The following is a 44903-nucleotide window of genomic DNA, read 5'->3' as shown; positions in this document are numbered from 1 at the left end:
GGTTCTCGGAGATCAGCTGTGTGGAGAGCTGGTGGTGGAACTCATGGCGGGCATCGGTGACCTCGACGTGGGCGCGAGCGACCTTGAGCCGGGCCTTTTCGCGGTTCTTCGAGCCTTTCTGCTTGCGGGACAGTTCCCGCTGGGCCTTCTTCAGCTTCTTCTCCGCGCGGCGCAGAAACCGCGGGGAGTCGATTCTCGTGCCGTCGGACAGGACCGCGAAGTGCGTGAGGCCGAGGTCGATGCCGATGGTGCGGTCGGTGGCGGGCATCCGGTCGGCATCCGCCTGTGGGTCGGTGTCGATGACGAAAGAGGCGAAGTACCGCCCGGCGGAGTCCTTGATGACGGTGACCGAGGTGGGGGCGGCGGGCAGGGTACGGGACCACTTCACCTTCACCGCACCGATCTTCGGCAGGTTCAGCCGTCCGCTGCCGGTGATCTCCCAGCGGGCGTTCGCGGTGAACCGGATCGACTGACGGGTGTCCTTGCGGGACTTGAACCGCGGCGCACCCGTCCCGGGCCCCTTACGGGTGCCCTTGAGGGAGGCGAAGAAGTTGCTGTAGGCGCTCTCGGCGTCGCGCAGGGACTGCTGGAGAACGACCGCGGAGACCTCGCCCAGCCAAGACCGCTCCACGGTCTGCTTCGCCTGGGTGATCAGCCGTGTGGACAGCTCACCGATCTTCGGAAACGGCTTTCCAGCCGTGCGGGCGCTCTCGCGGGCGTACACGGCGTCATTGAACACGACCCGGGCGCACCCGAACGCCTTCGCCAGTGCCGCTTGCTGGTCGGTGTCCGGGTACAGCCTGAAGGCGTACCGGAGCTGCATGACAGCCACGCTACATAATGGGGTTACGGGTGAGATGCAGAAGATCAGAACTGGCCGTCACTGCGCTTTCGTGATGCATGTGCACCTGGTCTTCGTGACCAAGTTCCGGCACAGAGTGTTCAACTCCCTCAAGGGCGTCTCCTCCCGCCGCCTGCGCCAGGAGTTCCCCGACCTGGTACGCCACTACTGGCGGGCCAACAAACTCTGGTCCGGGTCCTACTTCGCCGGCACCGTCGGCGGCGCCCCCCTCACCGTGGTCAGGCAGTACATCGAGCCGCAGAACCGGCCTGCATGAGCGTTCCCCGGCACCGCCGGACCAGCAATCACGACGCTCCGCGCCGCGGGTGGCGAACACGCCGTGTCAGGCTCCGCCGGACCAGACGCGGCGACGCTCCGCGTCGCAACCATCAGATTCGCTTCACCACCGGGCTGAAGCCCGATGCACCGCGAATGAATCCCGGTAGCAGCCCTGATGTCCGCTGTCACCTGCCGTTCCACGGCATCACGGACCCAGCGTCCTTCCTGCGCTTCCTCGATGGCGGCGGACCACCACTCCCATGCGCCCTCCAGCCGGGCCGTGAACGTATCCATGCCGACAGGTTTCCATGTGCGCCGCCGTCATCCTTCAGAGAGAAGCCGATCAACCCGAGAACCAACTGACCAAAGAGACCGCCCGGTGTTGACGGAGAGTCATGTCGCCGAGTTTTGACACCGGTTGGATGCTTATGGTTGGAGGCTGAGAGTGCTCGGCGTGGTGAGGGGGCGCCGGGTGCCACCGAAGTCCAAGGGCGATCTGTACCCGGCGATCCGCCGTGATGGCCGGCGGGGATGTCGAACCGGGCCTTGCAGCGCAAGTACTCGGTGGGCTTCCGGTCCTGGACGCGCCGGCGATCGGCCGCCCGCTCGTTCGTCTACTTGCGCTTGCGGCGCTCCTGCTCGCGCTCCTCTCGCAGCTTCCGTTCGAGCGCTCCGAGGGTCTCGCCGTTCCGGACCCGGCGGGCGCGGAAGGTCAGGCCCGGTGAGCCGTCGGTCGTGTGGACCGTCAGTTTCCGCTCGCTGTACCCGATGTGGCTGACCTTCCCCCAGCGCACGGAGACCGAGCCCGCCATTACGCGGTACCGGTTCGCCGTGATCGGTCCGAACGTGACCTTCCCGCCGTCCCCGATCGTCTTCAGGACACCGGCGACCTGCGCCTCTGCGATGCCCCCGCAGATCTCCGGGCTGAGGTTGTCGTACGCGCTGCCGACCGTGGTCGAAATGAAGCGCAGGCCCCGCCCGCGCCGTACCCGAAGGCGGTGCCAGTGGCGCTGGGCGTAGCCGGGGTACGGGTCGGAGATGAGGTAGATGTTGCGTCTCTCCAGCCAGCTCTCCAGCCGGCCCTGCGACCACTGGTCGTACCGGAGGGTCTTGACGTCCGCGTAGCGCACCACCCGCCGCCGGCCGCCCCACGAATCGCCTATCAGCAGGCCGCCGCTGAACGTGTACCAGGGCGCGTACGCCAGGAAGAGCACGTCGAAGCAGATCGCGAGGACCGGCACGGCGGCGGCGACGGCGACCACGGTCAGCCAGTCGCCGAACGAGTTGTCCGGCCAGCCCAGGCGCCACTGCCAGGCCAGGTAGCCGCCGAGCAGGACCGTGTACAGCGCGAGCTTGCCGAGATCTCGGGCCAGTGCGCTCGCCGGTACCAAGTCGTCGCGGGAGAGGAGCGGGGAGAGTCGCCAGTACCCGACGCCCTCCGCCAGCAGGCCCACTGGCGGCGCCAGCCAGCCCCAGGCGTTGTCCGGTCGCCCGGTGTTCGACGAAAAGAGCAGGATCAACGGCGGCACGAGCAGAGCCACCTCGGCGGCATACCGCCACGCCGGCGTACGGCGGTCGTGCCGGTATCGGAAGTACCCGAGATCGGCTTTCTCGGCGGCGCGCGCGACGCGCGGCGGTGGCTCGGACTTGGGCGACATCTCGCCATCTTCGATCACTGGATCAAGGCCGGGCAAGGGCCTTGGTACCGGCCGCCGACAAGCTCGCCCAGGAGGACCTGGGTGATTCGGCATCCTCCAACTCGCAGGCGTGCTCGCCCCCGTGGTGCTGTTCGCCGCCGACCCTGACCTGCTCCGCCACGGCGTCGCCGTCCCGAAGCGGGACCTTCACCTTCTGAGCGCTGACGATCGTCGGAGCCGCCTTTCCTGAGCCACGCAGCAGCCCCGGCGGACAGCCCGGCATGCTCTGTCCGGAAGTCCTGGTGACAAAACACCTGCCTTCGTCCCAACTAGCGGGCCCGGCCGACGATCCTCGCGCTGTGACCTGGGGAAACCCGGAGATTTATCCTCGCTGGCCTTGCGTGATCCTCCCGTGTGGTCCGGCCGGCTCAAGGGAGGACGCCTGCCGGGGTGCGCACGGCCTGGCGCAGGCGGGCTGCGTCCTGGCTGGGCGGCGCGCCGAACTGGCGGCGATACTCCCGGCTGAACTGTGACGGGTTGTCGTAGCCGACGCGGTGGCCGACCCCGGTGACGTCGCCCGGGTGGGTGGCGAGCAGCAGCCGGGCCTCCTGCAGCCGGATCTGCTTCTGGAACTGGATGGGGCTCATCGCGGTCACCGCCTGGAAGTTGCGGTAGAAGGCGGAGACGCTCATCCCGGACAGCCGCGCCACGTCCTCGACCCGGAAGGGCTGCGCGTAGTGCTCGCGGATCCAGCGCACGGCCCGGGAGACATGGCTGAGGCTGCTGTCGGCCAGGCCGAGCTGACGAACCGTCGCACCTTGCTCGCCGGTGATCGCACGCCACAGGATCTCGCGCTTGACCAGCGGGGCCAGAACGGCCCGGTCGCGGGGCTCGTCGAGCAGGCGCAGCAGCCGCACCCCTGCGTCGAGCAGCGCGGCCGGAGCGTCGCTGACGGCGATGCCCGACGGCGCGCCCCCGCCGGCGCGGGGGGTGTCTCCGGGGCCGGCCTGCAGCAGCAGTTCGGCAACAGCGGACGGTTCCAGCACAAGACCGAATCCGAGCGCCGGCTCCTCGGGGTCGGCCTGGGTGAACTGCCCGGTGACGGGCAGATCAACGGATGCGACCAGGTACTGCCCGGGCCCGTACTCGTACACCCGCTCGCCGAGGGCGAGTCGTTTGGCGCCCTGGGCGATGACCGCCAGCACCGTGCCGGACATCGAGGGTGACGGCGGATCGGGCCGGTCGACCTTCGAGATGAGGACGCCGTCGATGGCGGTGGTCCAGTCAGGGCGGGCATGCCGGGCCAGCAGGGTGCGCAGCTCTTCGAGGTACATACGTCCATTCCAGCACCGCTCCGCGCCATGGCTCCCGTGTCCGCGAGGATCGTGCAAGTACGAGCGAGCATCGTTCTAACGTTTTCGCAGGTCAGCTCGGTTGAATGGAATCACTTCACTCCATCACCGAGAAAAAGGGCAGCCATGATCGTCAACTACGGTTTCAACGCCACCCTGACCGCCAAGCCCGGAATGGGCGACCAGCTGGTCGCCCTGCTGCTGACCGGCCTGAACGAGGGCAGCCCCGGCGCCGGCGAACACTGCGTCGTCTACCTCGTCTCCCGTTCCGCGTCCAGCCCCGACGTCGTCCACGTCACCGAGGGCTGGACCAGCGAGGAGGACCACCACCGGATCTTCGCCGGCGAGGCCGCCCAGGCCATCGTGGCGCAGATCGACGGACTGCTGGCCAAGGAGTCCGAGTACACCGACTACGTCCCGGTCCGCGGCAAGGCCGCCTTCTGACCCGCCGATCGCGCCGCATCCCGGCCCCTGCCGCTTCGGTGCCTCAGCGCCTCGGCGCCTCCCGAGCCGGCCCTCTCCTCGCCCGACCGTCCGCCACCACCCCGCGAAAGGCCGCGACCATGACCACGGCACGACCCGCCTTGGACCCCGAACTGCGTGACCTGCTCGCCGACATGCCCCTCATGTCCCAGCTCAGCCCGGAAATCCTCGCGCAACTGCGCCGACTCCCGTCGACGCCTGTCGAGCCCCTCCTCGCCCACCGGCAGGCCGACCGGCGCGAAGTCACCGTGCCCGCCAAGGACGGTGCCCCGATCCCTCTGTCGGTCTTCGGCCCCGCGAACACCGATCGCGCCGCCGCCGCACCCTGCGTCTACTGGATGCACGGCGGCGGGATGGTCATGGGTGACCGCTTCTCGCAGATCGACATCCCCCTGGAGTGGCTCGACGAGTTCGGCGCGGTCGTGGTCTCCGTGGACTACCGGCTCGCACCCGAGGCCACCGGTACCGCCCTGGTCGACGACTGCTACCAGGGACTGCTGTGGGTCGCCGAACACTCCGCCGAACTGGGCATCGACCCCGCCCGGATCGTCGTAGCCGGCGCCAGCGCGGGCGGCGGCCTTGCCGCCGGCGTCGCCCTCCTGGCCCGCGACCTCGGCACGCCCGCGATCGCCGCGCAGATGCTGATCTGCCCCATGCTCGACCACCGCAACACCAGCACCTCCAGCCGCCAGTACTCCGGCGAGCCCGGCGTCTGGACCCGCGAGATGAACGAGTTCGGATGGCGTGCCGTCCTCTGCGACCTCACCGACCAGGAGATACCCGAGTACGTCTCACCCGCGCTGGCCGACGATCTCTCCGGCCTGCCGACCACCTACATCGACACCGGCTCCGCCGAGGTCTTCCGCGACGAGGACACCGACTACGCCACCCGCATCTGGGCGGCCGGCGGCCAGGCCGAACTCCACGTCTGGGCGGGCGGCTTCCACGGCTTCGACGCCCTGTACCCGCAGGCACGCATCTCCGCCGCAGCCCGCCAGACCCGCACCGACTGGCTCACCCGGCTCCTGCTGCCGGACTTTGCCGCATAGCGCCACCGGCGCGCCCACCCACCACCGCACGCACGAGTCGCACACCAGGAGGAACACCATGAAGGTCGCCGTCGTCACGGGCGCCAGCTCCGGCATAGGACGAAGCGCCGCGATCGAGATCGCCAAACGCGGAACCGGAGTCATCCTCACCTACAGCGCCAACCCACAAGGAGGCCTGGAGACGGCCGGCATCGTCGAGAAGGAAGGCGGCACGGCCGTCGCACTCCCGCTGGACGTCGGCGAAGCGGGCACCTTCGCGGCCTTCCGCGACACGGTGACCGACGTACTGCACGACACCTGGCAGCGCGACACCTTCGACTACCTGGTCAACAACGCCGGTTTCGCGCAGACGTCGTTGATCGAGGACACGACCGAGGAGATGTTCGACAGGCTCATGCACGTCCTGCTCAAGGGACCGTACTTCCTGACGCAGAAGCTGCTGCCCCTGATGGCGGACGGCGGGGCCATCGTCAATACGAGCAGCAACTCGGCGACGGCTGCGACCGGCCTGGAGCCCGGCTACTCCGCCTACGCCTCGATGAAAGGCGCACTGGACGTCCTGACCCGGTACATGGCCAAGGAATTCAGCACACGTGGCATCCGCGTCAACGCCGTCTCGCCGGGGTCGACCCGCACCCGGATCGCCGACGACGCCTTCACCCGGTTCCCCGAGGTCGTCCCCGCCCTCGCGGCGAAGACCGCGCTCGGCCGGGTCGGTGAACCCGACGACATCGGCGCGATGATCGCCACACTGGTCTCCGAGGAGAGCCGCTGGGTCACCGCTCAGAACATCGAGGTATCGGGCGGCTACAACCTCTAGGAGAAGATCACCAATTCCCGTGCTCGGCAAGCGCATCCAGCCTCCGAGCCCGGGCGACCGCACCGACCGGCAGGGTCGGGACGAGCTCGGCGAGCGCGGCGTCCTCGATCGCCTACAACGCGGCGCACAGCACGCGGTCCTGGTGCTCGGTGAGCTCGTCGCCGGCGTCCGGCGCGAGCGCGGTGAGGACGATCGCCGCAAGGGCGACGAGCGCCGCGAGCAGCGCGAGGTCGTGGGAAGCGGGGCATGGCTGCCCGTCCCGGCCGGACGACCACCGGCCTCGCGCCTTCCCGTCCAAGAGCGGCCCTCTGCGCATGTCAGATCCAGCAGTGAACTGCACGCCACGCGGGCGCCTCCCGGGCCGCTGACCGCTGATTCAAGGCCGTCCCGCTCCTTGCGACTGTGACCGTTCGCGCGTGTTGGCGGGTGCGATGAGCGATTTCTACAGGTCGACGTGATCCTGTTCATTGTGGTTGGCGAGTTCTGTTCGCGTCGGATGGCGGCTGTCAGCTGCCACGAGAACGTCAGCGGGTTCTGGTACGGCTGTGCTCGCTGCGCTACCGGCCGTCGGGGCGGAAGGGGCGAACCGGCGACGGCCTGGCCCTCACCGTCGCCAACCCCGGCCCCGCCCTCGGAGGTGCCACCAGTCCCGGGCTCGGGGCATGGTCTGATAGGCCTCACGGAATCTGAAGTGTTCCAGCAGATAGCGCCCTATTGTCTGCTGGAGCTTGGGCTGTCGCCCACGGCGACGTAGCCCGCTCGAGGTGTGCCCGGACACCCGTCTGGCCCGCCATTCCTACGGGCAGGCCCGCGCCCTGCCGCGGGGAACAACAGTCGCTGAGAACCCTAGGTCCAGCGGTCTGCCACGGAGCGGCCGGCGGACTGCGCGGCCCATGAAGCGAGGATGCGCAGACGGTCGTGGCTGGGTGAGCCGGGCTCGGCGGTCAGGGTGATGAGCTGCTGGTCGGGATCGGCGGTGCAGGTGAGGAAGGACCAGTCGAGGGTGAGCCGGCCGGCGATCGGATGGTTCAAGGTCTTCGTGCCTGGGCCTTGGACTGCGACGTGGTGGGCGCCCCACCACCGTCGGAAGTCGGGGTCCTGAAGTGACAGCTCGCCCACGAGTTCTGCCAGCCGTGGGTCTTTCGGGTCCCGGACGGCCTCCATGCGCAGCTGCGCGAGGGTGGTCTGTGCCACCCAGTCCCAGTCCGGGTACAGCGCTCTGATGGCCGGTTCGCAGAAGACCAGCCGTACGAAGTTGCGCTTCTTCTCCGGGATCTGCGCGAAGTCGGTGAACAGGGCGGCGGCCATGGGGTTCCAGGCGAGGATGTCCGTGCGCCAGCCCAGGACGACGGCCGGCGTGGTGGACAGGTCGTCCAGCAGCCGCTGCAGCTGCGGCTGGATCTTCTGCGTGGTGCGCCGACGGGGCCGGGCGGCGTCCTTGCCTGACAGTTCGAACATGTAGGCACGCTCGCCGTCGTCGAGCCGGAGAACACGCGCGAGGGTGTCCAGCACCGGTTCGGAAGCCTGGCGTCGGCCCTGCTCCAGGCGCGTGTAGTAGTCGGGGCTGATCGACGCCAGCAAGGCCACTTCCTCCCGGCGCAGACCCTTGACCCTGCGCCTGCCGCCCGCATCGGACAGCCCGACCTGGGCCGGGCCCAGCTCCATACGCCGCGCCTTGAGGAAGGCGCCCAGTTCACTGTGGTGGGCGTTGCTGCTGCTCATGGGGACAAGTCTTGCACCGCGTCATATGCGTGACAGGGGGCCTGTCGTGTCCTAGGACAGCGTTGTCCGGGGACACAAGACGCCCCTTACCCACCCGCATACCGCGTGCGAGTGTCGGTGACGTGACCGGCGGGCGGGCTGCCCCGAGGCGGGAGGCCTGGCCGGGTGGAATCCGTCCCGTCCGCGGTCACAGCACTTGCTCACCTGCATCCAGGAGACACAGAACATGCGGACCAGCGTCACCTTCCCCAGCACCCATCTCGTCCTCGCCGGGATTCTCTTCACCCCCGATGACCACGTTGACGGCCGGTTGCCGGCCGTCGTCGTCTCCCATCCGGGAGGCGGCGTGAAGGAGCAGAGCCCGAGCATCTACGCCGAGCGTCTGGCCGGTGCCGGGTTCGCCGCGCTCGTCTTCGACGCCGCCTGCCAGGGCGAGAGCGAGGGCGAGCCGCGAGGCCTGGAGGACCCCTTCCAGCGGGCCGAGGACATCAAGTCCGCAGTGACCTACCTGACCACCCGTGACGACATCGACCCGTACCGCATCGGGGCTCTGGGGATCTGCGCGTCCGGTGGTTACGTCCCCTACGCCGCGCAGACCGACCACCGCATCAGGAGCGTCGCCACGGTCAGCGCCGTGGACCTCGGGTCGGTGTTCCGTGAAGGGCTGGGCCGCACACAGGACCCGGCGATCCTCATCGCCATGCTCGACCAGGCCGGTGCACTGCGCACCGCGGAAGCACGCGGCGCGGCCCCGCAGTTGGCGGCGTGGATTCCCGACAACGCCGAGGAACTGCTGGAGAGCGCCACCAGGCAGTTCCGGGAGACGTTCGAGTTCTACTGCACCCCGCGCGGCTACCACCCCCGCGCGAACCAGGGATGGGTGCTGCGCAGTATCGACCTGATCGCCCAGTACGACTCGTACGCGATGATCCGGCTCATCTCGCCCCGTCCCCTGCTGATGATCGCTGGTTCGGAGGCGGAGACCGCCTACTTCAGCCGGGAAGCGATCGAGAAGGCCGCCGGGCCCAAGGAACTTGTCGTCATCGACGGTGCCACCCACATCGACCTCTACGACAAGGACGAATACGTCACCCCCGCCGTCGCCAAGCTCACCGAGTTCTTCGGCAAGCACCTGGCCGGCTGACCGCCTGCCGTACCCACCAGTGAAATGAGTTCAACGACGACACAAGTTCCTGAACGAAGGGCTTGAAGACATCAGGAACATCGTCAATGGCTGCGCTCGCTCCCTTGTCATATTCCGATATCGGAATATGATGGCTGGCATGGCACGAGCAGCGACGACGTCGGACGCGTTCAACGCGATCGCCGAGCCGCAGCGCCGGGACATCCTGGTACTGCTGCGGGCGGGTGAGCGGCCGGTGACCGACCTGGCCCAGGAGCTGGGGATGAGCCAGCCGCGGGCGTCCAAGCACCTGCGGGTGCTCCGTGAGGTGGGGCTGGTGCGGGTCCGCGGGGTGGGCAAGCAGCGTCTCTACGGCCTGGACGCCCGTGGGCTGCGGCCGGTCCACGAGTGGGTCGGCGGATTCGAGCGGTTCTGGAACGAGAGTTTCGACCGGCTGGACGCCTACGTGCAGGACCTCGAGCAGACACGGCAGGAGGAATGACCGATGGCAGGGGCAAGGCGAGAAACGCGGGCGGAGCCGGCGACGGCCGACCGGGAGATCGTGATCTCCCGGGTGATCGACGCCTCACGGGAGCTGGTGTTCGAGGCGTTCACCGAGGTCCGGCACCTGTCGCGGTGGTGGGGTCCGGAGGGGTTCACCACCACCACGCGGTCCTTCGAGTTCCGCGAGGGCGGGGTGTGGGACTTCGTGCTGCATGGGCCGGACGGAACCGACTACCAGGAGTGGATCTCCTGGACCGAGATCGTCCCGCCGGAGCGGATCACGCTGCTGCACGGTGAGTCCCGCGACGACCCGAACGCCTTCGAGTCGGTCCTGACCTTCGCGCCGGACGGCGCGGCGACCCGGATCGTGATGCGCACGGTGTTCCCCACCAAGGAACTGCGCGACCAGGCGGTCGAGAAGTACCGGGCGATCGAGGGCGGCCGGCAGACCCTGAGCAGCCTGGCTGCCTACGTCACCGACCTCGCGCGAAAGGGGGCGCAGGGCTGATGGCCGGGAAGGTGTTCTTCAGCGTGACGATGTCGCTGGACGGCTTCATCGCGCCCGAGTCCGTGCCCGTCGACGACTTCCTCGCGCCCGACAAGCAGGACGACCCGGACGTTCAGCGCTGGATGGCGCAGTGGACGGAGCTGCAGCAGTGGCTGTTCCCGCTGCGGTTCATCCGGGAGAACCTGAAGCTGGGCGAGGGCGGCGAGGAGGGCCGCGACAACGACGTCGCGCGGGAGACGTTCGAACGCACCGGCGCGAGCGTCATGGGCAAGCGCATGTTCGACCTCGGCGAGCAGTCATGGCCGCAGGAGGCGCCCTTCCACACCCCGGTCTTCGTCGTGACGCACACCAGGCGTGACCCGTGGGAGCGGCCCGGCGGCACCACGTTCCACTTCGTCAACGACGGCATCGAGCACGCCCTCGACCAGGCCCGCGCCGCCGCCGGCGACCGCGACGTCCGCATCGCCGGCGGCGGCGCGACGATCCTGGAGCACCTGAACGCCGGCCTGGTCGACGAGTTCTCGATCACGCTGTCACCGGTGCTTCTCGGCGCCGGCACCCGCCTGTTCGACGGCGTGGACGCGTCCAGGGTCGCGCTGGAGCCCGTCCGTTCGGAGCCGTCGCCGCGGGTGACACACCTGACCTACGCCGTGCACCCACGGTAACCGCGCCACCACTCCACCCCAGCGACCCGAGCACCCACGGCGCACACGCTTGAATCAGCATCGCAGCGTGGACGGACACTGGGGGTTGGAAAGGCAAGCGTGCTCAAACGGGTGAGATCTGTGGTTCGTAAGCGAATAGCGGACTCCTTGCCTAGGCTGCGGCGGCAGGGAGGAGCGGCAGTCGGTGGCCGTTCCAAGGTGATGGGTGCGGGAGAGCACGCGTGAGCAGCCAGGGCAAGCTGGTACGGGATCGGATCCCTGAAATCATCCGATCGTCAGGCGCGGAGCCTGTGGTTCATACCGCTGGCCCCCTGGAGTACAGGAGGCTGCTGCGGGACAAACTCGGCGAGGAAGTCGCTGAGTTTCTGGCCGCGGACGAGGCGGAGGCTCCGGAGGAACTCGCGGACGTGCTTGAAGTCGTACAAGCTCTCGCGTCCGAGCTGGGCATCGGCCTGGCGCAGTTGGAGAAGATCCGTGAGGAAAAGGCTCGTGAGCGAGGAGGATTCGCCGGGCGGGTCATCTGGACGGGCAATCGCTGACCTCCGCCCTGCCCTTTCGCACACGCCGCTTGTGCGGGGGGATGCCGGTGCGCTGCTTCAGATGGGTGGTTTGAGCAGGACGGCGTGGCATACACCGGGCAGCGGCAGTTTCGGGGCGTCGGCGGCGAGGCCGAGTCCAGCCCGTCGGGCAAGCGCGATGATTTCGTCGGCGGCGACAAGGAAGCAGCCTCGGTGGCGTCGATCGGCAGGACGCCCAGGATGGCCAGCAAGTGGCCGGCGCCCAGAGAAGGTCCAGGACGGCCGCCGACGGCGGATCCCCGCGGGGATCCCCATCGGTCGATGTTCCGGCTGACTTGCGGCTCTTCAACCGGCCTTGACAACTGTCCTCCCGGCTTCGGCCTGTCGCCCGATGGGAGTTCCAAAATCCACCGATGAATTCCGCGGGCTGGGCCGGTCTACTCCGTCGTACACCATCGAACCTCGGACTGGAGACACACCATGGCCACTCCCGCACACGCCGGTCGCATGCTGTTCGTGAACATCCCCGTGGCGGACATCGAGCGCAGCAAGGCGTTCTTCGCGCGGCTCGGGTTCAGCTACAACCCGATGTTCACCGGCGAGACCGCCGCCTGCATGCTGGTCGGCGAGCAAGCCTCCGTCATGCTGCTCAGCCACGAGACGTTCGCGCAGTTCGCGAAGCTGCCGATGGCCGATCCCACCACGCACACGCTGGCGCTCTACTGCTTCAGCGTGTCAGCCCGCGATGAGGTTGACACGGTCGTCGAGGCTGCGCTCGCCGCGGGCGGCTCCGAGGCGGATGGCCCCGAGGACCACGGCTTCATGTACTCACGCAGCTTCTTCGACCTCGACGGCCACGGCTGGCAGGTCATGTGGATGGATCCGTCGAGCGACTCGGGTCGCGGATGACAGCCACGGGTTGTGGCGACGTGATGGGGTGCCGCCGCGGCGGGCGGGATCGAGTCGGAGGTCGAAGTTCTCGCCGTGGGCTTGTTCGAGCAAAAAACTGTGTCGCGTGGTGCTGACGGTGTCGGGATACTGCCTCGGTGACCCTTGCTGCACTGCCTCAGCTGCTTCGACCTCGTGCCTTGAGGCCCGGAGATCTTGTCGTTGTCGCATCGCTGTCCGGGCCGCTCCATACCGTTTACGAGCCCGACCTCGAGCAGGCGGTGGTCGTGCTCCAGCGGATGGGATTCCGCGTGCGTCGGGCACCGCTCCTCGAAGCAGGGCGGCACCGTTGGTGGAGCGCGGCTACACCGGCGGAGATCGCCCGCGAGTTCAATGCCCTTCTGCGTGATCCTGAGGTGCGCGCCATCATCGCGCATGACGGCGGTCAGTCGGTGCTCGGCTACCTCGACCTGATCGACTTCGAGGCGATCGTGGCCGACCCCAAGCCGATCCTCGGCTACAGCGACATCTCACTGCTGCATCTGGTGCTCTATGCGCGCACGGGTCTGGTCGGCTTCCATACCGACATGGCCACCCCTGGACTCGGCGGCCATTGGCAGGCCGCGCCCGCAGCACGCAGGGCGGAACTCGAGAAGCTCTACTCGACGCTGCTGACCGGTACGGAGCCGATCGGTGCGCTGCCGGCCACCCCGTCGTGGGAGTGCTGGCGTGCCGGTCGCGCCGAAGGCCGGCTGATCGGCGGGGTGATCAACCGCATCGTGCTGGCGCAGGCGACGCCTTACGCGCTGCCGCTCGAACGGTTCGACGGCGCGGTGCTGTTCTGGGAGGAGACGGGCGGCCAGGCATCGTATGTGTGGAGCTACCTGCAGGTGTTGCGCCACAGCGGCGTCCTCGATCGGATCTCCGGCATGGTCGTGGGCGTCCCGCACGCGATCGACGGACTCGACTCGACCGACGCGTCCCCGGCTCTCCCCGAGATAGTCCTCGACGTCCTCGGCGACCGCGACATCCCGGTCCTGGGCAACGTCGAGTTCGGACACGCCGGCCCGAATCTGCCGATGCCGGTCGGCATCCGCGTCGCCCTCGACGCGCAACAGCGGACGCTGTCGCTGCTCGAACCGGCGGTACGGCCGCACGCGATGACGGGACCGGTCGGCTGAGCAGCGCGGATCAGTGAGCCGACGGCCTCGGCAGCCCGCCGCTCTCACCCCGGGCCTCCACCGGCAGGTCGCGGTCGTCGCCGAGCTCATAGACCTGCTCCAGCACCCAGGCCGGCGCCTCCTTGCCGACCACGGCGTGGGCCAGGGACATCCGTACCGCCGTGAGCACCTTGTCGATCCGGCCGTCACTCCGCACGGGCCGGGCCCCGGCCCCGGTCCCGGAACGACAGTCCGACGGTGACCGCCGTTCCCTGGTGTCCACCGCAGCCACAGCACGAACAGCCCATGTCACGTGCGGCAGTTCGCCAGTCCCGCTCCGTGCTGCCACACCAGCGCGAGAACAACGACAGGCCCCCCGCGTACGCCTTTGTCGTCCGTTTGCGGTGACGGCCGTGGCGGGCCGTCAGGCGCGGCGCGGCTCGGGTCCGCGCCCGGCTCATCCTGTCCGTCGTCGGCGGTCAGCCCCGCACATGCAGCCCGAAACCCGTGCGGCCCGCGGGCTCCAGTCCCTCCTTGAGGTGCAGCGAAGGGATCTCGTAGTCACCGAAGTTCTGCCGCCGGAACGCGATCGGCTCGGCCGACTCCAGGGTGAGCAGGCGCTGCTCCCAGGCCTTGGCGACGTCCGGGTAGTCCTCGCCGGTCATCCGGTCGGCGCCGTACAGCACGAACGGCGGCAGCACCTCGATGCCCGGGTAGTAGAGGATGCCGTGGTGGATCGGGAACAGCAGATCGTCGATGGGGCCGTTGATCCCGCGAGCGGCGTAGTGCGACTCCGGGCCGCCGGCGGTCACCGACAGCAGAGCCTTCCTGCCCGCGAGGGCGCCTTCGCCGAAGCGCTCGCCGTACCTGGTGTCGCTGTGCTCGCCGACGCCGTACGCGAAGCGGTGGGTGAACACCCGGTCCACCCAGCCTTTGAGGATCGCGGGCATCGTGTACCACCACAGCGGGAACTGGAAGATGATCGTGTCGGCCCACAGCAGCTTCTCCTGCTCGGCGAGGACGTCCGGGGTGAGCGTCCCGGCGCCGAAGGCCCGGCCCGAGTCCAGGGCGACCTTCAGCGGACTTGAGGCGTCCGGGCCGTAGTCCGCGGCGTCCACGACCGCCTTCCAGTTCATCCCGTACAGATCGCTCACCCGTACCTCGTGCCCGGCGGTCTCCAATGTGGACACCGCGAGGTCCTTCAGCGAGCCGTTGAGCGACTTCGGCTCCGGGTGGGCGTAGACGATCAGCGTGTTCATGGGAACTCCTTCGGATCGAGTGCCTTCGATCCTGAGCCCCGCGGCGCCCGGCGTTCAGGGACGTCTCTTCCATCGGACGGGACTTCCTGGTATCGGCAGGACCACCTTCGCGGGCACCACCGAGGCCATACTGGGGGGCATGGACGATCTTGCGGGCTTCCTGCGGACCCGGCGTTCCCGGGTCGACCCGGCGGCCGTCGACATCCCCACCGACAGCCGCCGCCGGGTCGAAGGGCTGCGCCGCGAAGAGGTCGCGCACCTGTCCGGAGTCAGCGTCGACTACTACGTACGCCTGGAGCAGGGCCGCGCGACCCAGCCCTCCGAGCAGGTCCTCGACGCGCTCGCCCGCGTCCTCGGCCTCGACGAGACCGAACGCGGGCACCTCTACCGGCTCGCCCGGCAGCGCCGCCGCCGCGTGAAGGCGCCGGGCGGGCGGGTCCGGCCGGAATTGCTGCGCGTCCTCGACCTGGTTGCCGCACCCGCGCTGATCATGGACCACCGCCTGGACGTGCTCGCCGGGAACCGTCTCGCCGGGCTCCTCTACGGCCGGCCGATGCCGGGCCTGAACACCGCCCGGCACATCTTCCTCGAGGAGGCCGAGCGCGGCCTTTACGCGGACTGGGAGAACTGCACCCTCGACGTGGTCGGGCACCTGCGCCTGGCCGCCGGCAAATACCCTGAGGACCCCCGCCTGGCCTCGCTCATCGGCGAGCTGGCGATGGGCAGCGAGCGCTTCCGCCGTCTCTGGGCCCGCGCGGACGTGCGCGCCCGCACACATGGGCGCAAGGCGTACCGGCACCCGCTGGTCGGACTGCTGGAACTGCACCAGGAGAACTTCGCACCACCGGACGAATCGGGCATGGAGCTGCTGGTGCTGTCCGCCGCCCCCGGTAGCCCCGCCGAGGACGGACTGCGCCTGCTCGCAGGCCTGGGCGCGGACAGCGGTGACGCGCATCCCACAGTGAACGCTCAGGTACGCGAATGACTCGACGACGCCCACCCATCACTCCCGTGGTGTACGTGGTGTCGCGGAGGGCTTCAGCAATAGCTCACTGGATCAGGTCGGTGGGTGAATGGAACTTCGGGCAGATGTACAGCTGCAGATTGTTCCCCCACGATGAGCTCACGTTGCGTTGTGCAGGTACAGGTGCGATGGAAGGGCCTGTCCGGTCGTGTGGCGAGCCAGGCCGCCTGGTCCGGTGCCGGCAGGCGGTAGAGGAGGTTGAGGCTGCCGGTGTGGCCGAGCTCTTTGATCTCGTGGAACAGGTGGAGCGCCGGGACGACTGACCTGGTATCAGTCGGCGGCTGGTGGTTCCGGAAATCCCGTCGGTCCGCTGGACGAAAGAGGAGTCGGCCGGCCCCGCTCCCCCGGTCGCCTGCCTGCGGCCGGGGAGCAATCCGGTGTGCCTGGCCGACCCGCCGGTCAGAGGCGGGATCCTGGCGATGCGGGCCGGGTCAGGAGATCCGCCAGACGCAGGCGTACGGCTGCGGGAAGCGGGTGATCCGGTGGGCGCGCACGATGATGTCGACATCGCCCGGAGGGACGTTCTCCCAGTGGACCTGCTCCACGTTGTTGGTCCGGTCGAAACCCGTGGAGGTTCCCATGTTGCCGTGACGCTCATGGCCGCTGACGGCTCGAACGATCAGGTCGAGATCGTTCTGCAGGGCGGCACCGGGCGGGTCCGTCCAGACCAGGGTCACCTTGAGGGTGCGGAAGGAGCCGGTGGCCGGCACCTGGACACGGACGATGTTCTCCTCGCCCTGCTCGAGCGGCCCGTCCTCGGTGAAGCCGGCATTCGGGTCGCCAGGATCGATCACCGAGCCGGCGAGATTGACGAGGCCGAATCCGGAACTGTTGTTCGGGGAGACCCCGGCCTCCGAGGGGATGTACTGGCCGGACAGTTCCACCGCACCGTTGATCAGCAGGGCTTTCAGCAGCGCGGCGCTCGGCGCGGGATTGCCGTTGGTCACCAGAGTCTCGCGCAGTACCGCCACGCAGCCGGCGACCAGCGGGGTGGCCATACTGGTGCCGCTCTCGAAGAAGAACGCCGGATCCGAGGAGATACCGAAGCGGATGTCGGGCGTCACCACCGCGCGCGAGCGGGTGGACAGGATGGACGTACCGGGTGCCACCACATCGGGCTTGATCCGGCCTTCACGGGTCGGCCCACGGCTGCTGAAGGCGGCCATCCCGGCGGGATTGTCGGCCATCGGATCGTCACGGATGGGATTGGCCGGGAAGTTCACGAACGCGAACTGGCCGTAGGTCTGGGGAATGTCCGGGCGGCGGCTCTCGCTGGCGCCCACGGTGATGCAGTTCTTCGCCCCTGCCTGCGCGCTGACGGACGCCGTGTCGATGACACCGTCCCGGTCCCGGTCATGGCCGCTGTTGCCGGCCGCGAAACAGATCACCAGGTCCGGGTTCTGCCACACCATGTCGTCGACCTCGAACCCACTGCTGCCGTAGGGCAGCCCCGGCTGCCGGGGGCCCCAGGAGTTGGTGTGCACGCGCGCGCCGTCGTTTCGGTAAGGAGGCTCGAACAGATCGCGCAGATCGCCGGGAATCCCGCCGAGTCGACCGACGGGGTCCAACAGCGACTGCAGCACCAGAGTGGCCCGGGGCGCGGCGCCCTGGATGGGACCACCCATGGTGGCCGAGTGACCGTCCCCGAGAACGGAACCCGCCACATGCGTTCCGTGGCCGCGGGGGTCGTCCGACCTGTCGGGGCGGCCGAGGGCGTACAACTTCGCCACCCGACCCGTGAACGCGGGGTGGACATCGGCGGTGGAGCCCTTGTCGAAGCCGGTGTCGGCCACCGCCACGACCTGGCCCTGCCCAAGGAACGCGGTGCCGTTGAGCTGGACCGTGGCGTTCATGATCGGCCGGGCGACGCTGTTGTACGTCACCCACTGGGGCACCTCGTCGATCTGCCGGACCTCGTCGATGCCCACCAGTGCGCCGAGGTGGTCTCCTGACACCGTGAGACGGGCCTTGTGCCTCGTGAGCTGGACGTCATCCGCACTCACGCCGACCGCATCGGCAATGCGTTGCCTGACGCCGTCCGCCTCCGCGTCGACGTCGTCATGCAGCACTACATCGACCATATGCTGCTGTGAATCCCCTGCCGCCGCGGGTGCGGCCAGGGCGGCCAGATCGGATTGCAATCCGCCCGCCCGGAGAGAAGGGGCGATCTTGAAGCCCTCCAGATAGACATCCGCCCAGGCCACGAAGGGCAGGGCCCGGACGGCATCGAGGTCGGCGGGCCGGTACCCGCACAGATAGGTGTTCTCCGGTACGTACTCATGGATCACCAAGCCCAGCTCCGCGAGCTGCTCCTTCTCCTGCACCGAGGGGATATGGGTGGTCTGGACGAGGAGATAGTTGGAGGCGGACGCGTCCGCCGAGACCAGCGACGCGCTGGCCAGCGCGTGGGACTGCCTCAGCGGATCGATGGTCACACCGTTGATGGTGATCCGGGCCATGGCGGACTCCAGGGATGTACGCGCGACTGAATAGTGACATCACGCGCCCGATTGATTACTTTACGTTACACATCGCGACCTTCTGTGGCATGCGAGACGCGCCATGCCTGCTGATAGCGGGGTGGTTATGGGCGCTCGGGGGCGGGCGCCGGGTCATGGCGCTGAGGGCACGGCCGGGCCGTGACGAGGGCGAGCAAGCGGTGGTCCACCGCCTGGCGGCTGCCAGGAGGGCGCCGAGGGTTCGGGTAGAGCGGTGTCGGACGGTGGAGCCGAGCTGGGACGGCCGGCTGGTCCCGCAGATCGCGGACGAGTTGAGGTGCAGTCAGAAGACGGTGCGCCGCTGACTGCACCGCTTCGACCGCTCGGAGCCTGAGGGCCTGGAGGATCTGGGCGGGCAGGGCCGCAAGCGAAGGATCACCGAGGCCGGACGCTCCTTCGGCGACCGCAGCCACATCACCCATCCATCCGTCATGGCGATACCACTGCAAATCACCGTTCGGAAGAACGCCGTAGAACGCAAAACGGACACCTGTGGCATGGTTTACCGGCATGGCGGAACTTTTTTTCGAGGCCACGGTGCCGCAGGACGCATGAGACGTGCGCATTGCCAAGGTGCAGAAGAGCTCGCTCAATTGGCGAGACGTCGTGTTGGCCTCGCGACGTAGTCTGCGAGATGACACCGGCCCTGGCGGCTGTTTTGATCTCCGACATCATGAGCCGTCCCCCTCTCACCACACTGCGCTTTCCAGGTGCGTTCCGCAAATGGAAACGGCAGCTGTCGTTCTCCGCATAATCCGCATGTCGCGCTGCCCGCGCGGTGGATAGCCTCTGCGGGTGACGTACGAGGACGTGCTGCAAGATTGCGCCCATCGGCAGGTCGTGCGGGTCGGCGACACCGTCCGCCGACCCGTCCAGCCCTGGACCGAGACCGTGCACGCACTGCTGCGCCATCTCGAAGCAGTGGGCTTCCCCTACGCTCCGCGGGCCTTGGGGATCGACGAGGAAGGCCGCGAGGTTCTCAGCTATGTCGACGGGGAGTCGGGGCCGCTGGGGTGGGCCAAGGTCGTGCAGGACGACGGCTTGACCGCCTTCGCCCGGCTGCTGCGCGAGTACCACGACGCCACCGCGGGATTCACCCCGCCCGACGACGCCGCCTGGGCCGTCGGCGCGACGGAGTCCACTGACGGCGAGGTGATCTGCCACGGCGACTTCGGCCCATGGAATGTGGTCTGGCAGGGACAGCAGCCGGTGGGCCTCATCGACTTCGACTTCGCTCGCCCGGCAGCCCGCCTGCACGACATCGCCTACGCACTGCAGTACGTCGCGCCATTCAGGGACGACACCGAGTGCACCCGTTGGCTCCGCTATCCGCAACCGCCCGACCGCCGTCGCCGCCTGCAACGGTTCTGCACCGCCTACGGCCTCCTCTCCACCGCCGACACCACCGACATCGTCGACGCCGTCATCCGCGAGCAACGGGAAAACGCCGAACGAGTGCGCCGGCTGGCCGATGCCGGGCACGAACCCCAGGCAACCTGGGCGGCCGACGGTTACCTGCAGGACCTCGCAGACAAGTCGGCATGGAGCCAAGCCCATCGACACCTGTTCGAGTAGCGCCTCGCCCTTTCCGCTGCCCACCCACAACCGAGCACCCCGGCACCGCCATGGGCGGTCCCGAATCAAACCGCCCGCCGGACCCGCATCACGACGCCTGACGGCCGGCCCTGGTCCGGTCGTCGACGGGCCGCACCGGGTCGAGTCCTGGCCCGGAGCCGTTTCAATCCCAGCCCGGGCACCTGCACGCTCGTCGACGTCATGGGCGTACGGCCGGAGGCCGTGCGCAGCGCGGACGCGCGCCGACCGAAATTGACATGGTCTGCGCACGGGGCGAACCTGGAATCAGGTGCGCCTGAACGGCCCTCAGAAGTTTGTATTTCAATCAGACTTGCGTTCGTCGAATTCGGCCGCGCCCGCACGCCCTCGACGAGAATCCCGGCCACGCGCGAGAGGAGACTCTGATGCACGGGCATGTGCGAACCATCACCGGGGACGAGCCGATCTTCATGATCAAGGTCAGCGTCTACCGCCCCGACCTCACACTCATCGACCGTGCCTACACCAACGACGACGGCTCGTACAGCGTCGACGTGCCGGCCGGTGAGACGGTCACCGTCCGGTTCGACACCCATCACTCGCTCAACAACGCGGACGGCTGGCAGCCCTCACTGGTCACCGACGTGGTCGCCGACGACGCCGTCCCGCTCGACCGCCGTCTGGTCCCCGTGGGCCAGTTCGCGGATACGGCGCGCGGCATCGACGTACTCGCCGCCTTCCTCCTGGCCTCGGCCGTGGAAGGACCGGAGTACGCCGCCCACGCCACGACCCGGCTGTCCCAGATCAAGCAGAACACCCTGTTCCTCCAGCACATCCAGGCAACCCTCCTCCAGCACTTCACGGAGCAGGCCGACGCCTGATGGGCCGTAACCGACCCGGCCGGTGGTCATCGTGCCGAATTTCCTCCTCGTCCGATCCCTGGACCATCTGCTCCTCGGGGTTTCCTGGTCCGGTCTGACCGTGGCCGAAACCCGCCCCGACGGGATGCCGGTGCTCAAGGCCACCGGCGACGACGCCCGGCTCGTGGTCTCCTTCCCGCCCCAGCACGTGGCCGAGGAGACCTCTCCGCCCGGGCAGTCGGCCCCTAGGACTCTGCCGGCGGCCTCGGGCACCCTCGTACCGGTCTGGAACGGCATGCTGTCAGGGCCGAGCCGGATCTCCTTCGCCCTGCCGCGCGGCACGACCCTCGTCCCCACCGTGGACGGCATCCTGCAGGCCATGGGCCGGGGCCGGCCGATCGCCGCGGACACCGCCGTCGAACTGCCCTGGCGGATGATCTTCGCCGTGCAGGATCGCCAGGGCGGCCAGGACATCGCCTCCGACCACCCCGTGCTCCCCCTGACGGTCGCCGGGGTCTCGGGCCTGTGGCGCGCCCGCCTCCGCTCCTTGCGGCGGGAGCCGGGAACCCCCGCCCAGGACGCCTCCCTCGCGCTGCACGCCGTCGACCCGGCGACCGCGAAGTCCCCGGACCCCGGGTTCTCCGTCCCGCTGGGCCAGGTGGGCCGGGACCGGCTCGCCGGCAAGGCGACGCCGGCTCAGCCCGCACACGCCACCCGGCTGGAACTGAGCGCTCTGGGCGGCACCCTGACGGCCGCCGGCCGGTGGGACACCTTCCAGTGGGAGCACGACGCGGTGCTCGGCCGGGACGTCCGGGTCCGGACGGAGACTTCCGGCGTGCTCTACCCGCTGGGCCACCGGGCCCGGTACGTGGAGTTCAGCGAGCGCGTCTTCGACCCGACGGCCGGCCATGCGGCCGTCCTCCGCAGCACGTTCGTCCTCACCGTCACCGAACCCGTCCGGCGGCCGCCGCCGGACGGACCGGTGGCCCGCGCCTTCCCGTTCGGAGACGTCGAGATCACCACCTTCGTCTACGGGGGCCTCGTCGGTGACGGCTGGCAGAGCTTCACGGACCCGGTCACCGGCCAGACGCACCTCGGTGTCTTCTTCAAGCCCACGTTCGCCGACGGCAGCCGGACGGTCGAATTCCCCGTACGCTGTGCGGCGCCCAGGGGCGACGTCCGATTCCCGATGCCGCTGCTCTTCGTCGCCGACGTCACCAAACCCGGCTTCGCCTCCCTCACGAACCCCGCCCTGGCCAAGCATCTCGCGCACGTCCTCCCCCCGCAGTCCGTGCCCCTCCCCGGCATCCCGATCGACCTGGTCCGGTCGGCCGCACCCCGCGACGGCGACGTCCACGAGGTCCACGGCATCACTGTCGGCGGCACCCTGCACGCCACCGGATACCGGCCGGTGCTCACCGGTCTCGACGTACGGCTGCCCGCGCTGCGGGCCCTGCTGGGCAAGGACGAACCGCGCCGGGTCGAGTTCACACCCCAGTACCTGAACCAGGGCGCCTCGCACGACATGCTGCTGAAGCTGGACCGTCCGGTCGACATCGACTTCGTCGGCCAGAGCGACCGTTCGGGCGGTCTGGTGGCCCCGCGGTTCACGACGGACGCGGTGTCCCGCGACCTCGGCCCCGTGAACTCCGCAGCGCAGCCCGCACAGGGTACGGACGAGATCGACCCGGCACGGCTGTTCCCCCCGGAGGCCACCCTGCTGGGCTTCGCACTGATCGACCTCGTCACCGATCTCAAGAAGCCGCCGACCGTCACCTCCGTGCTCGCGCCGAGCCGCCCGCCGGCTGCGAGGATGGCGTGGAACGACGTACGCCTCAAGGCGAGCGGCCCGTTCCGGCCGACCGGTGAGAGCACGCTCGACCTGACCGTGACGGCATCGGCCGACGGGACCGACACCCACTGCAAGGTCACCGAGTTCGCCCTCGTGCTGCCGACGCCGTCCGCTCCGCTGCTGAAGGTGCAGTTCGCCGCCATGACCTTCACCCAGAAGAGCGGCGGGCCGCCCTCGATCGCCCTGGAAGACGTCGAGGTGGAGTTCCTCGGCGAACTCCAGCTCCTCCAGGAGCTGGGAGAGGCCGTCGATCTGTCCGACCTCGCGCCGCAGATCGACGTGAACCCGGACGAACTCGTGGCGAGTTACTCACTGCCGCTGCCTTCGGTCACCGCCGGCGCGTTCATCATGACCGACCTGGAGGCGAGCACCGAGATCGCCGTCCCGTTCGACGGGCAGCCGGTGTCCGTCACCTTCGGCTTCGCGAGCCGGGAGAACCCGTTCACCCTGACCGTGCTGATGTTCGGCGGCGGCGGATACCTGGAGGTGGAACTCGACCACCGCGGACTGCAGCGCCTGGAGGCCGCATTGGAGTTCGGCGCGATGCTCGCCATCGACTTCGTGGTGGCCCGCGGAGAAGTCCACGCCTTCGGCGGGATCCGGTTCGAGCTGGCCGACGGCGAGGTCACGCTCACCGGCTACCTGCGGATCGGCGGGTGCGTCGAAGTCCTGGGCCTGATCTCGGTGTCGGTGGAACTGTGCATTTCGCTGGCCTACCAGTCGGCCACCAAGGCGCTGGTGGGCCGGGCCACCCTGGTCATCGAGGTCGACTTCACGCTGTGTTCGGCCAGCGTCGAACTCGACAGCGGTACCTGGGTGCTGGCGGGCGGCGGGAGCGCCGACCATGCGTTGCACGCCCTGGCCGACACCGACGAAGGGCTGGCGCGCTGGCGGGCCTACCAAGCGGCCTTCGCACCGTTGTGACATGAGTGCTGTGACAGGAGTGCAGTATGAGCGAGATCGGTGAGCTGCTGGCGCAGGCGAAGCTGGACTTCGCTCCGTCCGAGATCGCCTGGGGCGGCAACGGGATGAGCCTGGTCGCGTTCGGCCCGCATCGTACGAGCGCCCCCTTCAACACGCAGCAACTGTCGGTCCTGGACGCCGGTTCGGGCGAGGTCCACTGGTCCACGGAGGCCCTGGACATGACGTCCGCCGTGATCAGCCCGGACGGGCAGGCCGTGGCCGGGACCGGTGGTGACGGGCCGGTGGAGCCCATCGAGGAGTTCATCCCCTTCCTCGACTGCAGCGACCTCCCTCTCCAAGACCGGGAGGAATGCAAGCGGTTCAACGAGGAGGAAGCCGGGCTCCACATCATCGGCTGGACCCCGCCGCCGCGCCGGATCTGGGTACGGGCGGTGGATTCCATGATCGTGCGATGGAGACGGGACGACCCGGCCGGGGACGTGCGGCACCTCGTCCACAGCCCCGACGGCAAGCTGCTGGCGGGCTCGGGCAAGGGCCTCCTCGTACTCGACGCGCTCAACGGCAGCCTCAAGGACGGGTTCCCCTCCGTCGTCTCGCAGCTGCCCGCCGCGTACACCCGCGACTCCCAGCAGCTCGCGGCGGCCGACGCGGCGCGCATGGTGCTCGTCGACGTGACCGCGGGCGCCATCCGCTGGACGACCGGACTGCCCGCCGCCATCACGGCGTTCGCCTTCACCGCCGACGAGACGGCGCTGGTCGTCACGACCGAACGCGAGGCGTTCACCCTCAGGGCCGAGGACGGGGTCATCCGCGAAACGGTCGCTCTCGAAGGCCCGGTGCCGGGCACCGCGGTGACGGCCCTCAGCAACGGCGGCCGCCGACTGCTCCGAGTCGGCCCCGAGACGATGGTCCTGTGGGACGTTTCCGACGGCGGGCGGCGCTTCTCGGCGCCGGTCGGCGCCTCGGCCCGGGTCCGGTTCAATCCGGTCCTCCCGGAGATCGCGATCGTCTCGGTCAACGGCGTGAAGGTCGTGAACTCCCTGCTCGGCACCACCGTGTGGGAGAGAGCGACGAACTCGCTGACGGGCCTCGCGTTCTCGCGCGACGGACAACGGCTCGCGCTCGGCGGGCTGGGGTCCCAGGGCTCCGGGTTCCTCCACATCCACAGCATGGCCCCGGCCAGCGTGTCGAGTCTGACCTTCGAGGGCCCGGTGAAGGAGATCGCCCTCGCCTCGGCTCCCGGGCCGCTGGCCGTCGCGGCCGGTCACGAACCCGAGGCCAAGGCCTCGTTGTTCCGCGCCGACACCGGCGAGCTGGTCCTGGAGAAGAGGCTGCCCGGGGAGATCAACTCCCTGGAGTTCAGCCCGGACGGCCGCCACTTCGCCACCGGCAACACGGACGGCGGCGTCCGGCTGTTCCGCACCGACACGGGCGAGCGGCGGTGGATCGTCCCCCACACCGCGCCCGTGGAGGCCGTCGCCTTCCTCCCCTCCGGTGGGGACGACGACGTGGTCACGGCCTGCCGTGACAAAACGGCACGCCGGCTCGCCCGCGACGACGGGGAAGAGGTCTGGAGGTTCAAGCACCCGCAGCCGGTGACCCGGGTGACCACGAGTGCCGACGGCCGGTTCGTCGCGACCGCCTGCGCGGACCGCTCGACCCGGATCCTGGCACCGGACACGGGCACCGACCTCGCCGGCTTCTCCCATGACGGCAGGATCCGGGCCATCGCCTTCAGCCCGCAGGGCTCGCTCCTGGCCACCGGCGGGGACGACGGCGCGGTGCTGATCATCTCCACCGCCACCCGCAAGGAGATCGGGCACTCCCAGCACACCCGCGAGGTCACCGCCGTCGCCTTCAGCCGTGACGGCAAGCTTCTGGCGACCGCCGGCAAGGACGAGGTCGTCCACCTGTGGAACGTCGCGGCCGACCCGCCGGAGAAGGTCCGCACGCTGACCTTCCCGCAGACGGTCACCCGGCTCCTGTTCCACCCCACCGAGCCGCAACTGGCGCTCGTCAACGACGAACCCCAGCCGACGGTGGTCATCATCGAACCGGCCACCGACACCGAACTCGCCCGGCTGGTGCACCCGGCCACCGTCAACGACCTGGCCTTCAGCCCCGACGGGAAGCTGCTCGCCACGGCCTGCGCGGACGGTCTGGCCCGCGTCTACCCGGGACGGCGGTAGCGATGAGCACGTTCGTCTGGGCGGCGATGCCCGCCGGGTTGACCGAAGGCCCGGAGCCGGCCGCCCGGATCCGCGTCCTCGTCGTGCCCCGGCTGGCCGCGGGCTCCCTCGCCGACTTCGGCCTCCAGGACTGGCCGTCCCTGCTCGCCGACGCCACGTTCGACCTGGAGGTCCGGACCGCCGACGGCATCCGCGAGGCGGATCACGCCCTGCGGTACGACCCGGTCGCCGACAGCGACGCCTGGCACGCCTTCTTCGACGCCGACGCAGGCGTGGTCGAGGAGTGGACGCCGACGGAGCAGCCGGCTCCGCAGGTCGGCACGACATATGCCGACGCCCGCGCCGTCGTGATGTCGTACCGGGAGTGCACGAGCATCCTGACCCGCGAGCCGGCCGACGGCGAGGATGCCGTACGCAGGCGGATCGACCAGTGGAAGACCCCCCTGCCGCCGTCCGCGCAGCCCGAGCCGCCGCTGCCGCCGCTGCCGCCCGACCTCGACTTCCACCGGACCGTGGCGACCTTGCGCGAACACCCCGCGGTTCTCGAAGCCCTCGGGCTCGTGTTCGAGCTGCGCGCCGACCGGGCCGACCTGGACATCGGCACCGGCCCGCGGTTCCTGCGGATCCGCGGCACGGACCTGCCGATCGACATCAGCTCGCCCTGGACCAAGTACGACCTCACCGGTACGGGCTTCTGGCCGGCGCCCGCCAACGGCTCCAGCGGCATCCGCAACGGACTCCTCGACCTGGCCGGCGTCGGCCTCCTCGACTGGGCGGAAGGCACCGCCCCACCCTGGGCCCTCAGCCTGATCGACGTCGACGGAGCCGTGCGCGCCCTGCGCACCGAGGCCAGGGCCCTGGACGCCGACAGCAGTCGCCGGCCCGCGCTGCCGGACCTGCGTACCGGTGGGCTCATGCTGATCCGCCCTGACCGCCAGTCCGATTTCACCGCCCGTGCCGGAGTCGCCGCGAGCCGGCTCGGGGCCGGCCTGCACGGCGCCGAACTCACCGCCGAGGACCTGGTGCTCGGCTACCGGGTCGACATCCGGACCGGTGACGACGAGCAGTGGCACCCGCTGTGCACGCGCCGGGCGTCCTACACCGTCGAGGACTCCGACGGCCAGGTGATCACGCTGGGCGACCCCGCGCTGCCCGAGGAGGGGCACGTCAAGCCCTATGCAGCGGTGAAGACTCCCGACGGACGGCTGCACGCGGACGAAGTGGTCGTCCGCTGGGACGGCTGGAGCCTGGCGGTGCCGTTCGTGAACCTGCTCGGCGGCACTCCCCTGCCGGAGCCCGCCCCGGCGACCACACCACCGTACGTGTTCCGCTGGGACTTCAGCCCCGTCGGCGGCACCCTGCCCCGCCTGCGGTTCGTCGTCCGGTACGCGATGCGGGTGCGGATCGCCGACCTCACCGGCGGCGGCCCGGGCCTCGATGAACTCACGGGTCCCACGGGCGCCACCGGCACGGTCAAGTACGCCCGCAGCGACCCCATCAGGCCGCCCCGGCTGAGCCACGACAACACGTTCGGCGCCGGCGCGGCCCTGGACCGGCTGGTCGTCCGCAGCGACCTCGGCATGAACGCCGCCCAGTTCAGCGCGGCCCACCCCCAGTACCCGCCGGTCGAACGGCGCACCCTGCACCGGCCGACCGTCAGTTTCGGCCTCGCGGAGCAGCACGGGGTGTTCGACCCCCGGGAGGGGAACCCGGGCGACGCCGGCCCCGCGTTCACCGAGCGCACCTGGAAACTGGCCCTGCGCGCGCTGCGGGCCGAAGCCGCCGACGACCTGGACGGCGCCCTGCCGGACCCGGCGACCAGCGGCGTCAGCGCCCATATCGCCGCCGCCCCGGGCGGGTTGACCGAACCGGTCACCGACCGGTCCGCCTGGGACGACTGGCCCTCGGCGGACCCCAAGCGGATCACCCTCTCCGACCAGCCGACCCCCACTCCTCCCATTGCCCTCGCCTGGGCGAACGGCGACCTGGACCTGAAGCTCGCCAAAGCCGAGGAAGCGGTCCTCGAACTCTCCTCCACCGTCACCGACGGCTTCCTCGACCACTTCTCCGTGAAGCAGTGGCTGGACCGGCCCGTCAGCGCTTCCGGCGTGCCCCTGCCGGACAGCGAGTGGGAGGTCACCGTCCTCAACGGCCGGCATCCGGTGCTCTGTCCCGTCCGGCGGATCCACCTGGTGCACGCCGTCCGACGGCCGCTGGCGGAGCCCCGCTGGCAGAGCCAGCCGCCGGTCACACGCGGCGAGCGGGAGACGTTCGCCGTGCTGCGCCCCGTCTTCCTTCCCACCGGTCTGAACACCGACAGCACCGGCCGGCTGGAGATCTCCGCGGCCTGGCGGGAGTGGACGAACGACGGCGACCGCGACGCCGGCGTCGCGCACGTGTACGGGCAGACCGTCGCTCGGGGTGACCCGCCCGCGCCGGTGATCCGCCACGAGTTCGGCGACACCAAGCACCGCAAGGTCACCTACACGCTCAAGGCGATCAGCCGTTTCCGTGCGTACTTCGACGAGGACGACCCGGACGACGCCTTCCAACTGAGCCGCCTCCAGGGCTCCGTCACCATCCCCTCCAGCGCCTGCCCGCCGGACCTGGTGCTGCTGTCGACCACACCGTCCTTCCGCTGGGAGACGCAGACGGCCGCCTCGCGGATCGAGCGCGTCCGCGCGTCCCGGCGGCTGCGCGTGGAGCTCGCCGGCCCGTGGTACGCGACCGGGGAAGGGGAACGGGTCGCCGTCCTGTCCGCCGCGCCCGGCGCGGCCCCCGCGGTCCCGGTGACCCGGGTCGGCCGGGATCCGCTCTTCGCGTCCGAGCCGCTCCCGCCGCTCGCCGCCAAGGAATGGTTCACGGGATTCAGCGAGCCCCCCGGTACCTCCGCCGACCTGGGCGCGTCGGTGCTGCTGGTCCCTTACGCCGTCACCCGCGACGGTGACCGCTGGTACGCGGACATCGAGATCGCCCCGCCCGCGGCGGCCCCCTCGTACGCGCCGTTCGTCCGGCTGGCCCTGGCCCGGTTCCAGCGCAACAGCCTGCCCCGGATGTCGCTGTCCCCCGTGGTGGTGGCGGACCCGGTGCGGCTGCTGCCCGACCGTCGGCTGGTCGTCGAGCGGACCGGCCCCGACCTGCGCATCTCCCTGCTGGGGACGGGTCCCCGGCCGCCCAACCGGCTGGAGGCCGTCCTGGAGGAGGCGCACGGCCCGGCCGGCGCCGTCCCGGGCGCCACGGACCTCGTCGACCTCGGCTCGCCGGCCACGGCCGCCGTGCCGGCCTGGCGGCCGCTGTCCGCCAGGGTGGCGAGCGACAGCCCGGAGACCCCGTCGGTCCTGCGTATGCCGTCCGGCACCGCCCCGCTGCGGCTCCGGGTCCGCGAGGTGGAACGGATCCCCGCCCTGCCGCCCTCCTCGGCCGTGCCCGCCGAACTCCAGGACCGGACGCTCTTCGTCGACGTGGTCCCCCTCCCCCCGGGCTGGCGGCCGGGCTGACTCCGCCACCCGCGGCCGCCTGCCGCAGCCCTTGGTGCCGATACAGCGACCGGCTTCCGCTCCTGACGGGAAGCTCATGACGACGCATCACCTCACTGTGACCCGCCGTCCGATGACCCCTCAAAGCCGACCCTCACAGAAGAGGCCCGCCCGACACTCGCCGACGGCAGCCGGCATCCACTCAGGTCCGACGCCAGATACAGCCGTCGCCGCCCACGGTGATCGACGAAATCTTCTCATCGGCCTCCTCGACAGGATCGAGGAATGGATTCATGAAGCGGGCCGGAAGGTCGCGGGATTCTTCGAGGGCGTCGGCGACGACATCGATGGCTTCGTCAGAAGCCTCTGACCCGTAGCGCGGCAGCCATCCGGCCCAGGGCGCCTCGGTCCCGCAGGGCTGACGCCGAGCCTGGCCTGGCAATGGTGACGGCTCGGTACCTGCGAAGCTGCTGTCAGGTGCCCATGGGCATCTGACGGAGGCTTCGCCACGATATGGCTCCGTGCACAGGCTGCCGCCGACCGCTGGACCTGGCTCGTCATTGCGCTGCAAGTTGCACAAACACCGAGCTCAGGAGCCGTCCTGCCGGGTCGACGCGACGATGCGCCGGTAGTCGTCCCGGTCGCGCGGGATGCGGGGCTCCTCCAAGTCGCGGACTGCGACCGGATCGCCGGTGCGCCCGATCACCGCTCCCATGAGGTTCTCCCAGGCGAGCCCTTCGGCGTAGAAGTCGATCCCGTACTGCGCGACGATCTTCGGCTCCCCGTCGACCTCCATCGCCCAGTACTGGCGCTCGTAGGCAATGTAGTTGTCCTCCTCGCCGCCACCGACATCGGCCGCGAAGCAGGTGCCCCACCCGGGCACGTCATACTCCACGACCAGGTACACCGGACGGCGTACCGGCGTCGACGCCTTCCCCGCGATCTCGGCCAGTTCCTCGGCCGGCAGCCGCCGAGGACGCATGAACGGGGACGTCATGCTGGTGCCGGGTGAGGAGTACATGAAGCTCTCCGTACGCACGACCCGTTGTTCGAGCTGATCGTCCGGCTCCGTGAGGTTGGCGACGTCCTGCTCGTACACCGCGGTGAGGAATTCCTGGAAGAAGGTCACGGCCTCGTCGATGTTCACGTCAGCTCTCACTCTTTCTCACGAAGAGCCACGCGTCGGCTCCGACCGGAGGTGGGCTGTAATTCTTGCTCTTGCCGTTGGCTTTCAGAACGTACTCGTACTTCGTCTGCTCTGCCCTCCGGATCGGAGGATTGGAGACCTTCTGCAGGAGATCCACGAACCGTTGCTGCGCCTCCGGATCAGACGCTGTGTACCACGGCAGACTCGTGACCCGGGCCTTGAGAATGTCGCCGACCAGAATTCCGAACGTGATGGTGACCGTGAGGTCCATGGACACGTCGCCCACGTCCACCCCGTTCAGCAAGGCGAACGTCCGGATGTTGGCTTCGATCGATCTCTCCGCCGCGCCCTGGATCTGCTTGTTGTAATGGTCGCTTGTCGACACCAGGTTCAGGCCCTCCCGGAACCCGGATCCCCCGAACATGTCGGCGACGCCGTGTGCCCGGTTGAGTTCCTCGCCCTCCACGAAGCCGGCCGGAGTCTGCGTGATGCCTCGCGGAGCGCCACTGGGCTTCAGATTCAGGTCGTGGCCCGTCACGGTGAGCGACTCCGAGCGGTCTTTGCCCTTCTCGACCACGGTGAAGTTCTTGCCGGCGCGCGTCGTGTACGTGGTGGTGGTCGTGTCGCCCTCGGTGACGGAGTTGATCTTCTCCGGGAAGTAGTCCGAGTGTTCCTTCTGCCGCAGGCTCGGCAGGTCGAACTGTCCGTAGGGCGAGACGCCGACCTTGTAACTGCCCGGCCCGAGCTGGTTGATGCCCGCCTGCAGACTCGTCCGGAGCGCCTCGTCGGTGATCTCCGGCAGTCGGCTCGCGGCCAGCCTCTTCAGTTCCGCCGGAACGGGTGACCCGAGGGCCTGGAGGAACGCCTTCCGCTGGGGCTTCTGAGTGCCGAACACATGGCTGTAGAAATCGTTCGCGTCCGCCGTCTTCCGGTTTCCCTTGAAGTAGTCGAGCAGCGGCTGGACGAAACCGTCCGTCTGAGTGAGCGCCCGTGCGTCGCTGTCCGTGCCCTTGAGGTCGGCCAACGAGAACAGGGGAGGCGAGCTCGGCAGGGGTCCGGTTCGGACCTTGCTGATGTATGTGTTCCACCAGTACGGGTGCACCTGCTCGATGAGCGTGTTGTTGTGCTTGTCGCGCATCGCCGCCTTGATCTCGTCGCGTGTCTGCTTCTCGTCGCGGAGGGCGTGCTGCGGGGTCCGGGCCGTCTGGACGTGCACCACCTCGCCCTGTGGTGTCTTGGAATCCACGACCAGATGGAGCGGGACATCGTGCTTGCGTTCCACGGCGCGGACGCCGGTCGCCGCTGCCTCGTGGGAGCCGGCCCTGGCGAGTGCCTGGTCCGCATCTGCAAGCGCGGCTGCTTCGTTCTTGCTGCCCTTGCCCTTCGACTTGTCCTTGTCCTTACCGGTGAACTTGTCCTTTACCTTCTTGCCGGCCGCCTTGAGCTTGGCCCAGATGGCCTTGCCCAGCTTGACGATCTTCCCGACGATCCAGTCGACGGCCTTCATCACCGGCTTCGATAGTGCTTGGAAGAAGGACTTGACCTTGCTGGCGACGCCGCCGATGCCCAGGATGGCGGCGAGCGCGCCGATCAACACCGGGATCGACTTGGCGAGCGCTCCTTCGATCAATGCGGGTACGCCGCCCGCGCCGCCGCCCGCGATGGCGATCACCGCGTCCAGCACCGCGTTGACGAATTCGATGATCTGGGCGCCGCGTTCGATGATGAAGGTGACGATGTCGATGATCATCTTGCAGGCCTTGATGAACGCACTGGCCGGGTTGAGCAGCGAGACGATCCACGTGATGCCGGCGATGAGCACGGTCGGTATCAGATACTCGGAGATCTTTCCGAGCAGGTTCTCCTTCAGATCACCGACCTGCTCCTTGATCTCCTCGGTGACACCCGCGACACCCTCCGACTGCAGTTTCGCGACGACCGGGACCCCGGCTTCCACGGCGCCCATCGCCTGCTCGGGAATTCCCTTCTTGATGATCCGCCCACGGATCGCGTTCCAGGTCAGACCCAACAGCGAGGCGATCATCGTCAGAATGCCGCGCAGGTCGAATTTCGACGGCACCTGCAACCCGGCACCGCTCATCGCGCCCAGGAGCCAACCGATCAGGCCCTTCTTCAGGTGGGTGCCGATGTTGGACATGAACGCCTTCAGACCGACACCGAGCGCGGAGACCAGGTTGCCGAGGAACCCGATCGGGTCCTTCAGGATCGCCATCACCGCCTGGGCGGCTTTGGCGAGCACCCCGAGCAGGAGATCCTTGAGCTTGAGGATGGTGTCGATGACGCCCTTGACCGCATCCACGGCCTTGGCGACCAGGCCTTTGTTCTTCTCCTTCTCCGCCTCGATCTCAGCGTCGACCGACTTGAGCGCCTCGTTGTACTTCGACGCCAGCGTCTCCACCAGCTCTTGACCCTTGGAGTCGACCTTCTCGGTCAGCTCATCAAACTTTCCGGAGAACTCCCCGGCTGCTTCTTTGCCGATGGCTTGCAGGTCGGCGGGGAGTTTCTGGATCTCGGCCTGCAGCTGCTGCCGTCCGGTGGCGATGCGCTGTTTGGCTTTGTTGAGTTCGGCGCCGATGACGTCGGCGACATTCGAGATGACGCCTTGCATGCGGTTGACGTAGCCCTGCCGGGCGGTGACGAAGATCTGGTTGGCTTCCTCGGGCAGGCCGGCGAACTTGTCCTTGACCCATCGCATCTTGCCGGTGAACCCGGAATAGCGTTTGTCCTTGTACTCGTCCATCCGCCGTTTGTGCTCGGCGGCGAACGCGTCCCGGGCCGCTTTCTCCCCGGCGCTGAAGGAGTCATCGACCTTCTTGTCCAGCCCGGTCAGGATGCCCTCGACGTCTTTCTGAGTGGCGTCGAAGACCACCTGCAGTTTCGCGGTGACCTGGGCGCGCTTCGATTCGTCCCTGCCCTGGGCGCCTTGCTGGCCTTGACCGACAGCGGTGTTGGCGGCTTGCTTCTGTCCGCGCATCGCCTCTATCGAGGTCGCCGCGCTCGCCTGCGCGCCGGCTTTGGCGTCGGTCAGCGTCCGGTTCTCGGCGGCCCGGACCTGGCCGGGCGCGGTGGCGGCGTGTTCCTCACCGGCCTTCTTCTCTTTGAGCGCGCCGGTGAACTCGGGCTCGTTGGACTTGACGAGTTGGTCCTCGGTCACCTGGGCGTCGGCCATCTGCTGGTCGACCTGCTTCGGCCCCTCGGAGAAGTCGGTCGCACTCGCCGCGGCCTTGTCGGGGACAGCGTTGGCGGGATTCGGGGTGCCTGGACTGCCGGGTGCGGGCTCCTGGGCGAGGGGGACGACCTGTTTCTCTTTCGCCTGCGAGGTGTCGGGGCCGGCCTTGGTGGTGGTCTCGATCTGCTTGGCCGACTGCTCCTTGCCCTGCCCGACCTGGCCCTGCACTTGTCCTTTGACCGCGTCGGCCTTGCCCGAGTCGGCGAAGTTGTCCGCCTCGTCAAGGTTCTTCGGCGCCTGCGCCGAGATCGCCTTGTTCACGGCGGCGATGAACGCCGCCTTGTCGAACGTGCCGGGCTGGGCCGCGTGCATCTTCTCCGCGTTCGCGGCCTTGCCCTGCGCCTGCTTGTCATCGGCGGGAGGCTTCGCGGCGGCTTGGGCGGCGTTGGACTTCGACGCGGCAGGCGGGTGAGCAGAGAGCGTCTTCTGCTTGCCCTTGACGTCGGACTTGAGGGCGGAGAACTTCGGCGAGGAGGCCGCGGGCGGCCGCGACAGCCGTTGCACCGGCATGGCAGCAGGCTGCGCACCCGCGGCGTCCTTGGCATCCGTGTCGTCGGTGGCCGGCGGACCCGGTGGCTCATCGGCGGCTGTGCGGCCACCGGCTCGACCCGGCGCCGACGGCGCCGTCACCGGGGCTTCCGCGGCCGGCGACTCGGCCTCGACGGTCGGCTCCGCGGCCGCCGGCGCATCCGATGTGCGTCGCTGCGCGATCATCCCGGCCAGGGCACGGTTGCCCGCGGTGGCCTGCAACCGCTGCGCCATGGCCGGGTTGAGCCACGACCCGGGCCGCGCCCGGGCCGGCGCATGCGCACCAGGAGCCTCCGTGCTTCGTGCGTCCTCCGTGGTGGCTCCGGAGCTGTGCCGATGCTGCTCCACCTCGGTCGGGGAACTCTTGGTCGCCTTGCTGTCCATAGTCGTGTCCCGCGCTGCCGGTGCCCGAACATCCAGCATGAGGAAGGGGCCACATCTTCATCACCGCCGCCCAGGACCAGATGAAGGGAATCGGATACCGCCCTTTAGGGCACATCCGTCGCGTACGGGGAAAAGCAGTGAGCGCAGGGGTTCCTGGCAGAGAGGGCGGCCGGCCGGGTGGGTCAGTGATCGGTCGTGGTGGGCGCGATCTGCTGCATGAGGCTGATCATGTCCGGGGCGACCCACTCTTCGGCGATCTTGTCGCCTTCGATGCGGTAGACCTCGACGCTGCGGTAGGCGACCGTCCGGCCGGTCGCCTCGAACTGCTGGAACGCTCCCAGGTGGGTTCCCCGGAAGTTGACCAGCACCGCGACCTTGTCGCAGGCGCCGAAGATGTCCTGGACGTCGATCTTCAGGTCCGGGAAGGCGTCCAGCATGCCCTGGGTGCCGAAGCGCCAGATCTCCCGGCCGTGCAGGGGCTCGGCGCTGCCGGGGACGTTGGCGATGAAGTCCTCCGCCATCAGCTCCGTCGCCGCGTCGAGGTCGCCGCGCTCCACGCACCGGTACGCCGTGCGCAGCAGGGTCACGTTCCGGTCGGTGGCAGTGGTCATCTCGCTGTCCTTTCGGAGGTGGAGGACCCGGCACGGTGATCGCCCGGGGCCGATGTCCTTCAGTGAAGACCATGACGTCGCGGCAAGGTCAAAGGGATGGTTCGCGGCCGTCCGCCGGGGCCGGGGGCACCGGTCGTCGGGCGAGCGTCTGTGCTTGACCTTGCCGCAACGTCATGGTTTTCACTGGTCTCATGCGAATCGGCGAAGTCGCTGCGCTGGTCGGGGTCACCCCGCGGGCCGTGCGGCACTACCACCATCTCGGGCTGTTGCCCGAGCCCCTGCGGCGCAGCAACGGGTACCGCGACTACGGCGTCCGGGACGCCGTCCTGCTCGCCCGGATCCGGCGTCTGACCGAGCTCGGTGTCGGGCTCGACGAGGTACGGGATGTCCTCGCGGACACGGAAGGCCATGACCTGAGGGAGGTCTTGGAGGAGCTGGACGCCGACCTCGCACGGCAGGAGGCCCTCCTCCGGCAGCGACGGACGCGACTGGCCGAGCTGCTGGCCCAGGCGCAGGCCGGATCTCTGCTCCCCGAGGGGCCGGTGTCGCCTGAGCTCTCCGGCCTGCTGGCCGCTCTCGGCGACCCCGGTGACTCGCCGATGGCCGTGAAGGACCGCGAGCACCTGGCGTTCCTCGACGCCGCGACCCCCAAGGAGAGGAGGGTTTCGCTGATGGCGGCGTTGCAGGAGATGCGAGAGCACGCCGGACAGGTCTACAGCCTCCTGGACGGCCTCGCCGGCCAGAAGCCGGACGGCCCTCACGTGGCCCGAGCCGCCTCAGCGCTCGCGGCCCTGCTGCCCGACGGCCTGGCGGCTCACGTTCCCGACACAGACGCCCACGGCCTGGCCGAGGCCCTGTACGAGGACCTGGCCCCGGCACAGGCGGCGGCCGTCCACCGCGCGCTCGAACTCGTCAAGCGCCGACAGGAAGGACCGGCATGACCTCCACGCCCCCGGTGGCCCGGCCGCAACCCGCCGCCCCCGCCCCACAGGAGCACGCACGATCCGGGCCCTCATCCGTGGCGGCGCGGTTCCTCTCGCACGAGCGCCGGGTCCTGGAAAGCCTGATGCGGTGGGTCACCCGCCGGCCACACGGCGTCGAGGGAGCCGACGCGGTCTTCACCCACGGCCGGGACCAGGCCATCACCATGTACGGCCTCACCTTCGCCTGTGTGGTCGAGACCGTCGCCCTGTCCTACCTCCTCGCCGACCGACCCGTCATCCACACCGCCCTGCTGGTCGTGGACGTCTACACGGTCCTGTTCGTCCTCGGCCTGCACGCCGCCTCCCGCACCCGGCCGCATGTCCTCGCCGGCCGCGGCCTGCGCATCCGGCAGGCCGCCAACATCGACATCCATCTCCCCCTCGACCGGATCGCCTCCATCCGCCGCGAGACACGCTTCACCCACGAGAAGAAGGACGGCGAACTGAACCTCCCCGTCGGATCACAGACCTCCATCACCCTCCAACTCGCCGAACCGGTCGACGCACCCACGTTCCTCGGCGCGACCCGCCTCGTCACAGTGATCAGGCTCCACGCCGACGACCCGAAAGCCCTCTACGACGCCGTCACACAAGCACGAACCACTCCCGAACCCACCCCGGAAACAGCACCGCAGCCCTGACATGGAACCGTGAGGGAAGTCGCCACAGGGCCTTGCCCATCCACCAGCCGCCGGCCGAGGCGACGACGTGGTCGACGCGGCTGTGTTCCTCGACGATCAGCGTGGCGAGTTCGTCCGCCTCGTCGAAGGCGCCGTAACCGGCCGCGATCGTCTTGAGGTTGCTCCCGAGTTCGGGGCCGATCAGCTTGGTCAGCGCGTCCAGGCGGGACTGGCTGCGGCTGGGGACGACGACGCCTTGGTCAGGGAGACCAGCCGGATCCTCGCCTTCGGTGTCGGTCACCGAGCATCGCCAGCAGAAAGCGCAGGTCGCCGCGCTCGCGCAGATAGTCGTCGGGGCCGCCGAAGGTCATGACGAAGAAGTCCGCGATGTGTCCGGCGTGGTCGTCCGGGCCGGCGAGCCAGGCCAGGAACGCGCCGACTTCCTCGCCCTGCAGGGGCGAGCCGGGGCGGGTGCCGTTCGGGCCGAGGCAGTCCCACATCACCATGTCGTCGACCCGCGGGTCGCCGCCGGTCTCGTCGGCGACGGCGAGGACGAGACGGTTCTGCGCGGCCGTCGCCGCGGCGATGGGGCCGGTGGAGGAGTGCACGCCGTCGGTGAAGCCGACGGGACCGTTGACGGTCGTGAACGAGCCGCCCGCCTTCAGCACGGGCACCAGCGCCTCGGCGATCACGAAGTGCGGGTACACCGTGGACTCGATCACCTCGCGGAACGCGCCGAATCCCCCGGACAGGACCGGCGGCACCTGGTGCCGGCTCGCGACTGTGGACACCACGGCGTCCAGGCCGCCGAAGGTCCGCGCCTTCGCCTGCTCGGCGATCTCCCGGGCCTCCTCGGGGGTGCCGATGTCGCCCGGGAGCCCGGTCAGCCGGTCCCGGAGCTCCGGGTCGAGTCGGGAGCGCAGACGGTCGAACTCGGCCTTGTCACGGGTCGGCACGAGCACGTCGGCGCCTGCGCGCAGCAGCGCGTCGACGGCGAGGAATCCGACGTTGCCGGTGCCGCCGGCGACGAGCGCGGTGGCTCCGTCGAGTGCGCCACGCTCTCTTCCCGCCCTACGCCAGGGCTGCACGCACCCCCGGCACGACCTCCAGCGCGAACAGGGTCAGCTGGCGCAGATGGTCGGCGTCGGGCCAGTAGACGAAGCCGTTCATCCCGTACTCCCGCACGAGGGAGACGAGCTGGTCGACCCACTGCCGCACATCGCCCCGGAACGGCGCGTCCGACTCGACAGGGCTGATCAGCCCGTTGAGGTTGTAGACCTTGCGCAAGGACGCGGGGTCCCGGCCGGCGTCCTGTGCGCCCGCGTCGAGCCGCGCGACGGCGTCCTTGAGCCGGTCGAGGCCGAGGAAGCCGTACGAGGGCATCCAGCCGTCCGCCTTGCGGCCGGTGAGCGCCAGCATGCGGGGGCCGTAGGCGCCGAGCCAGATGCCGAGGCCCGAGGAGGGGGCGGGCCCCGGGTGGACGCCGGAGATCGAGTAGTGCTCGCCCTTGAAGCGCACCGAGCGCTCGCCGCTCCACATCAGCCGGGTGATGTCGATGGCCTCGTCGAGCGCCGCCACGGCCTCCTTGGGCTCGCGGCGCGGTCCGCCCATGGCCTCGATCGCGTCCCAGAAGGCTCCGGTGCCGAGGCCGAGCTGGATCCGCCCGGGGGCGAGGACGTCGAGGCTGGCTGCGGACTTCGCGAGCATCGCGGGCGGGCGCAGCGGGAGGTTCGCGACCGTGGGCACGAAGGTGACGCTCCGGGTGGCTCCCGCGAGATAGCTGATCAGCGTCCAGGCGTCGTAGAACCTGGGCTGGTACGGGTGATCCTGGACGGTGACGAGGTCGAGGCCGGCCTTCTCGACCTGCTGGGCGATCCGGAGGGGCTGCCCCGGGTCCTCCCAGACGGGGTCGACGTTGGCTCCGAAGAGCACGGGAAGTGTCATGGGGGACTCCGCTCACTCGACCATCACCGCTTACTCCAAAAGAGTATCCACTTCCAGCTCATCTCTCGACGCGACAGCGCCGAAATCCCCCCACCTTCGCCTGGACGGCGCGCAAAGTGCATCCCATAGCCTTGGCTGGCCTGGAATGGCCGAAGCCGGGACGGTGCCCGTCTCCCCCGGTCGCGGGAGAGACGGGCACCGTTGTCTTCACCGGGGTGTCAGTCGGCCTCGGTCGAGACAAAATCGGGTGCGGTCATGAGCATCTCCAAGAACGTGTTCGCCCCAGGGGTGAGCCGGAGCCGTGGGCGGCCCTCATGTCGTCCGCGTGCCGAACAGTTCGCCGAAACGGCCCGTCAACAGGTCCGCGCCCTTGTACTGGGCGGCGACGTCGGCGCCGAGGACGCCCTGACCGGGGAGTTGGGCCGCTCCCCCGGTCGGGCCGAGCGGCAGGAGGATGGCGGCGGGACCCGGCCGGTAGGTGGCGAGCCCCTCGGAGTCCTCGCCCTTGATGAGCGCCTTGATGTTGTCGGCGACCACCTGCGCGTGCCGCGAGGCCGTGCCGGCGCGCTTGGACTCGGAGATGTCGGTGATGTCGCCGAGGGCGAAGACCGTGTCCTGTCCCTCGACCTGGAGGGTGTCGGTGACGGCGACCTCGCCGTTCGCCCGGCGTACGTCCGCGAGGGCACCGGCGAGGTAGTCGGTGTGGGGAACGACGCCGAAGCAGCGGAACCAGATGTCGGCCGTGATGTCGACGTCGGCGGTGGTGCTGACGTGGAAGGTGCCGCGCTCGCCGGGCACGGTGGGCGGGTTCTCCTTCAGGGGCTCGCCGAGGACGAGCTGGACGTCGAGTTCGGCGAGCTGGCGGCGGATCTCCTCGCGCAGCTCGGGCTCGTACTCGCTGAGGATGTCGGCCACCGGGTCGACGACGACGACCTTCTTCTCGGGCCATACGGCCTTGATCTCACCGGCGAACTCGAGACCGACCGGTCCGGCCCCGAGCAGCAGCACATGCTCGGCCGCCAGGAGGTCGGCGTGTGCCGCCTTGTACTTCTGCTGGGCCGCGGCGGTGTCGTCGAGGTCGCTCTTGGCGGGGAAGGGGTAGCCGGAGCCGCTGGCCAGCACGATGTAGTCGGCGGCGAGTTCCTCGCCCGAGGCCAGGGTCACCCGGCCCGGTTCGACCCGTACCGCGCGGTCGCGCACCACGCGCCCGTTGGTGAGCAGCTTGTCGTAGGGGAAGAAGACCTTGGGCAGGAACTCCGGGTCGACCACGGCGCGCAGGGCGCCGACGGCGTGGAAGAACGCGTCCTTGGGGTCGACGAGGACGACGTCGGCGACGCCGTCCAGGGCCTTGGCCGCGGCGCTTCCGCCGTAACCGCCGCCGATGACCACTACGGTCGGGGACATCTGTGCTCCTTCAAGTCGTGTCTATGGCAAGTCGGGTCTATGGCAAGTCGGGTGTACGGCAAGTCGGGTGTATGACTTGCGTGTTGTCACGGCGCCGTCAGCAGGCCGTGCATCTCGCCCGACTGATAGCGCTCGACGGCTTCGGTTACGCGGGTACGGCTGGAGAGACAGAACCCGCCGTACATGTACGCGGGGGTGCGCAGTGGCCTGCCCGCCCCGAACAGGAACTGCGCGCCCCGCTCGCCGGCCGCCAACTCCACTGCGCCCGTGCCGGGTTCGAAGACTGCGAGGCCGGCCGGCCCCAGTTCGCCGCGGCTTGCGGGGGTGGCGATGCGGCCGTCGCCCTCGACCGTCATCACGAAGCCGCGGAACTCGGGGTCGACGGGGATCTCGACGCGGGCTCCGGGTGCCAGGATCAGGTCGTAGACGTGGGATCCGGCAGCCTCGCGCACCGGCGAGCGCAGGCCGAACGCCTCGCCCGCGACCACGCGGACCCTCACGCCCTCGGCGAGTTCGCCCGAGGGCAGTTCCTGCGGGGTGAAGTGCATGCCGTACGGGTCGTTCTGCTCGTCGGTCTCGGGCAGTCGTACGAAGATCTGCGCGCCGTGTCCGAGCCGGCCGACCTCCTCCACGACCTCGTCGTGCACGATGCCCGAGCCCGCGACGGTCCAGTGCACTCCGCCCGGTTCGATCAGGCTCTTGTCGCCGAGGCTGTCCCGGTTGTGGAACCGGGTGGTGGAGTCGTCGAACAGGTAGGTGACCGCGGAGAAGCCGGCGTGCGGGTGCGGTGAGAAGACCGGTCCGGTCATCCGGAAGAGGTCCGTGTTGAGGAAGGGGTCGAGGTCGACCGCGAAGCGGGCGCCGCGGGCCGAGAACAGCGTTCCCCGCTCGTGGGTCTCGATCTCCATGACGGTGGACAGGACGCGGGGTCCGGCTCCGTTCATACGGTGTGCTCCTGCTTCTTCGCGTTGATGGCGAACAGCGTGATCAGCAGGCCGCCGACGAAGAGGAATCCCGCGACGGTGAAGGCCGTGGTGTAGCCGTGGGTCAGGGCCTCACCGGCCTTGGCGACCGTGGCGAAGTCCTTGATGGCGACAGCGCGGCAGAAGGTGCCGGCCGCCTCCGCGAGACGGTCGTTCGCCGCCGAGGTCGAGATCGTGGTGAGCACGGCCAGGCCGAGCGCACCGCCGACCTGCTGCGCGGTGTTGAGCAGTGCGGAGGCGATGCCGGAGTCCTGGTCGCGCACGCCGCTGACCGCGCCGAGCGTCATCGGCACGAAGCTCATGCCGAGGCCGAGCGCGGTGACGAACATGGCGGGCATCAGATGGGTGACGTAGGAGGCGCCCGGCTCCAGGGTGCTGAACCAGAACATCCCGCCCGCGCCGATGACCAGTCCGGGGCCGGCGATCTGCCGGGGCGCGAGGCGGGCGACGAGCTTGGAGCTGATGCCGGCGGCGATGCCCATGCCGAAGCTGAACGGGAGGTAGGCGAACCCGGTCTTGACCGGGCTGTAGCCGAGGATCTGCTGCATGTAGAGCGTCAGGAAGTAGAAGGTGGCGAACATGCCGGCGCCCAGGAACAGCATGGTCGCGTACGAGCCTGCGCGGTTGCGGTCCTTGAACAGGCGCAGCGGCAGCATCGGGTGCGTGGTGCGCATCTGGAGGACGAGGAAGAGCGCCAGCAGGACGACGGCCACACCGAAGGAGGCCAGGGTCAGGGCGTCGGTCCAGCCGTCCTGACCGCCGCGCGTGATGCCGTAGACGAGCGAGATCAGGCCGCCGGTGCCGGTGATCGCGCCGGGCACGTCGAGGCGTCCGGTGTTGCGCTCGCCCTCGGAGAGCACCTTCGTCCCGGCGAGTACGACGATGCCGATGGGGATGTTCACGAAGAACACCCAGCGCCAGTCGAGGTAGTCGGTCAGGACGCCGCCGAGGAGGAGTCCGACCGTGGAGCCGAGGCCGGCCATGGCCGCGTACACGCCCATCGCCCTGTTGCGGGGCTTGCCCTCGGGGAAGTTGGTGGCGATCAGCGAGAGTGCGGTGGGGGCGGCGATCGAGGCGCCGATGCCCTGCAGGATGCGGGCGCCGATCAGCAGTTCCTCGTTCGGGGCGAGGCCGCCGAGCACCGAGGCGAGCGTGAACACCGTGATGCCGATGCGGAACATGCGGCGGCGTCCGAAGAGGTCGCCGGCCCGGCCGCCGAGGAGGAGCAGTCCGCCGAAGGCGAGGGCGTAGGCGTTCACGATCCAGGCCAGGTTCGACGCCGAGACCTCGAGGTCGGTCTGGATGCTCGGCAGCGCGATGTTGGTGATCGTGCCGTCCAGGACGACCATCAGCTGCGCGGCGGCGATGACGACGAGGGCGAGGCCGAGGTGGCGCCCGTGGGGAGCCTCTCCCGGTTCTCCCGGCATTCCCGGTGGGGCGGATTCCGGTTCCGCGGGCGTGGTCGGGCTGTCGGAGGGCATGGCAGGACTCCTGGTTCGGCGGCAGGCCGGAAGCGGCACTCAAAAAAATATACAAGCGTTGAGATTTATTCCGCACGCCCCCACCCGATCAGGAACTCAGGAGGCCTTCTCCTCCTGGTTGACGATGAAGTCGGCCGGGATCTCCGGGCTCCAGACGGCCGGCGGGCAGTCCCAGTCCCCCGCCTTCCAGCTGTCCGTGATGCAGTCCATGTCGCTGGAGTACTCGATCCAGCTGCCCCACGGGTCCTGGATGTAGTGGAAGAAGTTGGAGCCGAGCGTGTGCCGGCCGAGTCCCCAGCCGTGGCTGTGACCGGCGGCTGCCATGGTCCGCGCACCCATCGCGATCTGGTCGATGTCGGCGACCTCCCAGGAGGAGTGGTGCAGGCCGGGGTGGGTGGCCGGCAGGAAGCCGAAGACGTGGTGGTCGCCGGGCCCGGAGTTCATGAAGGTCGCCTTGCCCCGGATGCGGTCCGACAGGCGCAGGCCCAGGGTGCGGGAGTAGTAGGCCTCGGACGCGTCCAGGTCCGTGCTGAAGATCAGCATGTGGCCCAGGCGCCGGGGGCGGGGCTTCTCGTCGGCGGCGAGCCAGCGCGCCTGGTCGACGCGGCGGATGCGGTCGCCGAAGTTGACCTCGCGGGCGTCCCTGGTGCCGAAGTCACGCCAGACGCCGGGCTGTTCGTCGCGCAGGTTCAGCAGGTTGCCCTCGTGGTCACGGAACCACAGTCCGCCGGGGAGCTGGGCGGGTGCGTCGAGCAGCCGCGCGCCGAGGCCCTCCAGATGGCGCTGCCACTCGGGCAGCGAGTCCGGCTCCACGGCGAACGCCACATGGTGCAGTCGCTTGACCGGCCCCTCCAGCAGGACCGCCTGGTCCTGCTCCCGGCCGTCGCAGCGGACCACGAGAGCGTTGTCCCGCTCGGCCGTCCGCAGCCCGAAGGTGTCGTAGAAGCTCTGGCCCGTATCCAGGGAGGGGACCTGGAGTCCGTAGCGCAGCAGGCCTTTGACACGCAGCATGGCAATCTCCTCACAGTTCCGGTGCGCCACGTCCCGGCGGCTCGCACCACTTCTAAGTGTGTACACCTTTTGGGGCAGGAGTCCAGCTCTCCACGGCTGCCGTTCCGAGATCCTCACCGCAGACCATGACGGTCGCCTGGCCCACATCGAGGGCCGCACGGCCCGGGGCGAGGTCGTCGATCACCCGGCGGGCGGTGCGCGCAAGATGTCTGGTGATCAGCTGCACGGCCTGGTCCGGGGCGCCCGCCATGACGGCCGCGAACAGGTCGTAATGCTCCTGCCGGCGCTGCGGGAACACCCCGGGATGGCGGTCCTGCAGCGTGCGCAGATAGCGCTCGCTGCGCTCGGCGTACGACGTGATCGTGCGCAGGACCGTGGGAGTGCAGCGGCACACGAGCATGCGGTGGAAGGCCCGGTGCGCCTCGTGCCACGCCATGGCGTCGCCCGTCTCCTCGGCGCGGTCCATGTCATGCAGGTGCGCCGAGGTCTCCTGCGCCTCCCGCCGGGTCAGGCGCCCGGCGGTGATCCGTACGCCCATGGCCTCCAGGGAGATCCGCGCGGCGTAGAGGCAGTCCAGATCGGCCACGTCCAGGCCCGTGACCCGGCCCCGGTGGTTGATGTCGGCGTCGATCAGCCCCTCTTCCTGGAGCATCCGGAACGCCTCGCGCAGCGGGGTGCGGCTGACGTCGAAGACCCGCGCCAGCTCGGCCTGTTTCAGCTCCGTGCCGGGCGGCAGGAGACCGTCCAGGATCAGCCGTCTCAGGCAGTCGTGGATCTCGACGCTGGTGCGCCGGGGATGGGAGATCACCGGCCGCGGCAGACCGCCGAACAGACCGAGCAGACCCTCCGTCGCATCCGCCGCGTTCATCTGGGTCACCCGCACCGACCGCCTCTCCACCGCATCCGGCTCCCCGGGGCCTGGTCACCACACCTCCCGCAGCTTACCCTTCCCGGCATAATGTGTATGCACTATGGTCCTGCTGCCGTTCACGCAGTCCCACAGAGCCGCCCGTTGGAGGAGAGCCATGCAGTCAGCTGACTGGTCGTTGGTGCAGTACCGCGCCGGAGACTCCGAGAAGACCGCCGTCGGTGTCCTGATCGACGGAAACGTGGTCGAAGGGCCCCCCGAGACGGGCGGTCTGACGCTCCTGGAGGTACTGCGCCGCTGGGACGCCATAGCGCCCGGGCTGCGCAACTGGACGCCGTGCGCGTCCGCGACCATCACCGATGCCCGGCTCGCCCCTCCCCTGACATACCCGGGCAAGGTGCTGTGCGCCGGTGCCAACTACTGGGACCACATCGCCGAGATGGGCATCGAGCGCCCCGATGCACTGGGCGAGCCGTTCTTCTTCCTCAAGCCCCCGACGACGAC

40 protein-coding genes (1 of these 40 running past the window's edge) are annotated in these 44903 nt (G+C 69.3%); 21 read left to right on the top strand and 19 right to left on the bottom strand.

The window, feature by feature from the left end; translation table 11 throughout:
* Positions 1–823, bottom strand: an 823-nt coding sequence (locus ABZ725_RS42615; protein ID WP_358807745.1) for a transposase, incomplete at its 3' end; no start/stop codon positions are given.
* A gap of 34 nt (positions 824–857) precedes the next feature.
* Between ABZ725_RS42615 and ABZ725_RS42610 the strand changes: the two genes are divergently transcribed.
* A complete protein-coding gene (locus tag ABZ725_RS42610; protein WP_358807744.1) occupies positions 858–1118 on the top strand; it encodes a transposase in 261 nt (86 codons plus the stop codon).
* Between the two features lie 616 nt (positions 1119–1734).
* Here ABZ725_RS42610 and ABZ725_RS42605 read toward each other — a convergent pair.
* Positions 1735–2778, bottom strand: a complete 1044-nt coding sequence (locus ABZ725_RS42605) for a hypothetical protein (protein ID WP_358807743.1) — start codon at positions 2776–2778, stop codon at positions 1735–1737.
* 407 nt (positions 2779–3185) lie between these two features.
* The gene (locus ABZ725_RS42600; RefSeq protein ID WP_358807742.1) at positions 3186–4091 is read right to left on the bottom strand and encodes an AraC family transcriptional regulator; all 906 of its coding nucleotides are present in this window, start codon (positions 4089–4091) and stop codon (positions 3186–3188) included.
* A 144-nt stretch (positions 4092–4235) separates the two neighbouring features.
* Between ABZ725_RS42600 and ABZ725_RS42595 the strand changes: the two genes are divergently transcribed.
* The 3 genes from ABZ725_RS42595 to ABZ725_RS42585 all read left to right on the top strand — a co-directional run bounded on the left by ABZ725_RS42595 (position 4236) and on the right by ABZ725_RS42585 (position 6461).
* Positions 4236–4553 carry an antibiotic biosynthesis monooxygenase gene (locus ABZ725_RS42595; RefSeq protein WP_358807741.1) on the top strand — a complete coding sequence of 106 codons (318 nt, stop codon included), beginning with the start codon at positions 4236–4238 and terminating at the stop codon, positions 4551–4553.
* A gap of 119 nt (positions 4554–4672) precedes the next feature.
* A complete protein-coding gene (locus ABZ725_RS42590; RefSeq protein ID WP_358807740.1) occupies positions 4673–5641 on the top strand; it encodes an alpha/beta hydrolase in 969 nt (322 codons plus the stop codon).
* 58 nt (positions 5642–5699) lie between these two features.
* On the top strand, positions 5700–6461 hold the full coding sequence (locus tag ABZ725_RS42585) for an SDR family oxidoreductase (protein WP_358807739.1): 762 nt from the start codon (positions 5700–5702) through the stop codon (positions 6459–6461).
* Between the two features lie 112 nt (positions 6462–6573).
* Here the strand turns inward: ABZ725_RS42585 and ABZ725_RS42580 are convergent, their stop codons facing one another.
* Positions 6574–6777, bottom strand: a complete 204-nt coding sequence (locus tag ABZ725_RS42580) for a hypothetical protein (RefSeq protein ID WP_358807738.1) — start codon at positions 6775–6777, stop codon at positions 6574–6576.
* Between the two features lie 530 nt (positions 6778–7307).
* Positions 7308–8183: a helix-turn-helix domain-containing protein gene (locus ABZ725_RS42575; RefSeq protein ID WP_358807737.1), complete on the bottom strand. Its 876-nt coding sequence runs from the start codon at positions 8181–8183 to the stop codon at positions 7308–7310.
* 226 nt (positions 8184–8409) lie between these two features.
* On the opposite strand from ABZ725_RS42575, the gene ABZ725_RS42570 reads away from it, so the two are divergent.
* The 7 genes from ABZ725_RS42570 (at position 8410) to ABZ725_RS42540 (ending at position 13570) form a co-directional block, all read left to right on the top strand.
* Positions 8410–9327 carry an alpha/beta hydrolase gene (locus ABZ725_RS42570; protein WP_358807736.1) on the top strand — a complete coding sequence of 306 codons (918 nt, stop codon included), beginning with the start codon at positions 8410–8412 and terminating at the stop codon, positions 9325–9327.
* A 139-nt stretch (positions 9328–9466) separates the two neighbouring features.
* Positions 9467–9808: a metalloregulator ArsR/SmtB family transcription factor gene (locus tag ABZ725_RS42565; RefSeq protein WP_358807735.1), complete on the top strand. Its 342-nt coding sequence runs from the start codon at positions 9467–9469 to the stop codon at positions 9806–9808.
* Positions 9809–9811: 3 nt separating this feature from the next.
* Positions 9812–10318 carry an SRPBCC family protein gene (locus ABZ725_RS42560; RefSeq protein WP_358807734.1) on the top strand — a complete coding sequence of 169 codons (507 nt, stop codon included), beginning with the start codon at positions 9812–9814 and terminating at the stop codon, positions 10316–10318.
* Entirely contained in the window at positions 10318–10983 is a 666-nt protein-coding gene (locus ABZ725_RS42555) for a dihydrofolate reductase family protein (protein WP_358807733.1), read from the top strand. The genes ABZ725_RS42560 and ABZ725_RS42555 overlap by 1 nt, the downstream gene beginning before the upstream one ends.
* A 221-nt stretch (positions 10984–11204) precedes the next feature.
* Positions 11205–11522 (top strand): nucleoside triphosphate pyrophosphohydrolase, encoded by a 318-nt coding sequence (locus tag ABZ725_RS42550; RefSeq protein WP_358807732.1) that lies wholly within the window; start codon positions 11205–11207, stop codon positions 11520–11522.
* 486 nt (positions 11523–12008) lie between these two features.
* On the top strand, positions 12009–12410 hold the full coding sequence (locus ABZ725_RS42545) for a VOC family protein (RefSeq protein WP_358807731.1): 402 nt from the start codon (positions 12009–12011) through the stop codon (positions 12408–12410).
* Positions 12411–12547: 137 nt separating this feature from the next.
* Positions 12548–13570 (top strand): S66 peptidase family protein, encoded by a 1023-nt coding sequence (locus ABZ725_RS42540; RefSeq protein WP_358807730.1) that lies wholly within the window; start codon positions 12548–12550, stop codon positions 13568–13570.
* Positions 13571–13580: 10 nt separating this feature from the next.
* Here the strand turns inward: ABZ725_RS42540 and ABZ725_RS42535 are convergent, their stop codons facing one another.
* Positions 13581–13766, bottom strand: a complete 186-nt coding sequence (locus ABZ725_RS42535; RefSeq protein ID WP_358807729.1) for a hypothetical protein — start codon at positions 13764–13766, stop codon at positions 13581–13583.
* Positions 13767–14028: 262 nt separating this feature from the next.
* The gene (locus ABZ725_RS42530) at positions 14029–14808 is read right to left on the bottom strand and encodes an NAD(P)H-dependent oxidoreductase (protein WP_358807728.1); all 780 of its coding nucleotides are present in this window, start codon (positions 14806–14808) and stop codon (positions 14029–14031) included.
* A gap of 139 nt (positions 14809–14947) precedes the next feature.
* Here ABZ725_RS42530 and ABZ725_RS42525 point away from each other — a divergent pair, with 139 nt between their 5' ends.
* Positions 14948–15793 (top strand): helix-turn-helix transcriptional regulator, encoded by an 846-nt coding sequence (locus ABZ725_RS42525; protein ID WP_358807727.1) that lies wholly within the window; start codon positions 14948–14950, stop codon positions 15791–15793.
* A 470-nt stretch (positions 15794–16263) separates the two neighbouring features.
* On the opposite strand, the gene ABZ725_RS42520 is transcribed toward ABZ725_RS42525, so the two are convergent.
* On the bottom strand, positions 16264–18291 hold the full coding sequence (locus ABZ725_RS42520) for a S8 family serine peptidase (protein ID WP_358807726.1): 2028 nt from the start codon (positions 18289–18291) through the stop codon (positions 16264–16266).
* A gap of 834 nt (positions 18292–19125) precedes the next feature.
* Here ABZ725_RS42520 and ABZ725_RS42515 point away from each other — a divergent pair.
* The 6 genes from ABZ725_RS42515 to ABZ725_RS42490 all read left to right on the top strand — a co-directional run bounded on the left by ABZ725_RS42515 (position 19126) and on the right by ABZ725_RS42490 (position 29555).
* The gene (locus ABZ725_RS42515) at positions 19126–19905 is read left to right on the top strand and encodes an aminoglycoside phosphotransferase family protein (protein ID WP_358807725.1); all 780 of its coding nucleotides are present in this window, start codon (positions 19126–19128) and stop codon (positions 19903–19905) included.
* 404 nt (positions 19906–20309) lie between these two features.
* Entirely contained in the window at positions 20310–20765 is a 456-nt protein-coding gene (locus ABZ725_RS42510; RefSeq protein ID WP_358807724.1) for a carboxypeptidase regulatory-like domain-containing protein, read from the top strand.
* 31 nt (positions 20766–20796) lie between these two features.
* Complete coding sequence (locus tag ABZ725_RS42505) at positions 20797–23520, top strand: hypothetical protein (RefSeq protein ID WP_358807723.1); 2724 nt, start codon at positions 20797–20799, stop codon at positions 23518–23520.
* A 26-nt stretch (positions 23521–23546) separates the two neighbouring features.
* Positions 23547–25709 carry a WD40 repeat domain-containing protein gene (locus tag ABZ725_RS42500; RefSeq protein WP_358807722.1) on the top strand — a complete coding sequence of 721 codons (2163 nt, stop codon included), beginning with the start codon at positions 23547–23549 and terminating at the stop codon, positions 25707–25709.
* A gap of 2 nt (positions 25710–25711) precedes the next feature.
* Entirely contained in the window at positions 25712–29206 is a 3495-nt protein-coding gene (locus tag ABZ725_RS42495) for a hypothetical protein (protein ID WP_358807721.1), read from the top strand.
* Between the two features lie 76 nt (positions 29207–29282).
* A complete protein-coding gene (locus tag ABZ725_RS42490; RefSeq protein ID WP_358807720.1) occupies positions 29283–29555 on the top strand; it encodes a hypothetical protein in 273 nt (90 codons plus the stop codon).
* Between the two features lie 219 nt (positions 29556–29774).
* Here ABZ725_RS42490 and ABZ725_RS42485 read toward each other — a convergent pair whose 3' ends face one another.
* From ABZ725_RS42485 to ABZ725_RS42475, 3 genes are all read right to left on the bottom strand, one after another.
* Entirely contained in the window at positions 29775–30332 is a 558-nt protein-coding gene (locus ABZ725_RS42485) for a hypothetical protein (RefSeq protein ID WP_358807719.1), read from the bottom strand.
* Between the two features lies 1 nt (position 30333).
* Positions 30334–34344: a hypothetical protein gene (locus ABZ725_RS42480; protein WP_358807718.1), complete on the bottom strand. Its 4011-nt coding sequence runs from the start codon at positions 34342–34344 to the stop codon at positions 30334–30336.
* Between the two features lie 332 nt (positions 34345–34676).
* A complete protein-coding gene (locus ABZ725_RS42475) occupies positions 34677–35105 on the bottom strand; it encodes an ester cyclase (protein ID WP_358807717.1) in 429 nt (142 codons plus the stop codon).
* A 191-nt stretch (positions 35106–35296) separates the two neighbouring features.
* On the opposite strand from ABZ725_RS42475, the gene ABZ725_RS42470 reads away from it, so the two are divergent.
* Both ABZ725_RS42470 and ABZ725_RS42465 read left to right on the top strand, forming a co-directional pair.
* Entirely contained in the window at positions 35297–36046 is a 750-nt protein-coding gene (locus tag ABZ725_RS42470; RefSeq protein ID WP_358807716.1) for a MerR family transcriptional regulator, read from the top strand.
* Complete coding sequence (locus ABZ725_RS42465; RefSeq protein WP_358807715.1) at positions 36043–36729, top strand: hypothetical protein; 687 nt, start codon at positions 36043–36045, stop codon at positions 36727–36729. The genes ABZ725_RS42470 and ABZ725_RS42465 overlap by 4 nt, the downstream gene beginning before the upstream one ends.
* Here the strand turns inward: ABZ725_RS42465 and ABZ725_RS42460 are convergent.
* The 8 genes from ABZ725_RS42460 to ABZ725_RS42425 all read right to left on the bottom strand — a co-directional run bounded on the left by ABZ725_RS42460 (position 36674) and on the right by ABZ725_RS42425 (position 44414).
* Complete coding sequence (locus tag ABZ725_RS42460) at positions 36674–37009, bottom strand: hypothetical protein (protein WP_358807714.1); 336 nt, start codon at positions 37007–37009, stop codon at positions 36674–36676. The genes ABZ725_RS42465 and ABZ725_RS42460 overlap by 56 nt on opposite strands.
* Entirely contained in the window at positions 36969–37796 is an 828-nt protein-coding gene (locus ABZ725_RS42455; RefSeq protein WP_358807713.1) for an SDR family NAD(P)-dependent oxidoreductase, read from the bottom strand. The genes ABZ725_RS42460 and ABZ725_RS42455 overlap by 41 nt, the downstream gene beginning before the upstream one ends.
* Positions 37780–38652, bottom strand: coding sequence for an LLM class flavin-dependent oxidoreductase (locus tag ABZ725_RS42450; protein ID WP_358807712.1), 873 nt, complete (start codon positions 38650–38652; stop codon positions 37780–37782). Before ABZ725_RS42450 ends, ABZ725_RS42455 begins: the two co-directional genes overlap by 17 nt.
* A gap of 312 nt (positions 38653–38964) precedes the next feature.
* The gene (locus ABZ725_RS42445) at positions 38965–40056 is read right to left on the bottom strand and encodes an FAD-dependent oxidoreductase (RefSeq protein WP_358807711.1); all 1092 of its coding nucleotides are present in this window, start codon (positions 40054–40056) and stop codon (positions 38965–38967) included.
* 86 nt (positions 40057–40142) lie between these two features.
* Positions 40143–41000 (bottom strand): pirin-like C-terminal cupin domain-containing protein, encoded by an 858-nt coding sequence (locus tag ABZ725_RS42440; RefSeq protein ID WP_358807710.1) that lies wholly within the window; start codon positions 40998–41000, stop codon positions 40143–40145.
* Positions 40997–42520: an MFS transporter gene (locus tag ABZ725_RS42435; protein WP_358807709.1), complete on the bottom strand. Its 1524-nt coding sequence runs from the start codon at positions 42518–42520 to the stop codon at positions 40997–40999. The genes ABZ725_RS42440 and ABZ725_RS42435 overlap by 4 nt, the downstream gene beginning before the upstream one ends.
* Before the next feature lie 96 nt (positions 42521–42616).
* The gene (locus ABZ725_RS42430) at positions 42617–43531 is read right to left on the bottom strand and encodes a VOC family protein (RefSeq protein WP_358807708.1); all 915 of its coding nucleotides are present in this window, start codon (positions 43529–43531) and stop codon (positions 42617–42619) included.
* 52 nt (positions 43532–43583) lie between these two features.
* Positions 43584–44414 carry a GntR family transcriptional regulator gene (locus ABZ725_RS42425; RefSeq protein ID WP_358807707.1) on the bottom strand — a complete coding sequence of 277 codons (831 nt, stop codon included), beginning with the start codon at positions 44412–44414 and terminating at the stop codon, positions 43584–43586.
* A 142-nt stretch (positions 44415–44556) separates the two neighbouring features.
* On the opposite strand from ABZ725_RS42425, the gene ABZ725_RS42420 reads away from it, so the two are divergent.
* Positions 44557–44903, top strand: partial view of a fumarylacetoacetate hydrolase family protein gene (locus ABZ725_RS42420; protein ID WP_358807706.1) — the 5' portion only. The gene runs 562 nt beyond the window's last position; the window shows 347 of its 909 coding nt (coding positions 1–347); the start codon lies at positions 44557–44559; its stop codon lies off the right edge, out of view.

The organism is Streptomyces sp. NPDC006872 (assembly GCF_040635845.1).
In the GTDB taxonomy this organism is placed as follows: Bacteria; Actinomycetota; Actinomycetes; order Streptomycetales; family Streptomycetaceae; genus Streptomyces.
The sequence above is the reverse complement of the archived record's forward strand: the minus strand, read 5'-3'. Positions and strand labels throughout refer to the sequence as shown.

What these genes read in the sequence shown, in the direction of transcription:
- ABZ725_RS42610 (WP_358807744.1), top strand. Translation starts at nt 858, where the DNA reads ATGCAGAAGATCAGAACTGGCCGTCACTGCGCTTTCGTGATGCATGTG.
- ABZ725_RS42605 (WP_358807743.1), bottom strand. Translation starts at nt 2,778, where the DNA reads ATGTCGCCCAAGTCCGAGCCACCGCCGCGCGTCGCGCGCGCCGCCGAG.
- ABZ725_RS42600 (WP_358807742.1), bottom strand. Translation starts at nt 4,091, where the DNA reads ATGTACCTCGAAGAGCTGCGCACCCTGCTGGCCCGGCATGCCCGCCCT.
- ABZ725_RS42595 (WP_358807741.1), top strand. Translation starts at nt 4,236, where the DNA reads ATGATCGTCAACTACGGTTTCAACGCCACCCTGACCGCCAAGCCCGGA.
- ABZ725_RS42590 (WP_358807740.1), top strand. Translation starts at nt 4,673, where the DNA reads ATGACCACGGCACGACCCGCCTTGGACCCCGAACTGCGTGACCTGCTC.
- ABZ725_RS42585 (WP_358807739.1), top strand. Translation starts at nt 5,700, where the DNA reads ATGAAGGTCGCCGTCGTCACGGGCGCCAGCTCCGGCATAGGACGAAGC.
- ABZ725_RS42580 (WP_358807738.1), bottom strand. Translation starts at nt 6,777, where the DNA reads ATGCGCAGAGGGCCGCTCTTGGACGGGAAGGCGCGAGGCCGGTGGTCG.
- ABZ725_RS42575 (WP_358807737.1), bottom strand. Translation starts at nt 8,183, where the DNA reads ATGAGCAGCAGCAACGCCCACCACAGTGAACTGGGCGCCTTCCTCAAG.
- ABZ725_RS42570 (WP_358807736.1), top strand. Translation starts at nt 8,410, where the DNA reads ATGCGGACCAGCGTCACCTTCCCCAGCACCCATCTCGTCCTCGCCGGG.
- ABZ725_RS42565 (WP_358807735.1), top strand. Translation starts at nt 9,467, where the DNA reads ATGGCACGAGCAGCGACGACGTCGGACGCGTTCAACGCGATCGCCGAG.
- ABZ725_RS42560 (WP_358807734.1), top strand. Translation starts at nt 9,812, where the DNA reads ATGGCAGGGGCAAGGCGAGAAACGCGGGCGGAGCCGGCGACGGCCGAC.
- ABZ725_RS42555 (WP_358807733.1), top strand. Translation starts at nt 10,318, where the DNA reads ATGGCCGGGAAGGTGTTCTTCAGCGTGACGATGTCGCTGGACGGCTTC.
- ABZ725_RS42545 (WP_358807731.1), top strand. Translation starts at nt 12,009, where the DNA reads ATGCTGTTCGTGAACATCCCCGTGGCGGACATCGAGCGCAGCAAGGCG.
- ABZ725_RS42530 (WP_358807728.1), bottom strand. Translation starts at nt 14,808, where the DNA reads ATGAACACGCTGATCGTCTACGCCCACCCGGAGCCGAAGTCGCTCAAC.
- ABZ725_RS42525 (WP_358807727.1), top strand. Translation starts at nt 14,948, where the DNA reads ATGGACGATCTTGCGGGCTTCCTGCGGACCCGGCGTTCCCGGGTCGAC.
- ABZ725_RS42520 (WP_358807726.1), bottom strand. Translation starts at nt 18,291, where the DNA reads ATGGCCCGGATCACCATCAACGGTGTGACCATCGATCCGCTGAGGCAG.
- ABZ725_RS42510 (WP_358807724.1), top strand. Translation starts at nt 20,310, where the DNA reads ATGCACGGGCATGTGCGAACCATCACCGGGGACGAGCCGATCTTCATG.
- ABZ725_RS42500 (WP_358807722.1), top strand. Translation starts at nt 23,547, where the DNA reads ATGAGCGAGATCGGTGAGCTGCTGGCGCAGGCGAAGCTGGACTTCGCT.
- ABZ725_RS42495 (WP_358807721.1), top strand. Translation starts at nt 25,712, where the DNA reads ATGAGCACGTTCGTCTGGGCGGCGATGCCCGCCGGGTTGACCGAAGGC.
- ABZ725_RS42490 (WP_358807720.1), top strand. Translation starts at nt 29,283, where the DNA reads ATGACGACGCATCACCTCACTGTGACCCGCCGTCCGATGACCCCTCAA.
- ABZ725_RS42480 (WP_358807718.1), bottom strand. Translation starts at nt 34,344, where the DNA reads ATGGCGCAGCGGTTGCAGGCCACCGCGGGCAACCGTGCCCTGGCCGGG.
- ABZ725_RS42475 (WP_358807717.1), bottom strand. Translation starts at nt 35,105, where the DNA reads ATGACCACTGCCACCGACCGGAACGTGACCCTGCTGCGCACGGCGTAC.
- ABZ725_RS42470 (WP_358807716.1), top strand. Translation starts at nt 35,297, where the DNA reads ATGCGAATCGGCGAAGTCGCTGCGCTGGTCGGGGTCACCCCGCGGGCC.
- ABZ725_RS42465 (WP_358807715.1), top strand. Translation starts at nt 36,043, where the DNA reads ATGACCTCCACGCCCCCGGTGGCCCGGCCGCAACCCGCCGCCCCCGCC.
- ABZ725_RS42450 (WP_358807712.1), bottom strand. Translation starts at nt 38,652, where the DNA reads ATGACACTTCCCGTGCTCTTCGGAGCCAACGTCGACCCCGTCTGGGAG.
- ABZ725_RS42445 (WP_358807711.1), bottom strand. Translation starts at nt 40,056, where the DNA reads ATGTCCCCGACCGTAGTGGTCATCGGCGGCGGTTACGGCGGAAGCGCC.
- ABZ725_RS42440 (WP_358807710.1), bottom strand. Translation starts at nt 41,000, where the DNA reads ATGAACGGAGCCGGACCCCGCGTCCTGTCCACCGTCATGGAGATCGAG.
- ABZ725_RS42435 (WP_358807709.1), bottom strand. Translation starts at nt 42,520, where the DNA reads ATGCCCTCCGACAGCCCGACCACGCCCGCGGAACCGGAATCCGCCCCA.
- ABZ725_RS42430 (WP_358807708.1), bottom strand. Translation starts at nt 43,531, where the DNA reads ATGCTGCGTGTCAAAGGCCTGCTGCGCTACGGACTCCAGGTCCCCTCC.